The following is a 49,873-nucleotide window of genomic DNA, read 5'->3' on the forward strand; positions in this document are numbered from 1 at the left end:
GACCAGGCTTTGCTCGGCGACGTCGCTCACGACGACCAACTTATCATGCACGGGCATCAGATGCAAACGCATTAAATGCATCGACATTAGATGCGTGTGCATGTACTGTCGCCGCCATGAGCTCTTCCGTGTCCTTGTCCACCACCTCAACCCGGTGGGACGCACGTCTCTGGGGTGTCCTGCTCACCGTTTCGATCGTCATCGGCCTCGACGCGCTCGACGTGTCGATGGTCGGGGTCGCGCTGCCCGCCATCCAGGCCGACCTCGGCCTGTCCACCAGCGCACTGCAATGGGTCGTCAGCGGCTACGTCCTGGGCTACGGCGGGCTGCTGCTGCTCGGCGGGCGCACCGCCGACCTGCTCGGCCGCCGCCGCGTGTTCCTCGTCGCCGTCGCCGTGTTCGCGCTGGCCTCGCTGCTCGGCGGGCTCGTCGACGACGGCGCGCTGCTCATCGCGAGCCGTTTCATCAAGGGTTTGGCCGCTGCCTTCACGGCGCCGGCCGCGCTGTCCATCATCACCACGACGTTCCAGGAGGGCCCGGCCCGCAACAAGGCGATCAGCATCTTCGCCGTGTTCGGCGCCAGCGGCTACTCCGCCGGCCTCGTGTTCTCCGGCCTGCTGACCGAGGTCGGCTGGCGCTGGACGTTCCTGCTGCCCGCGCCGATCGCGCTCGTCGCGCTGGTCGCGGCGTGGAAGCTGATCCCGTCGTACCGCGCCGAGGAAGGCAAGGGCTACGACTTCCCGGGCGCCATCACCGGCGCCGCCGGTTCGCTGCTGCTGGTGTTCGGCGTCGTCGAGGCGCCGGAGGTCGGCTGGGCCGCGCCGCGCACGCTGATCACGTTCGTCGTCGCCCTCGCCCTGCTGGTGACGTTCGTGGTCATCGAAAAGCGCAGCGCGCACCCGCTGCTGCGGCTGGGAATCCTCCGCTCCGGCCCGCTGGCCCGCGCGAACCTCGGCGGCGCGCTGTTCTTCGGCGCGTACATCGGGTTCCAGTTCGTCGTGATGCTCTACCTGCAGCGGGTGCTGGGCTGGTCCGCGCTGCAGACGGCGCTCGGCTTCCTGCCGGCGGCGCTGATCGTGGCGTTCGGTTCCCCGCGCATCGAGCCGCTGATCGACCGCGTCGGCACGCCGCGCACGATCTTCGCGGGCGTGGTCGCGCACGTCATCGGCTACGCGCTGTTCCTGCGCATCGACGAGCACTCGGGCTACGCGGGCAGCGTCCTGCCGAGCATGATCCTGCTCGGCATCGGCTTCACGCTGGCGTTCTCGTCGCTGAACATCCAGGCCACGGCGGGGATTTCGGACGGCGAGCAGGGCCTGGCGGGTGGCCTGCTGAACACGTCGCTGCAGGTCGGCGGCGCGATCGGCCTCGCGGTGGTGACGGCGGTCCTGACCGCCAACGGCGGGCGTGAGGCCTCCCCGGCCGCGCTGCTCACCGGGTTGACGCCGGCGTTGAGCGTGGTCACCGGCATCGCGGTGCTGGGCCTGCTGATCGCGATCAGCGGACTGGTCGCCCGCAAGAAGCCGGCCGAGGAGCCGGTCCCCGAGGCCGATCTGCTGGCCCTGGCGGACTGAACGGGAAGAGCCACCATCGCGGGGGATGGTGGCTCTTCCGCACCCGGGTTCAGCGCTCGTCCGTGCCCGGCACCTTCGCCGTGGCGATCGCGATGCGGTTCCACGTGTTGATCGCGAAGATCAGCGCCAGCAGCTGCGCCAGTTCCTCCTCCTCGAACCGACCGGCCGCCCGGGCGTAGACGTCGTCGGGGACGCCGCCCGAAACCAGCGTGACGGCTTCGGTCAGCGCCAGCGCGGCCTGTTCCTTCTCGCTGAAGAAGTGCGCGGCCTCCCGCCACACCGCGACCATGTGCAGCCGCTCCTCGCTTTCGCCGGCCTTGCGGGCGTCGGAAGTGTGCATGTGCAGGCAGTAGGCGCAGCGGTTGAGCTGCGACGCGCGGATCTGGACCAGCTCGACCAGTGCCGGGTCGAGCCCGGCGCGGGCGGCGGCGTCGAAGCCGATCAGGGCCTTGAAGGCCTTCGGGGCGGACTTGGCGAAGGTGAGGCGGGAGTTCGTCATGACTGGAAATCTAGGGTCACTTTGACCTCCATGTAGGGTGCATTTCCGTGCCGGAATCGTGGGTCAATTCGGGAGTCGACCTCCACCTGGAGCTGGCCGGCGGCAGCAAGCGGGCCGCCCTCATCACCGCCCTGCGCGACGCCGTCCGCACCGGACGGCTCGCCCCGGGCACCCGGCTCCCGCCGTACCGGGCACTGGCCGCGGACCTCGGGCTGGCCCGCAACACCGTCGCCGACGCCTACGCCGAACTCGTCGCCGAAGGCTGGCTGACCGCGGTGCAGGGCTCCGGCACCCGCGTCGCCTCGCGGGCCGAGCCGCTCCCGCCGGCCCGGACGCCGAAGAAGGCGCCCGTTGCGGCGCCGCGGCACAACCTGCGCCAGGGCCGGCCGGACGCGACGTCGTTCCCGCGCACCGAATGGCTGGCCGCCGCGCGCCGTGCGCTGAACGTCGCCCCGCACGACGCCTTCGGGCCCGGCGACCCGCGTGGACGGCCCGAACTGCGGGAAGCGCTGGCCGGCTACCTCGCCCGGGCCCGCGGTGTGCGGACGTCGCCGGAGCGGATCGTCGTGTGCTCGGGGTTCGCGCACGCGCTGCGGCTGCTGTTCCCCGCGGTGCTGGCCGGTCCGCTCGCCGTCGAGGCGTACGGCCTCCCGTTCCACCGCTCGATCTTCACGCAAGCCGGCGTCGAGACGATTCCCCTTGCGCTGGACGAAAAAGGCGCGCGTGTCGGCGAGCTGGCCGTGCCGACGGTGCTGTTGACGCCCGCGCACCAGTTCCCGACCGGCGGCCCGCTGCACCACGACCGCCGCACGGCGGTGCTCGACCACGTCCGCGCGACCGGCGGCCTGCTCATCGAGGACGACTACGACGGCGAGTTCCGCTACGACCGCAAGCCGGTCGGCGCGGTGCAGGGCCTCGACCCCGAGCACGTCGTCTACATCGGTTCGGTGAGCAAGAGCCTGTCACCCGCGCTGCGGCTGGGCTGGCTGGTGCTGCCGGAGGCGCTGGTGGATCCGGTGCTGGCGGCGAAGGGGGAGCGTGAGGCGTGGGCGGGGGTGCTCGACCAGCTGACGCTGGCGGAGTTCCTGAAGGCGGGCGCGTACGACCGGCACATCCGGCGCATGCGCCAGCGCTACCGGCGCCGCCGCGACCTGCTCGTCGACGCGCTGGCCGAGCGGGCACCGCACGTGGTGCCGACCGGCATCGCGGCGGGACTGCACGCGGTGCTGCGGTTGCCGCCGGGCACCGAGCAGTCGGCGGTGAAAGCCGCGGCGTGGCAAGGACTCGCGCTCGAGGGCCTGGCCGCGTTCCGCCATCCGGCAACCACGATGTCCACAATGGACGGATTGGTGGTCGGTTACGCGACTCCGCCGGAGCACGCCTACCCGGCCGCGCTCGACGCCTTGTGCCGAGCACTCCCGCCCGCGTGACGGGCGGGTCGGCCGGCGAGTGCGGCGAGATCGAACGCCTGCGGTGCGCCGGTGAGCGTCGCTTTCGCGTCGGCGCCGATGCGGTCCAGGATTTCGATGTCGCCGGCTTCGAGCCCGTCGAGCGCCGCCCGGGCGAGATCGGCCGGGTCGATCATGACGTCCTCGGGAAGCTCGAGCCCGGCCGCGCGGACGTAGTCGCGCAACGTCTCGGTCGCGATCAGGCCGGGGACGAGCGCGGCCACCAGGGTGCCCTGTGGAGCGAGCTCCACCCGGACACCGTTGGTCAACCCCCACTGGGCGGACTTCGCGGCGGCGTAGGACGTGTTGCCGTCGACCGTCGTCCACGCCGCGGCGGAGAGGACGTTGAGGATGGCGCCGCCGCCGTTGCGGGCGAGGATCGGGGCGAACGCCCGGATCATCGCCAGGGTGCCGTAGTAGTTCGAGTCCATCACCTGCCTGATCGCCCCGAGTTCGCCGGTCGTGAGGTTGCCGCCCGCCGTGAAGGCCGCGTTGTTGATCAGGACGTCCACATCGGTGGCGACCGCCGCCACCGCGTCCACGGCCGCCTGATCCGTGATGTCGAGGCTCAGCACCTCGGCGCCCGGGAGGTCGACCAGCTCGGGCCGGCGTGCGGTGGCGTAGACCTTCGCGCCCCGCCGCAGGAGTTCCTTCGCGAGGTGGTGGCCGAGTCCGCGGTTCGTTCCGGTGACGAGAGCGGTCGCGCCATGCAGCTTCATGGGTCTCCTCCGTTAAAATGACCAGTCGGTCAAGTTAAGTGCGACGCTACACATAAAATGACCGATGGGTCAAGTTGCTAGGATGACGCGATGACGTCTCCCGCCCGCCGCCTGCGTTCCGACGCGCTGCGCAACCGTGAACGCGTTCTGGCCGCGGCCGAGGACGAGTTCGCCGAACAGGGCATCGACGCGTCGGTCTCGGACATCGCCCGGCGCGCCGGGGTCGCCAAGGGCACCGTGTTCAGTCATTTCGCCACGAAGGAGGAGCTGATCGTCGCGGTCGTGGCGAACCACCTGGCGGAACTGAAGGAGGTCGCGGAGCGACTGGGGAAAGCCCCGGACCCGGGCGCGGCGCTGCTGGAATTCCTGACGGTGGCAGGAGACCGCCGCCGGCAACGCGACCTGACGTTCCTCATGTCGGCCAGTGCCGACGACGCCACGGTCACGGAAATCCGGAACAGCCTGCACGCGGACGTGAGCGCGCTGGTCGACCGGGCACGCGCCGGCGGAGCCATCCGCCACGACGTCACCGGCACCGACGTGTTCTTGCTGATCTGCGCCCCGGTTCACGTCGTCGAGAACCTGCCCGGGGCCCCCGCGGACCTGTGGCTGCGCTACCTCGCGATCATCTTCGACGGCCTACGGCCGGCGGGCGCCAGCCCGCTCCCGCGTCCGGCGCCGGACTGGACCTAGGCGGCCGGCTGCCAGAGCTCGACGCGGTTGCCCTCGGGGTCGACCACCCAGCCGAACCGGCCGACGCCGGCCATCTCCTGGACGTCGTCGACGACCTCGGCGCCCTTTTCCCGCAGCTGCGCGAGCATCGCGTCCAGGTCGCGGACCCGGAAGTTCAGCATCGTCTGCTGCGTCCGCGCGCCGAAGTAGTCCGTCGACGCCTCGAACGGCGCGAACACCGTCGGCCCCGGCTGCTGCCGCCACACGCCGGTCTCGTCGAGGTCCAGGCCGAGGCAGTCCCGGTACCAGGCGCCGAGCGCCTCCGGGTCCGCCGCGCGGACGAAGTACCCACCGATGCCGAGCACGCGTTCCATGTCCCAGATCCTGCCAGGTCGTCCTCAGCCGACGATGTCGATCTCGAACGGGTCGGCCGCGCTGTAGTTGATGTCGGCCCACACCGCGCCCGGCAGGTCGTAACGCCGGTGCGACGTCAGCCGGTTGTTGTAGCCGGGGGTCTGCGTCGGGTTGTGGCCGACGCCCTGGTGGTCGTTGCCCCACGCGAAGATGTCGCCGACCCACATCGGCTTCGAGAAGCCGTCACCGCCGAGCCGCGGCCGGACGATGACCGCCGCGCCGGGGCTGCCGGACAGGAACACCCGCACCGTGTTCTGGTTGGCGTTCGGCGGGGTGACGGTGATGCGCTCCATGATCTCCACTCCAGTCGAGGCGGAACCGTTTCCGTCCACTCCGGGCCAGTAGTCCGCGACGGACGAGACGTCGTAGCCCGGGGCGACGTCTCCGCGGTACTGCTTGGCGATCGCGCCGTCGGGGATGGCGGGATCGCCGTTGTAGTGGGCGATCCAGTAGTGCGGCTCGGCGACGCCGGCCGACGAGAACGCCGACCGCACCGCGGGCCAGGTCGAGAGGTTGCAGTAGACCGTGGGGTCGGCGCCGGCGGCGCGGCGCATCCGGACCCACCCCGGTGCCTCGCCCGGCGACGCGTCGCCGGGTTCGACGTCCAGGACGTGGCCGGCGTTGGTCGAGGCCTTCTTGACGATCGTGACCTTGACCGCGTTCGGGAAACGGGCCCAGTCGGCGTCCGACCAGGGTTCGAGCTTGATCCTGTCGATGTATCCCGCGACCATCTCCGCGCCGGCGGGGATGTTCGCGGCCGTGACCGCGTCGTACATCGTGCGCACGGGTTGCGTCTCCGTTCGGTGCCGTTCGCCGTTTCGGGGACGGCGAAATCGTCATCGCGATCCGCCATGGTGCAGTTACCCATGTGGGACGGGCGTCAAGCGCGAATGTTACGCAGTTCGGAGCAATCACCAAAACGGCCGCATCGCGCAATTCCTTCACCACGGTCTCACGCACCGGTGGTCACTTTCCGCTGCCGGGTCTGGCTTCCCGCTCACCCGGCTGGCAAGCTGCCAGGACTCCACGACGGAAGGCGAGTGCATGGCGGCACACCCGGCGCGGGCCCGGCGCGTCGACGCGCGGGTCGTCGTCCTGAGCGTGCTGCTCGTGGTCGCCCTGCTCGCCTGGGCCGGCGTCGACTGGCTGCGCGACCGCCTCGCCGCCGGCGGCTGCGACACCACGACCCCGGTCCGCATCACCGCTGCGCCGGACATCGCGCCGGTGCTCGGCGCGCTCGCCCGGACCGTGCCGGAGCCGGACTGCTACACCGTCGAGGTCACCGCGGCCGCGTCGCCGGCCACCGCCGCGGCGCTCGAAGCCAACGGCGCGAACGGCCCCGACGTCTGGGTACCGGAGTCCAGCAGCTGGCTGCTGCAGGCGCGCGACCTCGGCGCGTGGAACCTGCCCGAGTCCGGCCAGTCGGTGGCGAGCTCGCCGGTCGTGCTGGCGCTGACCGACGACGTCGCGAAGCAGGCGGGCTGGCCGGGGAAGTCGCCGTCCTGGGCGGACGTCCTCGCGGGCAGCCCGGTCGGCCTGCCCGACCCGAACCGCGACCCGGCGGCGATCGCCGCGCTGATCGGCCTGCAGCAGCTGACCAAGGACGCGCCCGATCCCGGTGCGGCGTTCACCGAAGAGATCCGCAAGGTGTCCGCGGTGAAGCAGCCGTTCACCGCGTCCCCGGCGTCGGAGCAGTCGGTGCTGGCACGCAAGCTCGTCGCCGCGTACCCGGCGGCCGGGGTGCCGAGCTTCGACTACCCGTACGTCGTGCTGCCGCGCGCGTCGGAGGCTTCGCGGTCGGCGGCCGAGCGGTTCCTGCGGCTGCTGCTCGACCAGACCGCGACGAAGTCGTTCGCCGACGCCGGGTTCCGCACACCGGCCGGGCAGCTGCTCGGCGACCGGCCCCGGGACACGCGCACGAACGCCGCGCCGCGTCCGGCCGGACCGCCGGCGCCCGACGCGATGTACGGCGTGCTGCAGGCCTGGGCCGGCGCGAACCTCAGCGCGCGCGTCCAGGTGCTGCTCGACGTCTCGGGCTCGATGGCCGCCACCGTGCCCGGCACCGGCCGCAGCCGGATGGCCCTGACGCTGGAAGCCGCGACACAGGGGCTCGGGTTGTTCAAGCCCACCACGGAAATCGGGCTCTGGCTGTTCTCGACCAAGCTCGACGGCGACAAGGACTACAAGGAACTGCTGCCGATGCGGCCCATTTCCCAGCAGCTGGCCGCCGGCGGCGTCGCGACGCTGCAGGCGGTCAAGCCGAAGCCCGGTGGCGCGACCGGGCTGTACGACTCGATCCTCGCCGCCTACCAGAACGCCCGTCAGAACTGGCAGCTCGGCCGGATCAACGTCGTCGTCGTGCTCACCGACGGCCGCAACGAGGACAGCGACTCGGTCGGGCTGCCCGGCCTCTTGGCCGAGCTGGGCCGCCTGCAGGACCCGCGGAAACCGCTGCCGGTGATCGGGATCGGCATCGGCCCCGACATCGACGCGAGCGAGCTGCGCCGGGTTTCGGCCGCCACCGGCGGCGAGTCGTTCACCACGCCGGACCCGCGCAAGATCTCCGACGTCTTCTACCAGGCGCTGAGCAAGCTCATGTGCCAACCGCCCGCCTGCAAGAATTGAGGACGCCCGTGCTGGTGGAGACCGAAAAGCCCGCGCCACGGGTGACGCGAAGACCGTCCACTGTGGTCCTCGCGGCGTTCGTCGCGGGTGTGGTGCCGTTCGCGTTCCACGCGTGGGCGGCGCTGCACGGGAGTTTCGCGCAGGACGACTTCGTGGTCACCTACCGGGCCGCCGCGGCCGGGCCGTTCGACCTCGGGTACCTCTTCCAGGACTACCACGGGCACCTGCAGCCCGGCGGGTTCTTCCTCGCCGCGGTGCTGACGTGGTGGGCGCCGCTGAACTTCGCCCTGCTCATGGCGCCGCTGCTGCTCATGCGGGCGGTCGCGACCGTGCTGTTCTGGTGCGTGCTGGTGCGCTGCTTCGGCCGCCGGTGGGCGATCCTGGTGCCGTTCACCGTGTTCACGGCGTCGACGCTGCTGCTGGTCCCGACGCTGTGGTGGTCGTTCGGCGTCCAGCTGGTGCCGGTCGTGCTGGCCGCCGCCGGTGCGCTGCACGCGCACGTCCGCTACCTCGACGGCGGCGGCCGGTGGTGGATCGGCGCGTTCGCCTGGACGCTGTTCGGCCTCGCGTTCTACGAAAAGGCCGCGCTGGTCCCGGTGCTGCTGGCCGGCGTGACCGTCCTGCTCGGACGGTCCTTCCGCGACCACGCCCGCTACTGGGCCGGGCACGCCGTGCTGCTGGCCGCGTTCGTGGCCGGCTACTTCGCGGTGACGGCGAGCCAGATCGGGACCGGCGCGCAGCCGATGTCCGCCGGCACGGTCGCCGACCTGACCGGCCGGATGCTCGGCGACACGCTGCTGCCCGGACTGGCGGGCGGGCCGTGGTCGGGCGCCGGCGCGGGCGCGACCTGGGCGGCGTCGCCGTTCGCCGTGGTCGTCGTGCTGCTCGTCGCCGCGATCGCCGTGGTGGCCGCCGGGGTCCGCGCCGGCGGGCGGCGCGCGTGGGGTGCGTGGGCGCTGCTCGCCGCCCTGTTCGCGGTGGACGTCGGATTGCTGGCGTTGACGCGGTTGCGCGAAGTCGGGCCGTCGGCGGGCGACGATCCGCGGTACGTCGCCGATCTCGTGCTGGCGGCCGCCCTGTGCGGAGCGTTCGCATTCCTGCGGCCGGGGAAAATTGCGCCGTCCGGCGGAAAGCGTGAACGGCCGATCGCGGTAACCGCGTGCGTGCTTCTGCTCGTCAGTTCCGCGATCGGGTTTTCCGGGCTGGCGCCCGCGCTGCGGTTCGGGCATTCCGCCCAGTACCTCGGAAACGTCCGGGCCGCTGTCGCCGCCGATCCCGATCTCGTTTTCTACGACACCTTCGTGCCGTCCGATGTGGTCCACGAGTGGTTCGGCGTGGACTCCCAGGCGTCCCGGGTGGTCGGCCTGGTCCCCGGCACGCACTTCGACCAGCCGACGAACCGGATGCACCTGCTCGACGCCACCGGCACGCCGCACGCGATCACCGGCGTGGACGCCGTTTCCCACGGGGTGCCGGGGCCGGTGCCGAACTGCGGGTACACCGTCGGCGAGACGCCGGTGCGCGTCCCGCTGGACAAACCGCTGCTCGGCAGGCACCTGCTGAAGATCGACTACTTCACCTCCGACGGCGGCGAAGGCCTGGTCGACCGGACGCCGGTGTGGTTCCAGGCCGGGCTGCACTCGCTGTACCTGCCGGTCGACGGCCTCTTCGACCACATCGGCCTGCAGCTGTCGAGCCCCGGCGCGCCGGTGTGCGTCGCGAAGGTCGAAGTCGGGAAGCCGGTGACTCAGTAGGGGTCGTACGGGCTGTCGTGCCCGAGCAGCCGCGCGAGCGGCCGCAACCGCAGGCGCAGCAGCACCTTGAGCACGACGTTGCGCAGGAACCACGGCAGCTGCGCCAGAACGCGCAGGCGGTCCGCCGCGGACGGGGGCGCCAGCCGGAACCGCGCCAGCGATGTCGCGCGGTCCACATAGGTGTACCGGCGTCCGAAGAGGACTTTCGCGATCGTGCCTAGCGTGACGCCGATCGAGGAAAAGCAGTCGTGCACCAGGATTTCCGCGCCCGGCGGCAGGTGCGCCGACCAGCGCAGGTCGTCGGTGTAGGTCCAGTAGTCGTGCTTGCCGTCGATGTAAAGCAGCTGTAAGGGCCGGTCCCAGTCAGGGCGCAGTTCCGTGCTGTAACCGGCGACGAGCTCGACGACGTCGTCCAGCCCGGCCTGCCGGATGTTGCGCTCGAACAGCTGCCGCGTCGGCGATCCGCCGAACAGCCGGCCGTCGACGAACGGGTCGACGGCGATCACCGTGGCGCCGACCGTGCGGGCCGCCGAGCCGAGGACGATCGTGGATCTGCCCTGGTGGCTGCCGATTTCCAGGACGACGTCGCCCTTCTCCAGGCGGCACACGGCGTCCCACAGGGCTTCACCCTGCGCGCGCGTCATCCAGCCCTTGACCGGCTCGGCCAGAGCCCAGGCGTCTTCGAATTCGAAGGAGATGGCGCACCTGCCTGAAGTTCGGGAAATTCGTCGGCACATGGTAGCCAGGTTTCCGCCTAGTATCTACCGGATGGTAACCGCCACCCGCGAACGGTCCCGGGACGACGCCCCGCCCTCGAGCGGCGCCCGGAAGTTCTCGCCCGGTGCGTTCTTCCGCCGGCCGAGCACCTGGATCGTGCTGGCGCTGACCACGTTGTCATTCCTGCAGATGCCGGGGAAGACGACCTTCGACACGAAGCTCGACCTCGCCGTCGACCCGCTCGCGTTCCTCGGCCGCGCGCTGCACCTGTGGAACCCCCAGGCGACGGCGGGGGAGCTGCAGAACCAGGCGTACGGCTACCTCTTCCCGATGGGCCCGTTCTTCGCCCTGTGCCAGGCGGTCGGGATGCCGGCGTGGATCGCGCAGCGGCTGTGGGGCGCGATCCTGCTCATCGCCGCGTTCGGCGGCGCCCTGCTGCTGGCGCGCGCGATGAAGCTCGGCACCGAGCGCACCCGGCTGATCGGTGCGCTCGGGTACGCGCTCGCGCCGCGCATGCTGACCGAAATCGGTGGTCTGTCCGCGGAAATGCTGCCCGCGGTGCTGCTGCCGTGGGTGCTGGTGCCGCTGGTCCGGGCCGGGGAGATCGGCTCGCCGCGGCGGGCCGCCGGGCTGTCGGCCGTCGCCGTGCTGTGCATGGGCGGGGTCAACGGCGCGATGGTCGTGATGGCGCTCGTCCTGCCCGGGCTGTGGCTGCTGACGCGCAAGTGGACCCGCCACCACGTCGAACTGGTGCTGTGGTGGTTCGTCTTCGTCGTCGGCGCGACGCTGTGGTGGATCCTGCCGCTGCTGCTGCTCGGCGAGTACAGCCTGCCGTTCCTGGACTACATCGAGTCCGCGACGAACACGACCGCGCCGATGTCGCTGTTCGAGGTGCTGCGCGGGACCAACCAGTGGGTCGCCTACGTCGTGCAGGGCACGCCGTGGTGGCCGGGCGGCTGGTCGCTGATCGACAACCCGGTGCTGATGCTCGCGACGGGACTCGTCGCCGGCGTCGGCCTGCTCGGCCTGACCCGCCGCGGCCTGCCGGAACGCCGGTTCCTCGTGCTGGGTGTCCTCACCGGGCTGACGCTGCTGACCATCGGCTACGTCGGCACGCTCGACAGCCCGCTGGCCGAACAGGTCCGGCACCTGCTCGACGGTCCGCTCGCGCCGCTGCGCAACGTCCACAAGTTCGAGCCGGTGCTGCGGCTGCCGCTGATGCTGGCGTTCGTCCACGGCATCGCGGGTCCGGTGCGGGTGAAGTCCGCACGCCGGTTCCTCCGTCCCGCGCTGGGGCTCCTGCTGGTCCTCGTGATGGCCGCGCCGGCGTGGCTGCTGAACCTGCGCTCGGGACCGGGCTGGGACGAGGTTCCCGGCTACTGGTACGACGCGATGGGCTACGTCGCCAAGGCCGACCCGAACGCGCGGACCCTGCTGCTGCCGGCCACCGGGTTCGGCGAATACGACTGGGGCCGCACGGTCGACGAACCCGCGCAGGCCATCGCGAGAAGCCCGTGGGCGGTGCGCAACCAGGTCCCGCTCGGGTCCGAGGGCAACACGCGGCTGATGGACTCGGTCGACGCGGCGCTGGCCGACGGGCGCGGCGATCCCGGGCTCGCCGCGCTGCTCGCGCGGTCCGGCTACCGGTTCCTCCTGCTGCGCAACGACATCGACCGCGATCGGACCAACGCGCCGCCGATCGCGACCCTGCGCGCCGGGCTGGCCGGCTCGCCGGGAATCGGCAAGGCGGCGGAGTTCGGACCGCTCGAGGTCTACGAGGTGCGCAAGCCCGTGCCGCTCGCCACGGCGACGTCCACAACGGACGTCCCGACCGTCAGCGGCGGCCCGGAAAACCTGCTCCCGCTGATCGACTCCGGCCAGCTCGACCCGTCGACGCCGACGGTGCTGACCGGCGACGGCGGTTCGCCGGGCGGCCCCCGGCTCGTGACCGACGGCCTGCGCCGCGCCGAGCGGAACGTCGGCGGCGTGCGGGACAACCTCAGCCAGACCCTGACCGCGGGCGAGGCGTTCCGGCAGCAGCGCGCCGCGGGGGACGTGCTGCCGTTCCCGGGCGAGGAACACCAGACGGTGGCCGCCTACCGGGGCATCCGCGCGGTGACGGCGTCGACGGCCGCGTCGTTCGCCGACGCCTTCGGCGGGTCCGACCCGGGGCACCAGCCGTTCGCGGCGATCGACGGCGACCCGCGCACGTCGTGGCGCTCGTCGTCGTTCACCGGGCCGATCGGCCAGTGGCTCGAGGTCGAGCTGGACACGCCGCGCCTGGTGAACTCGGTGGACCTGGAGATGGTCGACGACCTCCGCGTCGGCTGGCCGGCCACGCGGGTCCGGATCACCACCGACAACGGCTCGGTCGACCAGCAGGTGATCCGCGGTGCCGGGCCGCACACCTACGCCGTGGCCGCGGGCGTGACGCGCAAGGTGCGGATCACGCTGCTGTCGCTGGTGGTCGGGCGGCAGGACGGCAACGTCGGCATCGCGGAGCTGAAGATCCCCGGCACCGAACCGCAGCGTGCGTTGGAGGTCCCGGCCGACCTGCCCGCCGGGCCGGCGCCGGGGTTCGCGTTCACGCGGGGTGCTCAGCCGCGGTACGCGTGCCTGCCCGCCGAAGGCGCGGTGCGCTGCGACGCCTCCGCGGCCCGCGACGGCGAAGAGCCCGACGGCATCCGGCGCCTGTTCAGCACCCCGGCCGAGCAGACGTTCCTCGTCGGCGGCACGGTGCTGCCCGCGGGCGGCGGCAGGAATCCGGTCGCGCTGCCGGGGGTCACGGTGGCCTCGACGTCGCAACTGGGCGGCGACCCGGTGGCGGGCGGGTTCGCGGCGGTGGACGGCGACGCGGGCACGACGTGGCGCCCGGACGTCACCGACCTGCGGCCGACGCTCACCCTGAACTGGGCCGCCCCGAAGCGGATTTCGGGGCTGCACATCGGGGTCGCGCCGGCGAGCGGCGCGCGGGCGCCGCGGCAGCTGGAGCTGGTGGGGAGGTCCGGGTCGCGGACGGTCCAGCTCGACCCGAGCGGGTCGGCGTCCTTCGAGCCGCTGGACACCGACCAGCTGCAGATCGTGCTGCCGGGCGATGACGACGACCCCGCCGCGCGCGCGGTCGTGGGGATCGGGAGCCTGGAGCTGTCCGGCACCGACGGGCTGCTGCCCGGGCCGGACCCGGCGTTCACGGTGCCGTGCGGGTCGGGGCCGAACGTCCACCTCGACGGGCTGGACTACCGGACGTCGGTGCGGGGGACGCTGTCCGACATCACCGCGCACCGGCCACTGGAACTGCGGATGTGCCGGGATTCCGAAGGCGGGATCTCGCTGCCGTCCGGCGGGCACGAGCTGCGGACGGACCGGTCGGACTCCTTCGTCGTCCAGGACCTGTGGCTGCGTCCGGCGGTGGCGGCCGCCCCACCGGTGCACCGCGCGGTGCAGGTGGGGAAGTGGGACGCGGCTTCGCGGTCGGTGACGGTCGCGCCGGGCGCGGAGGCGGTGCTGGCGGTCCCGGAGAACGCGAACGCGGGCTGGGTGGCCACAATGGACGGTCGCGAGCTGGCCCGCACCCGCGTCGACGGCTGGCAGCAGGCGTGGATCGTCCCGGCCGGCGCGGGCGGGGTGGTGACGCTGTCGTTCACCCCGGACTCGGCGTACCGCATCTCGCTCCTGGTCGGCGCGGTGGCGGTGGTCCTGCTGCTGGTGGGCGTCTGCTGGCCGGCCCGGCGGCGGTCGTTCCCGGTCCCGCCGGGCGGTTCCTTCGTACCGGTGGTGCTGATCGGCCTGCTGGTCGCGCTGGGCGGGATGCTGCCGGTGGTGCTGCTGATCGCGTGCCTGCTGGCCCGCCAGTTCTGGGACCGCGCACCGAGGTACGCGGCGTTCGGCGGAATGGCCGTGGCGGCGGCGGTGTCGGTGACGGGCCGGGTACTGGGCCACGGCCAGGAGTGGGCGTACGGCCCGGTGACCCAGGCGGCCCTGCTGCTGGCGGCGGCCGCGATGGCGGCGACGTGCGTGGACTGGTTCACCCGCAAGGACAACCCGACGGAACCGGCGACCTAGGCGCCGGAGACTGTCGGTGCCCCGCGGTAGCGTGGAAAACGGGGGCTGCTCAGACCGGATTCCGCCGCGCCCGCAGCTCCAGAACCGCGCCCGCCACCGCCAACCCGCCCGCGCAGCAGGCCGCGACCGTCACCACCTGCGTCGCCGATCCGTGCAGCCAAGCCGTGATCAGCAACGCCTCCACGCCCACGGCCGCCCACATCAGCACCGCGACCCGGCGATCCCCGTCGGCCAGTCGCGCGTACAAGAGGATCTGCACCAGCGCCAGCATCGACCCGGCCAACGCGAACGGCCACACCGGCATCGTGCTCCCGGCGTACCGCGCACCGCCGATCAGCCCCAGCAACGACGGCCCGAGCACCACGGAAGCCAGCAACACGAACGCATCCAGGAACGCGCACACCGCCAACGCCACCGGCAACGCGCGCCGCCGCCCGGAAGAAGCCGCGAACCGGGGCAGCACCAGCACCCCCACCGCCTGCGGCAGCCAGTACGCGATCTTCGTGACGATCGCCCCGAGCGCGTACTCCCCGGCGGCCGACGACGGCAGCGTGTGCCGCGCCAGCACCAGGTCCAGGTTCACCAGCAGCACCAGCGCCAGCATCGCCTGCGCCGTATGGAGTACGTCCGCGCCGTGGCGGTCGGCCCAGCGGGGACGCGGGCGGCCGCAGACCCACCAGCCCGCCACGACCACCGCCAGCGACCCGAGTGCCGTCCCCGCCAGCGCGCCCGTGGGGGAGCCCGCCACCAGGAGCCCCACCAGGGAACCGCCGACCTTGCCCAGCCCCTCCAGCGCGATCAGGCCGGCGAGCAGTGCGAACCGGTGGGCGCCCTGCAGCAGCCCGTGGAACACCCCCAGCAGCGTCAACGGCCCGAGCGCGGCCGTCACCAGCAGCGCCGGCGTCAGCGAGCCCAGGTGCAGCAGGAGCACCAGCAACGGGCTGAGCGTCAACGCCGCCGTCGCGACGATCGCGCTCGTCATCAGCCCCAGCGCGAACAGCGAACCGTGCGCCAGTGACGGCGAGCGCGCGACCCGCAGCGCCACCACCGTCTGCAGCCCCATCGCCGGGACGACGCCGATGACCAGCACCGCCAGCAGCGAGCTCAGCTCCCCGAAAGCCCCCGGCGCGAGGATCCGCGCGGCCGCGAGGCTCAGCACGTAGCTGCCCGCGTTGTTGCCCGCGAGCGCGAGCGAGACGAGGATCGCCGCGACCCGGTTGCCGGTCCGGGCCGGCACTTCGGTGGCTACGCTCAACGGCGGGCTCCCATTACCGGCGGGTAATTTCCAGGGACCCTAACCGCGCGGACACCGGAAAGGAAGGGCAGTGGACGCACCGGGCAGACGGCTCGCGCTCCCCGTGGTGTCCGTCCTGCTCGCGTTCGCCGTCTGCGCGCCGCTGCTCGGCCGCGGGTTCGTCCTGAGCTACGACATGGTGTTCGCGCCCCGCCAGCACTTCGTGCCGGACGCGTTCGGGATCGGCGGCCCGCTGCCGCGGTCCGTTCCCGCCGACGCCGCCGTCGCGCTCGCCACCACCGTGCTGCCCGGCGACATCGTCCAGAAACTCGTGCTGCTGCTGGCGATCTTCGCCGCCGCGCAGGGCGCCGGCCGGCTCGTCCCGACCGAACACCTCGGCACGCGGCTCGTCGCCGCGACGGCGTACGCGTGGACGCCGTATGTCGCGGAGCGGCTCTTCATCGGCCACTGGCCGCTGCTGCTGACCTACGCGGCCCTGCCCTGGATCGTCCGCGCCGGGCTCGCCGCGCGGAAGCACGAACCGAACGCGCTGCCGAGCCTCGTGATCGCCTGCGCGCCCGCCGTCCTGACGCCGCCGGGCGGCGTGCTCGCCGCCGCCGTCATGGCCGTCGCCGCCGGTGCCCGCCGCCTCTGGCAGACCCTCGCCATCGCGTTCGTGCTCAACCTGCCGTGGCTGGTCCCCACCTTCCTGAACGCCGGCGGCACGTACTCCGACCCGGCCGGTGTGACGGCGTTCAGCGCCCGTGCCGAAAGCTGGGGCCCCGCGCTGCTCAGCGTCCTCGGCCTGGGCGGGATCTGGAACGCCGAAACGGTTCCCGGCAGCCGGGCCATGCCACTGACGCCGGTGCTGACGCTCGTCGTCGTCGCCATCGCGGTGGCCGGGCTCAAGCCGCTCACGCAACGGTGGGGAAAGGCGCCCGCGCGGTCCCTGTTCGCCCTCGGTGCCGCGGGCGTGCTGCTGGCGTCGCTGGCGACGCTCCCCGGCGGGGACGCACTGCTGACCGCCGCCACGCGCCACCTGCCCGGCGCGGGACTCCTGCGGGACGCCCAGAAGTGGGTCGCCTGGTGGGCGTTGCCGCTCGCGCTGGGGTTCGCGCTGGCCGTCGAAGCCGCCGCGGCGAAGCTCAAGACCGGGCGCGGGCGCGTCGCGCTCGTGACCGCGGCGGCCGTCTTCCCGCTGCTCACCCTGCCCGACCTGGCGTGGGGCGGCTGGGGACGGCTCGCCACCGTCCGCTACCCCGCCGACTGGCAGGCAGTGTCCGAAGTGCTCGGTGACCGCCCCGGCGACGTGCTGACGCTGCCGCTGTCGGCGTTCCGCGGGTTCGCCTGGAACGACGACCGCACGCAGCTCGACCCGGCGCCGCGCTTCCTGCCGAAACCGGTGCTGATGGACGACACCCTCCAAGTGGGAGCCGACCGCGTCACCGGCGAGGACCCGCGCATCGGCGACGTCCGGGCCGCGACGTCCGCGCGTGAGCTGACGGCGGCGGGTATCGGCTGGATCCTCGTGGAACACGGGACACCTGGCGACGTCGACAAACGGTTGCTCGCCGACGCGACGCCGGTGTGGTCCGGGGAGTGGCTGACGCTCTACCGGACCCCGGGTGTGCCGCCGGTGAAAGCGATCTCGTGGACGCCCGCCTTGGTGGCAAACGGAGTAGCGCTCGCGTCGCTGTGCGTCGCACTGTTGTGCCGCATGTTACCGATGCGTACATTGGGCCGCGGCAGGAATCTCCCGCCGCGGAAGGAGTGACACGTGGGCACGGTCATCGGCGTGGTCGCCGCCGTCATCCTCGGAGGCGGTCTCGCGACCGGAGCGGGCTTCGCCCTCACCAAGGGCGCGGACCCGGACAGCTCCGCCCAGGTGCAGGAAAAGCTCAACGCGCACGTGAAGTACAACCCCGCCGACCACCCCGGCAAGATCTACGGGAACCGCTGACGCGTGACCCGGCTCGCCTCCGACCACGCCCACCGCGTCGTCGGGCTCTACGGCGACCCCACCGTTTCCTGGAGCATCCTCCTCGAAGCGGAACTCCGCGCGGCCGCACCGGAACCGGAGAAGCTGCGCGCCCGGCTGGCGGCCGCCGTCCAGCAGTACCCGCACCTCGGTGCCGTGCCGGAGATCGAGCCGGCCACGGACTTGCCGGCCACGCGCGACCGGTTCGCTTCGGCGCCCTACGAACGCGGTGCGCCGCTCCTGCGGGTCGCCGTCGGCGAGTCCACGCTGCTCGTCGCCGCGCACCACGGCGCCCTCGACGGTCTCGGCCTGCTCTCGCTGCTCGGCATCCTCCTCGACGTCCCGGTTTCCTCGGGTGCGACGGGGATCGGCGAACGCACCGGCGGCAAACCCTTTGCGCTCTCTGCCCTCCAGCGGCTCGCTGAGGCGCTTTTCGCGCCCCCGGGCCGGATTACCCCGGACCGCCGGGCCGGAGCCGCAGGGGACGTCTTCGCCGCCCGGCACGAGCCACGGGTGCGGCTGGGGGCGGCGGGTTTCGTCGCGGCGGCCGCTCGCGCCACGGAACGGTGGAACAGCGCCCACGGCGCCCGCACCGCCCGCGTCGTGGCCGCGCTGGGCGCGTCGTGGCGCTCCGGGGCGGCGCCGGAACCGGTGCACGACAGCGCGTTCTTCCGGCTGCGGCTGCGGCCCGGCGCGGACGTCGCCGCGGTGCTGGCGGCCCAGGCACCGGAACCGGACTTCCCGGCCCGCAGCAGCAGGCTCGCCCGGCTGGGCACGCGGCTGCTGGCGAGCCGGCTCGGCTCGACGTTCCTGGTGTCCAATCTCGGCGTCGTGTCCACCGGGGACGCGGTGCGCTCGCTGGCGTTCTACCCGGCCGCGAGCGGCCGGTCAGGGGTGGCGTTCGGCGCGGCGACCACCGGGGACACCACAACTGTGACCGTGAGGGCCCGCCGCCGCGACTTCGACGCGGCCGCGGCCGGGCGGTTGCTGGAGGAGTTCCGGGCCGCGGTTCACGACGCCAGCGCCTCGCCCCGCGCCACTTGACTCAGGATCCGCGGCCGGGGCGCCGAAAGCCCGGAGACCTCCCGCACCAGCGTCTCGAACCGCCCCACGCTCGCGTCCCAGCTGTACGTCCCGGCCCGCTCGGCGCCGGCCAGCCCCATCTCCGCGCGGCGCAAGCCGTCGGCGAGCAGGCCGTCCACCTGGGCCGTGAAGTCCTCGAAGTCGTCCGCCAGCAGGCCGGTGCGGCCCTCCACAATGGATTCGGCCACGCCGCCCGCCGCGCGGTAGGCGACCGACGGCACGCCGTGCGCCGCCGCCTCCATGATGACGATGCCCCAGCCCTCCTTGACCGACGGGCACAGGTGCAGCCACGACCGCGCGAGGATCTCGTGCTTGCTGTGCTCGTCGACCCAGCCGTGCAGGACCACGCGGTCGGCGACCCCGCGCGAAACCGCGTGCGCGCGCAGGACCTCGTCCCACGGACCCTGCCCGACGACCTCGAGCCGCAGCGCCGGCCACCGCCGCGCGAGCCGCGCGACGACGTCGATGGCGTGCTCGATCCGCTTGTGCGGCACCAGCCTGCTGACCGCGACCAGCGTGGGCGTGGCGTCCCGTTCGGACGCGCACGGCGGTGGTGCGTCCAGCCCGTTCGGCACCACGGTCACCCGCGAGCGTTCGATGCCCAGCCCGGCCAGCTCGGCCTTGGTGATCTCGGAAACCGTGACGTACCGGCACTTCCGGAACAGCCACGGCGCCAGCCGCGACTCGATCCACCAGCCGACCCGGCCCAGCGTCTCGCCGAGCGCGCTGATCCACTGCTCTTTGTGGACGTGGTGCACGAGCACCAGGACGGGACACCCGGCGACCAGCCGGGCGAAGAACGGCATGCCGTTCTGCACGTCGACCACGAGGTCGGCGCGGGCCCGGCGAATCGCGCGCAGCGCGTGGAGGTACACCCCGAACTTGTTGCCGCGCCGGCGGTAGCGGACGCCTTCGCGCCACTCGCCCGCGGTCGCGCCCGCGTAGGCGGCGCACTGGATTTCGACCCGGTACCCGGCTCTCGCGAGCCCTTCGGCCATCCGCTCGACGTACCGCTCCGACCCGCCGCCCTCGGGGTGGCCGGTGTCGCGCCAGTTGACGAGGAGCACTCGAGGTCGTTCCATCGGGTTATCCAAACTGTAGCGACGATGCTAGGTTACCGGTGCGTACACAGTAGAGGAACGTAATCGGGAAAGCGACGGTTCAATGGTAGGTAATTCTGTCCTCGACCGGCCGCACCGGGCCACGCTCGGCCGTTCCGTGACGCTCTTCCGCACGTTCCTCACCGAGCAGACCGACCCGGACGGCTTCTATTCCGCGCTGGCCGCCGACTCGGTCCGGCAATTGGCGGCGCACACTCCGCTGTCCGGTCGCACGGTGCTCGACGTCGGCGGCGGCCCGGGGTACTTCTCCGACGCCTTCCGCGCGGCCGGCGCGGTCTACCTCGGCCTCGATCCCGACGTCGGCGAGCTGTCCGCGCGCGGCGAGCCCGGCGAGAACATGATCCGCGCCAGCGGCACGGAACTGCCCGTGCGCAGCGGTTCCGTCGACGTCTGCTACTCGTCCAACGTGCTGGAGCACGTCCGTGAGCCGTGGGTGATGCTCGACGAGATGTGCCGGGTGACCAAGCCCGGCGGCACGGTCTTCGCTTCGTTCACGCCGTGGTTCTCCCCGTGGGGCGGCCACGAGACCGCACCCTGGCATTTCCTCGGCGGGTACTACGCCCGCGCGCGGTATTCCCGGAAAGAGGGGAAGCAGCCGAAGAACAAATTCGGCGAAAGCCTGTTCCCGGTTTCGGTCGGCGCCGCGCTCCGCTGGGCGAAGACGACACCGCTCGCCGATCTGGTGGCCGGGTACCCGCGTTACCACCCGAGCTGGGCGATGTGGGTAGTGCGGATTCCCGGCCTCCGCGAAATCGCGTCGTGGAACCTGGTCCTGGTCCTGCGGAAGCGGTGATCAGGTCCGGGCGAAGACGACCTGGCGCCGCTGCCGCGGGGCGGGCGGCTCGGCCGGGCGGCGGCGGACCAGCAGCACGATCGCGACGATGATCAGCACGCCGCCGCCGATGCCGAGCCAGAGCGGGCCGGTGGTGGACAGGAACTCCAGCTTGCCCTTGTTCGCGTTCACCTGGTCGACCATCTGCGAGATCGTCTTGCCGTTGTAGGCGAGGGTTCCGTCGAACACGACCGCCGCGCTGGTCAGGGTGCGCAGTTCCTGGTGCTGCTGTTGCTGCTGCTTGACCTCGATCCCGGTGACCGGCTCCACCCACATCGTGTTCACGCCGCGGTAGTAGAGGTCGGCGTCCACGGTGGACTGCTGGGAGCCGACCAGCGAGCCGGGCACCTTCTTCGAGTCGAGCTTCGTGTCCGGGATCTCCTGGACGAACTTGTAGGTCTCGATCCCGTTCACCGTCTCGGTGCCGGCGTAGCGTGCGGTGACGGCCGCGCCGGTGTTGTCGTCGTAGACCTTGTAGTCCTTCTGCTCGGTGCCGAAGGGGAACTTGAAGTTCAGGCCGGGCTGCGCCTTCTCGATGTTCGTCTCCGGCGGCTTCTGGCCGTCCTTGTCGGCCTTGTCCTTCAGCTCGGTGACGTAGCTGCTGTTCGCGGCGCACATCGGGTCGGACGCGCCGCGCGGGTCGTAGCCCTCGCCGGTGCGCCGGTCGAAGCAGACCTGCCGCTTGCTCGCGCTGAGCACCGTGCCGTCGGCGTCGTCGGTGACCTGCACCGCGAGCAGCCAGACCGCGTAGTCGGTGTCCTGGTGCATCTCGGGCGCGGCGAAGTTCGCCTGCACGTGCGCCACCGCGGTCAGCTTGGCGTTCTCGCGGATGGTCGAGACCGGGCCGGAGCCGTCGTCGGTGACGGCGAGGACCTTGCTCGCGGTGCCCTCGAGCACCGACGTGGAGTCCTGGTCCAGCGGCACTTTCGCGAGCTTCGGGTAGACGTAGGTGGGGAGGAGCACCGCCCCCGCGGCGGCGAAGACGCCCAGTGCCAGCAAGATCAGGCCGAAAGCACGTCGCAACGGTCCTCCTGGGTCGTCCTCGTCGACAGCACAAATTACCCGGCGGTAATCAGTGCTGCGGATAGTGGCCCGCGCCACGCCGCGCGTCAAAGTGTGACCGGCGGTCACAGACTCCCGGTGCCACCGGAAGGTCGCATGTGCGCGCCCGTTCGGACCAAGCGACCAAACATGTTTGTTCCCGGGCACAACGGGCACGGGCCCACCATCGGACGATCCTCACTCCGCCGCGCCGGACCGCAAAGGAGAGAATCCCTTTTGGCACAGGACCCTTCGATGGTCGCCATCGCGGCCACCGCGCGCTGGCGGGCCCGGATCGTGGCGGCGGCCGCGAGCGCGGGGATCACGCTGACCGACCCGCTGGCCGGCGTGCCCGGCATCCGGCTGCTCGCCTGCACCCCCGGCGACCTGGGCGTGATCGTGCCGCGGTTGGGCGCCGAGCCGTCCCCGGCGGCGATCGGCGCGCATTCGGACTCCATCGCCGACCGCGAGCTGCGCGACGCCGTCGCCGACGTGGCGGCGCTGCTTTCCCTGCACGGCAACGTGGTGCTCGACCTCGACGCGGGCGGCCGCCGCCGCGCGCCCGCCCGGCCGGACGTGGTCGTCTCGGCCGGTGTGGACCGTCCCCAGTGGACGGAGCCGGCGGTGACGCTCCCGGTGGGCACGGACCGGCGCGGGGGTCCGCTCACGGTGGCGCTCACCGCCGGTCCCGGCTTCGAAGGGACGCTGCTGGAACTGGCCCGGCTGGTGGAGGCGGACGCCGCCTAGCCGTCGGACGGGTCCTCCTGCGCGACGAACCGGCTCAGCAGCTCGTGCAGCCGGCGCCGGTCCGCGTCGTCGAACACCTTCAGCAGCCCCGTCATCGCCTCGCCGAACAGGGCGTCCGCCTCGTCGAGCCGTCGCTCGCCCTCCTCGGTGATCACCAGTTCGTACGCCCGCCGATCGCTCGGGGAACGCCTGCGCCGCAGCAGGTTCCGGCGCTCGAGGTCGTCGACGATGCGGACCAGGGTGGACTTGTCGACCCCGAGCACCGCGCCGACCTCACGCTGGCTGCGGACGCCGCCCGCGCGGACCGTCGCCAGCACCCCGGCGTGCTGCAGCTCGATTCCCGCCGGGCGCGCCGCGTCGTTGGCGTGCGCGCGGGCCAGCCGGTGGGCGCGGTAGAGCAGCATCCCGATCGCGGCCGGGTCGGCCGGTTGAGCGTCCATGGCGGGAATGCTAGCATCCGAGACAGTCTCAGTTGAGACAATCTCATTACGGGGGTAATCATGCGAGTCCTGATCAGCGGCGCCGGGCTGGCCGGCCCGTGCCTGGCCCACGGCCTGCGCCGGCACGGCGTCGACGTCCTGCTCTTCGAACGGGACGCCGCCGTCGACGCCCGCGCGCAGGGCTACCGGATCCACATCGGCGGCGACGGTGACGCGGCCCTGCGCGAATGGCTGCCCGCCGAGGCGTACGAGCAGGCCGTGGCGACGTCCTGCCGGACCGGGCGCGGGGTCGCCGTGGCCGGCCCCGACCTGGGGACCTTCACCGACATCCCGCTGCCGCCGGGCACCGCCGGGATCACCGTCGACCGGCTGACGCTGCGCCGGATCATGCTGCGCGACCTGGCCGGCTGCACCCGCTTCGGTGCCGAGTTCGCCGGCTACACCCCGCTCGACGGCGGCGGGGTGCGCGTCCGGTTCGCCGACGGCCGCACCGAAGACGGCGACCTGCTCGTCGCCGCCGACGGAGCCGGTTCCGGCATCCGCCGCCAGTTGCTGCCGGACTTCCCGGTGACCATCGACGACGCCCGGCTCATCTACGGCCGCACGCCGCTCACCGCCGAGACCCGCGACCTGACCCCGGCCGCGGCGCTCGAAGGCTTCCTCGGCGTGGCCGGCCCGGAGGGCCGCCGGCTGGCCCTCGCCGCGCAGCGCTTCCGGCGTGACCCGGCCGAGTTCGGCTTCCCGCCGGGCGAGGACTACGTCATGTGGGCCGTGACCGCGCCGTCGGCGGCGTTCGGCCCGGACTTCTTCCGGCTGGGCGCTGGCGAGCTGACGGACCTGGCGGCCGAGGCGCTCGGCGGCTGGCACCCGTCGCTGCCCGCGCTGGTCCGGCGAGGCGACCCGGCCCACGTCCTGGCGGCAAGCGTGTACACCTCCGAGCGGCCCGAGCCGTGGTCACCGGGCCCGGTGACGCTCGTGGGCGACGCGGCCCACCCGATGCCGCCCGCCGGCGTGAGCGCGGGAGTGGCGCTGCACGACGCGGGCCTGCTGGCCGGCCGGCTGGTCTCGGGGGCGCCGCTGCTCGACGCCGTCGCGGAGTACGAGAAGGAGATGCTCGACCACGGTTTCGCCGCGGCCGCTCTCGCGGCCCGCAACCACCGGGGCGAGCACTAGTCGTCGACCCACTCCAGCAGGTCGCCGGGCTGGCAGCCGAGGACCCGGCACATCGCCTCCAGCGTGCTGAACCGCACCGCCTTCGCCCGCCCGTTCTTCAGCACCGCCACGTTGGCCGGCGTCAGCCCGACCTTCTCGGCGAACTCCCCGACGCTCATCTTGCGCTTGGCCAGCTCGACGTCGATGCGCACGACGATCGCCATCAGATGACCGCTTCCATGTCGGACCGCAGCGTCGTGGCCTGGCGCAGCAGCGCGCGCATGACCACCATCAGCAGGCCGAGCACGGTGATCCCGACGGTCACCAGGAACAGCACCATCGGCATCCCGGGGTCGTCGGCGTTGAAGCCGACGAAGAGCAGCATGCCGACGAAGACCAGCCACGCGGCGGCGATGGCCCAGACGATCAGGTCGACCCACTTCAGGGACGCGGTGGTGAAGATCCGGTCCTTCTTGACCAGCGTCAGCAGCTGCCAGGTCGCGACGAGCACCACCTGGACGCACAGCACGAGGAACACGGCGATGGCGGTCAGGGGCCAGCGCAGCGGAGCGTCGTGCGGGTTCTGCTGCGTGTGGTAGGCGATCCCGCCCGGCAGCGACAGCGTCTGGAACACGAGGAGGACGCCGAAGAGCACGACGAGGAACACTCTGAGCCCGCGAACGGCCCACTTCTCGGAAATCATGTGCCGACTATCGCTTGATATCTATCGAAAGTCAATCGGTCGAGTCGGGATCGAGACGCACCGACTCCAGTGCGACGTACAGCTCGCCGATGTCCACGGGGTCGGTCAGGTCCCGCTTGGTCAGGTCCTGCACCCGGCGCAGCCGGTACCGGACCGTGTTGGGGTGCACGAACAACCGGTCCGCGGCCTCCTTCGCCGAACCGTGGCCGGCGAACCACGCCAGCAGCGTGTCGAGCAGGACCTTCCGTTCCGCGCCGGGCAGGGCGAGCACGCCGGCCAGCGCCGAGCGCACCACGTCGCGGGCCATGCCGGGGGCCGCGGCGACCAGCGTCGTCACCGGCGAGTCGCCGAACACGACCACGCCCGCCGTCGCTGCCGGCAGCGAGCGGCGCGCGATCCGGGCGCGGTGCAGCGCGTCCGGGACGTCGGGGAACCCGCTGAACGGCTTGCTCATCCCGGCCGCGACCGGCAGCGAGCCCAGCACTTCCCGCAGCCGCCGGACGTCTTCGATCCGGTCGATCGCCACCAGGCCCGCCTCGCCGCCCGGCCGCCACGCCGACCGCCAGCGGCGGGCCCGCAGCAGCGCCTCGACCGTGTCGTGCTCGTCGGGTTCGACGCGCTCGGTGACCACCGCGACGAACATCCCCGCGGTCGGCAGACCCAGCTCCCGCGCGGCGGCCTCCATGTCGGCCTGGCTCGCGAGCCGGCCGCGCAGCAGGTCGTCGAGCAGCCGCACGTTGGCGTGCGACGGCTCGGCCGCGACCTCTTCGTACGCCGTCGTCAGCGCGTCCGAATAGAGGTCGATCGCCTTCCAGACGTAGGAGTTGATCTCGATCGTCCGGGTGGGGTTGAGGAACTCCGGGCCGGCCAGCTCGAGCAGGGCCTCGTAGACGAACGTGCCGCCGATCCGGAAGGCGCGCAGCACAGCGGGCAGCGGGATGCCCTGCCGCGCCTGGACGAGCCCGGTCTTGCGGGCGGCGTCGAGGGCGAGGCCGCGGCCCTCGGCCACCGCGGACAGCGCGCGTTCGAGGTTGGCGTGGCAGACCTGCCGCAGTTCGTCCGGCGCGACGTGGTCGACCTGCCGGTAGAACTCGTCCTCTTCACTCAGCAGCCGGGCGAGCCGGTCGGCGAACTCGGGCAATCTGGCCAGCATCTCGCGCACCAGCTCGCGGTGTTCGCGAGGTACCGGCCTGGCGAGAGCTTCGATGCCCATTCCTCACTTTAGCTCGGGTCCCCGGCGCGGGACATGCACGAACTTGAGCAAAATTCATGTCCACCGGGTGATCGGCCCGGTGAGGGGTTGACGCCACGATCGACTCACGAAGGGCGGCGCGCGGTGAGGTAGACGTGCGGCTCGGGGCCCGCCTCCGGGTGGTCGGGCACGAACATCGCCTCTTCTTCGCGGACGATCTCCAGTCCGGCGGCGCGGAGCTTTTCCTTCAGCGCTTCGGCGGTGAAGCTGCTCGCGCGGACCGGGTGTCCCATGAAGACGATGTCGACGCCGTCCACGTCGGCGGGCACGGTCGCGAAGACGAGCAGGCCGCCGGGCTTCAGCCACGCCGCCATCCGGCCGATCATCGTGTCCTGGTCGGCGCGGGGGAGCTGCAGCATCGAGAAGAATGCCGTGATCGCGTCCCACGAGCCGTCCTCGAAGGCCAGTGCGCGCATGTCGCCGACCTCGAACCGCGCCGCGGGCACCTGGGCGCGGGCGATCTCGACCATCTTCGGTGCGACGTCGTACCCGGTGACCGCGCAGCCGGCGGCGGCGAGCGCCTCCGCGGTCGGGCGTCCGGTCCCGGAACCGAGGTCGAGCACGGTCGCGCCCGCGGGCAGCCGTTCGGCCAGCGCGGTGAGCGCGGCTCGCTGCTCGGCCAGGTTCCGGAAGGCGTGTTCGTAGTCCGTGCCGAGGGCGTCGAACACTTCGGCGGCGGTTTCGGGACGCGTCATGGGCTTACCTTGCCAGACCGACGGATTTCGCAATGAATCGACTTCTTCTTGCAAATTCAGGGCAAAGCCTTGTTTGATCTGCGAGCGTGACTTAATCTTCCGCGGCAGTCCCTCCGGCGAAACGAGGCCCTGGATGTCGCGACGCACCTTCGGAGCCGCGCTCGTCGCGGTCACCGCTCTCGTGTCGGTGGCCGCACCGGCGGCCGCCGCTGACCGGCCGATCGTGACGCGCGCGGCGCTCGACCCCGCGCTGGTCGCCGGGCGCGGGGCCGGTGTCGGCTTCCTGGAACAGGAAGCGGAAAACGCGCGCACCGACGGCGTCGTGATCGGGCCCGGCCGCTCGGCCTACACGCTCCCGGCGGAGGCGTCCGGCCGCCGGGCCGTGAAACTGGCACCGGGGCAGTACGTCGAGTTCACGCTGCCGGCCGCGGCGAACGCGATCACCGTCCGCTACAGCATTCCGGACGCCCCGCGCGGCGGCGGGATCACCGCGCCGCTCGACGTCACCGTGAACGGCGCGCACCGCCAGCGGATGACGCTGACCTCGCAGTACTCCTGGCTGTACAACCAGTACCCCTTCACGAACGACCCGGAAGCGGACCTGCTGCACCCGGACTGGTGGATCACCGAGTGCTCGTGCGTGCCCGCGGCGACCACGCCCGCGCCGGTGATCGCGAAACCGTTCCGCCCCAGCCACTTCTACGACGAACAGCGGCTGCTGCTCGGCCGTTCGTACCAGGCGGGGGACAAGGTGCGGCTCACCGCGTCGGCGGGTGCCGAGTGGACGGTCGTCGACCTGCTCGACTCCGAACTCGTCTCGCCGCCGCGCGTGCTTCCCTTCGCGGCCAACGCGCTGCTCTTCGGTGCCGACCCGACCGGACACCGGGACTCGGCCGACGCCCTCGACCGGGCCATCGCCTTCGCGCGGCGAGCGCACCTGAAGGTGTACCTGCCGCCCGGTACCTACCGGGTCGACCGGCACGTCATCGTCGACGACGTCACGATCGAAGGCGCCGGCAGCTGGTACACGATCCTCAAGGGCCACGGCGTCGGCGTCTACGGCAAGGAGGCGAGCGCCGGGGGCAGCCACGACGTCCACCTCTCCGGCTTCGCGATCGAGGGCGACGTCCGGGAACGCGTCGACACCGACCAGGTCAACGCGGTCGGCGGCGCGCTCGGCGACTCCACTGTGGACTCGCTGTACCTGCATCACACCAAGGTCGGCCTGTGGTTCGACGGGCCCATGTCCCGCACGCGGATCACGAACAACGTCATCGCCGACCAGATCGCCGACGGCCTGAACTTCCACACCGGAGTCACGGATTCGGTGGTGGCGAACAACTTCCTGCGCAACACCGGCGACGACGGCCTGGCCATGTGGTCGGAGGAGGCGCAGGACGCGCGGAACACGTTCGACCACAACACGGTCCAGACGCCGGTGCTGGCCAACGGGATCGCGCTCTACGGCGGGGCCGGCAACGTCGTCTCGGCGAACCTGGTCGCCGACCCGATCCGCGAGGGCAGCGCCATCCAGGTGGGCACGCGGTTCGGCGCCCAACCGTTCGAGGGCAGCCTGCGGATCGCGGACAACACGACCGTCCGGGCGGGCACGTTCGAGCTGAACTGGAAGATCGGGCTCGGCGCAATCTGGTTCTACGCGCTGGAAAAGGACATCGCCGCGGACATCTCGGTGACCGGCGACCACTTCCTCGACAACACCTACAACGCGATCATGCTGGTCAGCGACTTCCCGGTGAAGGACAAGTACTCGATCAGCGGGCTGCGGTTCGCAGACCTGCGCGTGGACGGCACGGGAACGTCGGTGCTCAGCGCCCGGTCGGCGGGCTCGGCGTCGTTCCGGAACGTGGCCGCGCGGGGCGTCGGCGCGGTCGGCGTCAACAACTGCGGGTCGTTCAACTTCCCGCCGACGGGCTCGGAGTTCGCGCTGACCGACCTCGGCGGCAACGGCGGCTGGCTCGCGCCGTGGCTCCTGCCGAACACGATCACCTGCGACGACCGGCCGCCGGTCGTGCCGCCCCCGCCGCCGTCGGGGTGGTGACCGCTAGGGTTTCGCCGTGGCTGGTTTGCGGGGTGTCTTCGCCGGGTTCGGCAAGAGCAGGGCGTTCGCGGTGCTCGGGCGGGCGCTCGTGCCCGCCGACCGGGTGCTGCTGCGGGTGACCGGCGGCCGGGTCGGGGTCGGCGCGGCGGTCGGGCTGCGGACGCTGCTGCTGACCACGGTCGGCCGCCGCAGCGGCGAACCCCGGCAGGTGCCGCTGCTCTACGTCGAGCGCGGCGGCGGGTACGTCGTCATCGGCTCGAACTGGGGCGGCGAGGCACACCCGGCGTGGTCGGCGAACCTGCTGGCCCAGCCGAAGGCGACCGCCGCGATCGGCGGCCGGACCGTCGAGGTCACCGGCCGGCTCCTGACCGGGGACGAGCGTCAGGAGATGTGGGACGCGGTCGCGTCCTACTGGCCGGCCTACGACCGCTACGCCGTCCGCGCCGCCGGCCGCGAAATCCGCGTCTTCCTGCTGGAGCCGGTCAGATGAGGTCGGTGTGCCGGATCCGGTACACCTGCAGCCGCAGGTTGTAGTACTTCTCGGTCTCGCCGACCCACTGCATGCCGAGCCGCTTCGCGACGGCGATGGCGCGCGTGTTGTTCGGCCGCGCGACGGCGAAGAGCTCTTCGGTGTCCTGGGTGAACGCCCACTCGATCAGCGCGGTCGCCGCCTCCGACGCGTAGCCCTTCCCCCAGACGCCGGGAGCGAGCTGCCAGCTGAGCTCCAGGTCCTCTTCGAACGGCGGCAGCAGCCGGATGCCGAGGCCGCCGATCACCACGCCGTCCTCCTTGCGCTCGATGGCCCACCGCCCGCGCGGCGGCGGCAGGTTCGGCTGCGCCTCCTGCCAGGCGTTCAGCACCGCGCGCATCGCGCCGATGTCGCCGACGCGGTCCATGGCCGGGGTCAGCCAGTGCGTGACGTCTTCCGCGCCGTAGATGCCGTACGCGGCTTCGGCGTCTTCCACCGTCCAGTCCCGGATCACGAGCCGGTCGGTGCTCAGCGGGGTCTCCATACCAGGACGCTACGCCGCGCGGCCCAAGATTGTTCCCGGCTCCGGCGCACGTCACTCCGGGCTTACAGTCACCTCGTGGAAGAACTGCGTGATCTCCTGGCCCGCGCCGCCGAACTGGTCGCCGGCCACCGGGCCGGCCTCGGCGACCGCCCGGTGGCCCGGCCCGTCGACCCGGAAACCCTGCGCGCGGGGTTCGGGCAGCTCCGCGACGCGCCCACCCCGCCGGCCACCGTCCTCGAAGAACTCGCGAAAGCCGCCGAGCCCGGGCTGGTCGCCACCGCCGGGCCGCGGTTCTTCGGCTTCGTCGTCGGGGGTGCGCTGCCCGCCGCCACCGCCGCCGACGTCCTCGCCGCCGGCTGGGACCAGAACGCCTTCAACGCCGTTCTCTCACCCGCCGCGGCCGCTGCCGAACAGGCCGCCGGGGACTGGCTCAAGGACCTGCTCGGCCTGCCCGCCACCGCGTCCGCCGGCTTCGTCACCGGTGGGCAGGCCGCGAACACCGTCGGGCTGGCCGCAGCCCGGCACCACGTGCTCGCCGAGGCGGGCTGGGACGTCGAGCGCGACGGGCTCGCCGGCGCCCCGCGCGTCCGCGTCGTCGCGAGCGAGGAGCGGCACGCCACCGTCGACCGCGCCCTGCGGCTGCTCGGGTTCGGCACCCGGGCCGTGGTCCCGGTGAAGGCGAAACCCGACGGTGCCATCGACATCGGCGACCTCGCGGCCAAGGTCGACGGACCCACCATCGTCTGCCTGCAGGCGGGCAACGTGAACACCGGTGCCTGCGACGACATCCGGGCCGCCCGCGCGGTCGCCGAGAACGCGTGGATCCACGTCGACGGCGCCTTCGGTCTCTGGGCCGCCGCCAACCCGAAGACCGCGAGCCTCCTCGACGGCGTCGAGCTGGCCGACTCCTGGGCCTGCGACGGGCACAAGTGGCTCAACGTCCCGTACGACTCGGGGTTCGTCTTCTGTGCGCGCCCGGACGTCCACGCCGAGGCGATCGCCTACCGCGCCGCCTACCTGACCGGCGCCGGCGAGGTGTCCGGCATGGGCGACCTGACGCTGGAGTCGTCGCGCCGCGCCCGCGGCTTCGCGGTCTGGGCCGCGCTGCGCGAACTGGGCCGCGACGGGGTCGCCGAGCTCGTCGACCGCTGCTGCCGGCTGGCCCGCCGTTTCGCCGCGGCCCTCGCCGACGGCGGGGCCGAAATCGCCAACGACGTCGTCCTGAACCAGGTCCTCGTGTCCTTCGGCGACGACACCGACGCGATCATCGAGCGGGTGCAGCGCGACGGCACCTGCTGGCTCGGCGGAACCACCTGGCGCGGCCGCCGGTACCTCCGGATTTCGGTGTCCGGCTGGACGACGACGGAGGCGGACGTCGACCGTTCGGCCGCGGCGATCCTCCGGCTGGCCCGTCAGTAGCCTTCGCGCACCGAAAGCGGGTCCGTCCGCCAGCCGATCCGTTTCTCCGCCCCGGTCGGCCAGCTCGACGACAGCCGCCGCCGGACGCTGCCGAGCGCGCCCAGCCGCCCGAGGTCCACCCGGGAACCCTGCGCTGCCAACGATGTCACCTCGGCCGGGGTGAGCGGGACGAAGTCGAAGTACTGCGCGTCCTCGCCGGACCGGTGGACGAACTCCGTGAAGATCGCGGCGAAACCCTGGCGGCACTCCGGACATTCGCGCAGCGAAATGCCGAAGTGGGACTGTTCGATCAGGCGGTGGGTTTCGCGCAGGCGGGTCGTGCAGAAGGCCAGCGCGGTGAGGGCGTCTTCGCCGGAACAGCGGGCGCAGCCGAACTCGGTCATCGGCCGATCATGCCACGCCGTGAATTCGCGCCCGCCTGTGGTGCCATCGCGAAACCTTTGCCCACAACGTTTCGCTCTGGTCCCCAGTGGTCTGGACCTGTTAGCCTCGGCGCGTCCGCTGGCCGGTCCGCCGAAGGGAAAGCTTGTGCACCGCATGAGAAAGGGCCTTGCCGCCGCCGCGCTGGCGCTGGCCGGCGCCTCCGTCGTCGCGCCGCCCGCCGCCGAAGCGGGGCCGTCCCAGGGCAAGGTGATGGCCTACTTCGCCGACTGGGACGTCTACGCCCGCAACTACCACGTCAAGGACATCGAGACGTCCGGGTCGGCCGCGAAGCTGACCCACATCAACTACGCGTTCGGCAACGTCACGGGCGGCGGCTGCGCCGTCGGCGACCCGTGGGCCGACCACGACATGCCCTACGACGCCACCACGAGCGTCACCGGCCAGGCCGACAGCGGCACGCTGCACGGCAGCTTCAACCAGCTCCTCGAGCTGAAGAAGCTGCACCCGAAGCTGAAGGTGCTGTGGTCGTTCGGCGGCTGGACCTGGTCGGCCGGCTTCGGTGCGGCGGCCAAGAACCCCGAGGCGTTCGCCGAATCCTGCTACAACCTCGTCAACGACCCGCGGTGGGCGGGGGTCTTCGACGGCATCGACATCGACTGGGAGTACCCCAACGCCTGCGGCAACACCTGCGACACCAGCGGGCCGAAGGCGTTCACGGCGCTGGTCAAGGCGCTGCGGGCGAAGTTCGGGCGCCAGCTCGTCACCGCCGCGATCACCGCGGACGGTTCGAAGGACGGCAAGATCGACGCCACCGACTACGGCAGCGCGAGCCGGTACCTCGACTGGTACAACGTGATGACCTACGACTACTTCGTCGCGGGCGGCCAGCCGACCGGGCCCACCGCGCCGCATTCGCCGCTGCGGTCCTACCCGGGCATCCCGCACGCCGGGTACTACGCCGACGCAGCGCTCCAGAAGCTGCGCCACCAGGGCGTTCCGTCGTCGAAGATGTTGCTGGGCCTCGGGTTCTACGGCCGCGGCTGGGACGGCGTGACGCAGAAGCAGCCCGGCGGCACCGCGACCGGCCCGGCGCCGGGCACGTACGAGGCGGGCGTCGAGGACTACAAGGTCCTCAAGACCACGTGTCCCGCCAACGGCAAGGTCGCCGGTACGGCGTACGCGAAGTGCGGTTCGCAGTGGTGGAGCTACGACACGCCGGAGACGGCGTCGGCGAAGGCCGGGTACGCGAAGTCGCAGGGGCTCGGCGGGGTGTTCGCCTGGGAGCTCTCGGGCGACACCGCGAACGCGGAACTGCTGCGGGCCATCGCCGGCCGCTGCTGACCCGGCCCGTCGAAGAAGCTGGAGGGCCCGGGCGCGAACCCGCCCGGGCCCTTCGTCCACTCAGGACGACGCCGGGAAGCCGTGCCGCCGCGCGCCGAGCACGACGGCGAGCACCGGCAGCAGGAGCAGCAGCAGCGTCCAGGGGAACGACGTGGGGCCGGCGGCGTCGAGCAGGACGCCGCCGAGCACGCCGCCCGCGGCCATCGCCGCGTTCCACAGCGTGACGAGCATGGCCTGCGCGTTGTCCGCCGCGTCGCCGCCCGCGGTGCCGGCGGCGGTCTGCAGGAGCGTCGGGACGCCGCCCCAGCCGAGGCCCCACAGCGCGACGGCGGTGTAGACCAGCGCCGGGCTGCCGGCCGCGGTCGCCAAGAGCGTCGCGGCGACGGCGACCAGGATGGTGCCGACGACGGTCAGGGTGCGCAGTGCGCGGTCGATCCGCGCGCCGACGATCCAGATGCCCGCCATCGACGCGACGCCGAAGACCAGCAGGACGACGTCGACCGCGTCGCCCATCCCGGCGTGGCCGAGGAACGCGGCGACGTAGGTGTAGAGCACGGTGTGCGCCAGCACGAACACCAGCGTCACGAACAGCACGGGCGCGACGCCGGGCACGGCCAGCGTGCGCAGCACCGGCACCCTCTTGCCTGATTGCCCCGGCTGGTCCGGGACCTTGAGGACGATCCAGGGGAGCAGCGCCACGGCGATCGCCGACATGACGCCGAACGCCGAGCGCCAGCCGAGCAGGCCGCCGAGGAACGTCCCGGCCGGGATGCCGAGCGAGAGCGCCAGCGGGATGCCCGCCATCACGATCGCGATCGCCCGGCCCTGGTTTCCCGGGGCGAGCCGCCGGGCGTACCCGGCCAGCAGCGCCCAGACGACGCCCGCGGCGACGCCGGCGACGAACCGGGCGATCATCGTCAACGGGTAGCTCGCGGACAGCGCCGTCACGGTGTTGGCGACGGCGAACCCGGCCACCCCGGCCAGCAGCAAGCGCTTGCGGGACCAGGTCGCGGTGGCCGCGGCGAGCGGGATCGCGGTGAGGGCCGTGCCGAGGGCGTAGACCGTCACGGCCTGGCCCGCCGCGGACTCGCCGACGCCGAGGCCGGCGCTCATGCCGGGCAGCACGCCGGCGGGCAGCGCCTCGGTGAGCACGGTGACGAACGCGGCGGTGGTGAGGGCGAGGAGGGCGGGGGTCTGTCGGCGGACTTCGGTGCTCGTCATGCCGCTATGCTCGAACCCTCACATACATGTGAAGGTCTACGTGAGGTGGGGCACATGCGGATCGGCGAGCTCGCGGAGCGGACGGGGACGTCGCGGCGGCTGCTCCGGTACTACGAGGAGCAGGGCCTGATCATCGCCTCGCGCGGGGCGAACGGCTACCGCGACTACGACGAGCCGACGGTCGACCGGGTGATCCAGGTCCGCGGGCTGCTCGACGCCGGGCTGCCCACCCGGATCATCAAGCAGATCCTGCCCTGCCTCGACAAGCCCCGCGCGATCTACTTCCCGGACGCGACCCCGGAGATGATCGCGACGCTGGAGCAGGAGCGCGACCGCATGGCGCGGCGGGCGGAGTGCCTGCTGCGCAACCGCGACGCGATCGCCGAGTACCTCGACGCGGTGCGCGAGTACAACCGGGTCTAGTCCGGTTCGTCCGGCGTCCGCACCCAGTGCAGGGTGTCGGCTTCGGGCCACCAGCCGGCGGGTTCCGGCCGGGGACGCGCCCCTTCTTCGGCCCACCAGCGCGGCGGCGCGTCCTCTCCCATGGCGTCGACGGTAGGAGGGCGGCGGGGCCGGGCACACCGGTCGAGGGCGGCCAACGTCCGGTTCCGGCCGGTCTCGCCGGTGGCCGGAAGCGGACAGTGGCCGAACCCGCCCCTGCCGGCGCACGGCGGTCCGGCTCTACGTTGGTGTCGGCAGAAGATCGCTTCGCGGGGAGAGAACGAACATGATCAAGCGAGCCTTGGCCGGCCTGGCCGCGGCGGCGGCGATCGCCACGCTGACAGCACCGATGGCCGCCGCGGCGCAGGGGAACGACGACCCGGCCGTCCGGCACCCGGGCGTGTGCGTGTGGATCTGGACCGACGGCCCGCCGGAGTGCCGCAAGCTGGAGTAGCTCCGGGGTGGGGAGGGCGGCCTCGGAAGGGGGAGGAACCCGGCCGGCGCGGTGGGTTGGCGCCGGCCGGGCCCGTTCGCCCGGGCTCAGCCGAGCCAGCCCAGCCGGGTGGCCGCGAAGACCGCCGCCACCCGGTTGTCCGCCTGCAACGCCTCCAGCAGCCCCTGCACGTGCCTGCGGACCGTCCGCTCGCTCACGTCCAGATGCCGCGCGATCGCGCCGTCGGTCATCCCCGTCGCCAGCAGGTCGAGGACCTTCGCCTGCGTCGGCGTCAACCCGTGCCGGGGCCGTGATGCCGGGCCGTTCACCGCCACCGCCTGGCCCCACACCAGCTCGAACAGCATGCGCAGCGCCGCCACGATCGTCGGGCTGCGCACGAACAGCGCGCCCTCCATGCCGCTCGGGTCCAGCGGCACCAAGGCCGAATGGCGGTCGGCGATCACCATCTTCATCGGCAGCTCCGGCGCCACCCGCATGGTCCACCCCGCCGCGACGCTCGCGTCGACGATCTCCTTCGCGCCTTCGAACTCCAGTGCCGCGCGCTCGTACACGTTGCGCAACGCCACCCCGCGCTCGGTCACCGCCTCCGGCAGGCGCATCACCGTGCTCGCGTCCGGCTTGCGCTTGAAGTGGTGCGTCGTGAACGTCAAGAACTCCTCGCGCGCGGACAGGCACAGCTCCAGCGACAGCGAGCCGATGCGCCGCGGGTCGGTCAGCACCTCGACGGCCGAGTCGCCGCCGGTACCGTTCGCCGCCCGGTACACCGCCTGCAGCACGTCCAGCTGCTGGCGCGCGGCGACGATCTGCCGCTGCTGCTCCAGCAGCCGCTGCTGCGCGCCCAGGATGGCGTGGTCGACCGCGCGCACCGGCTCCATCGGCGCGATCACCGGGTCTTCGCGGTAGTCGCGGCGCACGAACCCGCGGTCGAACAGCTCCCGCATCTCCGGGCTCTCGGCCCGCGGGTCGTCCAGCGGTAGCGGCCCGGTGCGCACCATCGTGTCGTACAGCGCGCCCGCGCCGGGTGTCAGCAGCCCCTCGAGCATCCGTGTCCCCTTCCGGCAGCGTGGGCGGACCCGGCCGGATCCGGACACCACCGCGCTGCCGCCTACCCCACGCGCCGGACGGGGGAAAGGATTAGGCCGGTCGCCGAATCGGGGTCACCACCGCCGGGACGGGTCGATCACGTGGACGGCCGCTTCCTCCGCCGAAGCCGCTCCGCCGTCGATGCCCGCGTCGGACGCGTACAGCTCCTCGTCGGTGTCTTCCCCGAAGCCCTCGTCCGTCGCCACCAGGCGGCCCGCGCGGACGTCGCCGACCTCGTCGTCGATCAGCTCGCCGTCGGTGTCTTCGCTGTCGCCGAGGCCGTCGCCCTCGTCGTCGGCCAGGTCGGGGACCTCGCGCGCGAGCCGGCCTGCCCAGCTTTCGCCCTCCGCGGTCTCCCGCGCGGTCGTGCCCCAGTCCTCGGTTTCCCGCGGGCGTTCCGGCGGCGAATAGCCCTCCGCCAGCTCGTCGCGGTCGTCCAGGGTGTCCTCGGGGTCGAGGATGCCTTCGTCGGCGTGGTCTTCGATGTCGTCGTCCATGCGTCCATCCTCGCTCAGCTCCTTGGCCCCGCGCGGCTCGGGTGATATCACCGTGCACGCGCACCGCACGGGCGGTGTTCCGGTGAAAGGTGATCTCCATGCCGATGAGACGCAGGGTGCTGGCCGCGGGGCTGGCCGGGGTGTTCGGTGCCGCGCTGTCCGGGCGGACCGCCCAGGCCGCGACCGCGCCGCCGGTCCGGCTCGACCAGCTGAACCTGGTGAACCTCTCGCACGTCAACGATCCCGCCACGACGAACGTCTTCCCGGGCGACCCGGCCTTCGAGCTGGAGACCATCGCCACGATCCCGGACGACGGCTACTACCTGCAGTTCGTCCGCGAGGGCGAGCACACCGGCACGCACTGGGGCGCGCCGGGCCACTTCAACACGGGCGAACCCCTCGCCGACGACATGGACCCGGCGGATCTATTCCGGCCCGCCGTGAAGATCGACATAAGAGCGAAGGCCGCGGGCAACCCGGACTACGCCGTGACGGTCGACGACCTCAAGGCGTGGGAGCGGCGCCACGGCCGCATCCCCGACGAGTCCGTCGTGGTCCTCTGGACCGGCTGGGACGCTAAGTGGGGCACCCCGGCCTACCCGAACACCGGCGCCGACGGCGTGCTGCACCAGCCCGGCTTCTCGATCCCGGCGGTGCAGTGGCTGATCGACACCGGACGGCTCGGCCGCCGCGGCGGGACGGGTACCGACACCTTCAGCCCGGACGTCGGCACCGACGAGACGTACACGGTGTCGAAGCTGGTCTACCGGCGGCACCGGATCAGCCTGGAGATCCTGGCGAACCTGAAGGCCCTCCCGGCGACGGGGGCGTGGGTGCTCGCGGGCGGCCCGATCAACCGGAAGGGGGCGGGCTCGACGGCGACGATCTTCGGCGTCCTCCCACCCGGCGTGAGCTGACCACCCGCTAACCCGCGGGGATCGCCGACAGTCTCAGCGCGGACAGCGGCGCAGGGCGGCCGTAGAGGTAGCCCTGCGCCGTCGTGCAGCCCGCCCGCGTCACCAACGCGGCCTGCTCGGCCGTCTCGATGCCCTCGGCGACGACGTCCAGCTCCAGGTCCGCGCACAGCCCGACCAGCGACCGGCACAGCGCCGCGTCGCGGTCCGGCTGCACGCCCGTCGTCAACGCGCGGTCCAGCTTGATCAGGTCGACCGGCAGCGCGTGCAGCACGGTCAGCGAGCTGTAGCCGGCCCCGAAGTCGTCCAGCGCCACCCGGACGCCCAGCCGCTGCAGCCGCCGGATCGCCGCCGCGCCCGCCGCCAGGTCCGGCACCGGGACCGTCTCGGTGATCTCGACGACCAGCCGGGACGCCGGCAGCCGGTAGCGCGCCAGCGCCGACGCGACGCTCTGCTCCAGCGCCGCCGCACCGAGGCGGCTCGCGCAGACGTTGACGTGCACCGTCAGGTCCAGCCCGGCCGCCGTGATCTCGCGGCAGGCCAGGTCCAGCACCAGCGCGTCCAGCTCGGCACCGAGACCGGCGCCCTCGGCGGCGCGGACGAAGGTCTCGGGCGACACCGCCGTGCCGTCGCGCGTGGTCCAGCGGGCCAGCGCCTCGACGGCCACCGGGGTCTCGTCGGCCAGCCGGACGATCGGCTGGAACACCAGGCCGAACCCCTCCGGGATGCCACCCGGCGCCTGCCGCAGCGCCGCCGGGAAGTCCGGCGGCCCGTCCTGCGACGGGCGGTAGACGACCGTCGTGTCCTTGCCCAGCCGCTTGCCGGCGTACATCGACGTGTCCGCGCGGCCCAGCAGCACGTCCGCCGACACCAGTGGCTCGGCCGGGTCCGGCACGACCAGGCCCATGCTCGCGCGGACCGGGACGAGCGTGCCGTGCACGGCGAACGGCCGCCGCAGCGCGCCCTGGATCCGGTCGGCGACGGCCTGCGGCGCGTCCAGCTCCCCTTCCAGCAGGATCGCGAACTCGTCGCCGCCCAGCCGCGCCACGGTGTCGCCCGCGCGCACGCAGCTCAGCAGCCGCTGGGCGACGGCGTGCAGCAGGACGTCGCCGCCCGCGTGCCCGAACCGGTCGTTGACCTCCTTGAAGTCGTCGAGGTCGACGAAGATCAGCACGAGCGGTCGGTCGACGGCCTCGACGGCCCGGTCCAGCCGGTCGGCGAACAGCGCGCGGTTGGCCAGCCCGGTCAGCGGGTCGTGGTAGGCCTGGTGGGTCAGCTGCTGCTGGCCCTCGTACACCCGGCGCAGCAGCAACCTGTTGTCCAGCAACGAAAGCAGCTGCCGGGCGAGCACGAGGAACACCACGAGCACGCCGACGAACACCTCGACGCCGTCCGGGCCGGCCCCGGCCACCAGCTGCACGGTGATCAGCAGCGCGACGGCGGTGACCGGGACGTACGGCAGCGCGAGCTGCCACCAGTCGACGCCGGCGGCCGGGCCCGCGTCGTCGCGCTGCCGCGTGCCGGGCGTGGCCAGCAGCGCGAACGCGATGAACAGCGGCCCGAGCACGAACCCGCCGTCCGACCACGGCTTCATGCTCTCCGCGCCGATACTGACGAGGTAGGCGAAGACGCTGTCGGAGCAGGCCAGCGCCACGATCCCGACCGCGGCGAGCAGCAGGTTCGCCCGGTAGGGCCGGTCCACCCGGTCGAACACGACCAGCAGTACCGCGACGACCACGATCACCAGGTCGGACAGCGGGTAGGCGATGGCGACGGCCCAGGTCAGCTTGTCCGGCGCGGTGGCGCGCACCAGCTGCCCGAGCGCCGCGGTCCAGGTGAGGATGAACAGGGAGCCGGTGACGACCAGGCCGTCGAGCACCACCGCGACGCCGAAGTGGGCGGTCCACTGGGCGGGCTGCCAGCGTTCGCGGTCCGGCCGCACCCGCGCCCGCGCGAGGACGAACAGCGCGGCGAGGGCGAACACCGGGAAGCTCAGGTAGCCGACGTCGGCCAGGGACGGCGACGGCAGCCCGCGCCCGTCGACCAGCTGGTACCACGACCAGGCGCACTGGCCGAGCGACCAGCCCGCCATCCCGACCGCGACCAGCACGCGCCACCAGCGCTGGTGCCCGCGGACGCGGCGCGCGGCCAGGACACCGCAGACGACCGCGCCGACCCCGGCGCTCAGCTGCATGGCGTCGTCGATCCAGAGGGCGAGGGTGTCGCCCCAGAACGCGAAGCCGTTGACGACGACGAGGGCCACCGTGAGGAAGACGAGCAGGGCCGCGACTGGGTACCGCCGCACTGTCATGGCACCTCACGTGGGTCACCCGCCGGTCGGACCGGCAAACACTACACCGCGCGCACGGCCGCACCGGGGCACCGCACCGGTGGGCGGGACCCGCATCAGGCGATGTCGCGGCGGTGCAGCAGCCAGCCGCCGAGCAGGGCGAAGGCGACCAGGTACCCGGCCAGCACGACGGCGGCCTGCCCCGAGCCGACGATCGCGTCGACGCCCGGCGCGTTCGCCCCGAAGGCGGCCGCCAGCGCGCCCGCGTTCGGCCCCGGCAGTGCCTTCTGCAGCTGCGCCACCCAGTCCAGCAGCGGCGCGGCGATCGACGCGAGCAGGTTCTGCACGGCCAGCAGCCACACCAGGCCGAGCCCGATCGGCAAGGCGACCGAGCGCAGCCCGACGGCGAGCAGCACACCGAGCGCGCCCCACATCGTCGTGACGAGCCAGCCCGCGCCGAAGCCGAGCAGCACGTCCGAGACCGCGGGCCAGACCAGCGGCTGGTCCTTCAGCGACGCGACGAGCACGCTCGCCCCCGCGGTCGCCGCGAACAGCGCGAGCACCGCGGCCAGCGCCCCCACCGCGACGGTGACCAGCTTCGCGGCGAAGACGGCGACCCGCGACGGGTGCTGCACCAGTACGGTCTTCCACGTGCCGTAGCCGTATTCGCTGCCCGCCACGAGCACGCCGAAGATCAGCGCGAGGGCGCCGACGAAGATCGGCAGCCCGCCGAGGGCGCTGCCGACGAACGCGCCGGGCAGCAGTGCGTCGAGGCCGCGTCCCGGTGGTCCAGCGGCCCCGCTCAGTCCCGCGTAGGGGACGGCGTAGCCGAACGTCAGCGACAGGACGACGGCGACGGCCAGCAGCAGCCAGCTCGCGGGCCGCCGGGCCTTGGTCAGCTCGGCGCGGATGTCACGCAGCATGGCCGCTACCTCCGGTGAGGGTGAGGAAGGTCTGTTCCAGGTCGGGTTCGCGCCAGCGCAGCTCGGTCACGGTCAGCCCGGCGCCGACGAGCTCGGCGTTGACCCGCCCGGCTTCGCCGCGGTCGACGTCGAGTTCGAGGGCGTCCCCGTCGACGCGGACGCCGGGGTAGCGCCGTCGCAAGTGGTCACGGGCCTGCTCCAGCGGGGCAGCGATGACGCGCAGCGCGCCGCCCGCCCGCAGGTCCGCGACCGTGGTTTCGGTGACCAGGCGCCCGTGGTCGAGCACGCCGACGCGGTCGCAGATCTGCTCGACCTCGGCCAGCAGGTGGCTGGACAGCAGCACGGTGCAGCCTTCGGCGGCGAGCTTGCGGAGGGTGACCCGCATGTCGGCCATGCCGGCCGGGTCGAGGCCGTTGGTCGGCTCGTCGAGCACGACCAGCTCCGGCTCCTTCAGCAGGGCCGCGGCGAGCCCGAGCCGCTGCTTCATGCCGAGCGAGTACGCGGAATACCGGTCCTTCGCGCGCTCGGCGAGGCTGACGACGTCGAGCACGGCGTCGACGCGGCCGCGCGGCACCCCGGCGTGGTCGGCGAGGACGCGCAGGTTGGCCCGGCCGGACAGGTACGGGTAGAAGGCCGGGCCTTCGATCAGCGCGCCGACCCGGGCCAGGCTGCCGGGGCCCGGTTCGGCGCCGAGCACCCGGACGCGGCCGGCGCTCGGCCGGATCAGGCCGAGCAGCATCCGCAGCGTCGTGGTCTTGCCGGCGCCGTTCGGGCCGAGGAAGCCGTAGACCTCCCCGGCGTGCACCGACAGGTCGAGCCCCTCGACGGCGGCGGTCGATCCGTAGCGTTTGGTCAGTGCGGTGGTTTCCACCGGCAGGGTCATGGGTCGCCTCCTTCGTGGCGTGTCCCATGGTCGGGCTCCCGGCGGCCGCGGTCGTCCGGCGGCGGACGGCAATCGCCGCTACGCCGCCGGACGTACGCGGGCTACTTCGTGTAGTTCTTGCCGAGCGGCTTGCCCGGCACCGGCTTGGCGATCAGCGCGACCGGCAGGAAGTAGCACAGCTGGCTCAGCACCAGAGTGAGCGTCCACAGTGCCTTGTCGTCGTAGCAGGCGGACGCCCGGGCGAACAGCTCGCCGGAAACGCGCTCGCCCAGCGGGTTCGGCGTCAGCACGGCTTCGGCGAGTTCGAGCGCGACGCGTTCGGCGTCGCCGAAGTACGGGGACGTCGGCCACGACGCCACCGAGTCGACCTCCTCCTGGGTCGCGCCGGCTTTGCGGAGCAGGTCGGCCTGCCGCACCGTGTGGTAGGTGCTGCCGGCCAGCTGCCCGAGCCGCAGCTGCACGAGGTGGATGGTCTTGCGCGGGATCGTGTCGTTCATCGTCACCCGGGTCATGGCGCCGGCCAGCTCGCCCATCTCGGGGAAGAGCTCGGCGGGGTCGGGGAGGCGGGATTCGTCGGACATGGGGAACCTTTCCGTTCGGGTTTCGGTGGTCCGACGACACCGGCGGCTCCGGTGTGAGGTGGTGTCACAGATCGCGGGCCCGGCTCGTCAGAGCGGCGTGAGCGAAAACGACGTGCTGACCGAGCGGCCGCGGCTGATCGGGATCGCCTACCGGCTGCTGGGTTCCCTGAGCGACGCCGAGGACGTCGTCCAGGAGGCGTACGGCCGGTGGTACGCCCTCGGGGGGCGGCAGAGGGAGGCGATCGAAAAGCCGGGGGCGTGGCTGACGACGGTCGCGAGCCGGATCTGCCTCGACCTGCTGGGCTCGGCGCGGGTCCGGCGGGAGCGGTACCCGGGGGAGTGGCTCCCGGAGCCGCTGCCGCCGGACGGCCTGGCGGACCCGGCCGAGGCGCTGCTGCTCGACGAGTCGGTCACGATGGCGTTCCTCGTCGTGTGCGAGTCGATGACCCCGGCCGAGCGGGTCGCGTTCGTCCTGCACGACGTGTTCGGCTACCCGTTCGCCGAAGTGGCGGTGGTACTGGGCCGGTCACCGGCGGCGTGCCGCCAGCTGGCGACGTCGGCCCGGCGCCGCGTCCGGCCCGCGCCGCGGCCAGCCGCCGCGAGCGCGTCCGTCGTCCGGGCGTTCAAGGAAGCTTGGGAGGCCAAGGACATCGCGGGGCTGGTCGGGCTGCTGGACCCGGCGGCCGTCGCGGTCGCCGACGGTGGTGGGCTGGCCAGCACGGTCCTGCGGCCGGTCGAAGGCGGCGAGAACGTGGCGCGCTACACCGTCGAGATCACCCGCCGCGTGCCGGCGATGACGCTGGTCGAGCGGCTGGTGAACGGGCGGCCGGGGCTCGTGGCGGAGCGGGACGGCGTGGTCGAGTCGGTGCTGGCGTTCGACGTCGCGGACGGGGTGATCCGGCGGATCTGGGCGGTGCGGAACCCGGAGAAGCTGCGCCCCTGGCGGGCGTCGGTCCAGGAGAAGCCGGTCAACTGCCCGATAGACTGATCACGGCAGCCCCGACGTGACGGACGGTGCAGGTGACTGAGGCGAAGGAGCGGACCCGGGACCGGATCTCGCGCCGCCAGGTGGACAAGTTCGCCGACCGCCGGGCCCAGCTGGCCGAGTCGGCGCTGCGGACACTGGCCGAGTTCGGCTACGCGCGCACCAGCCTGCGGGAGATCGCGCAGAACTCGGAGTTCTCGCACGGCGTCCTGCACTACTACTTCGCCGACAAGGTCGACCTGCTGACCCACTGCGTGCGGCGGTTCGAGGAAGTGTGCGTCACCCGGTACGACGAGATCGTCGCCCGCGCGCGGACGGCGGCGGAGCTGGAACGGGACTTCGCGGCGGCGATGGCCGCGACGCTGCGCGCGGACGCCAAGATGCACCGGCTCTGGTACGACCTGCGCAACCAGAGCCTGTTCGAGGAGTCGTTCCGCGCCGACGTGCTCGAGATCGACCGGCGGCGCGAGGAGATGATCGACCACGTCGTCGCGCGCTACGCCGAGCTGGCTTCGGTGCCGTCCGGTGTGCCGCGAGCCGTCGCGTACGCGCTGTTCGACGGCCTGTTCCAGCAGGCCCTGCTCCGCCACCTGGCCGGTGACGAGGAAGCGGCGGCCGAGCTCGAGCGGGCGGTCCCGGCCGTGCTGGCGCGCGTCGTGGCGGCCTAGGGGCCCAGGCGCTCGTGCGGGGTCCGCGGTGCCGGCACGACGAACGCGATCACCGTCGCGACCACCCCGACGAACAGGGAGAGGTGCGCCGCGGCCGGCACGGCGCTGATCAGGAACAGCCGCAGCGACCCCGAGATCAGCAGGCGCCACATCTTCGGGTTCATGATCAACAAGTACCCCCGCCCGCCCGCGGCCACGCCTTCGTCACCCGCGGGGGTGGCGCGCGGGCGTTCGACACGTTCGACACCGGGTGCGCGTCCGGTCGCATCCGGGGGCGCCGCGATTTCCGCGCGAAATCGGTGCGGGCCGCCAAGAATGCGCCGGATAACGATCCGTTTGCCGCCGCTTGATCGACTGGACATCGGCGTCGGCGCTGACGAATATTGATCCCCGTGCGGTAAGGGCGAGGGAGGAACGGTGGACCTCAGTGCGGCGGACGTGGTCGGTGAGCTGAAGGTTCTGCGCAAAGGGCGGGGAATTTTCACCACACCCCTCGCGGATCGCGTCGGACCCGCTTTGCGCGCCGCATGCGGCATTTTGGAAGATGACGACTCGGTGGCGGTGCGGCGTAAACTCACCGACCGATTGCGGCCGCTCGTCGACTCGTTGCCGGACGACCTGAAGATCGCTTTGCGGGCGGCGTTCGCGCTGGACGAGCGGGCGCGAAAGCCGTTCTACCAGGAACGCGTGCATTGGGCGGCGATCACGCTCGACCGCGACGACCGCACGGTGCGGCGCCGGATCGACGAAGGAATCGAGCAGGTCGCGGCAATGGCCGTCGCGACGGGCGGACCGGATCCGCGGCCGCGCTATCCGAGCCGCAGTTGGCACACCGAAGAACTGCGCGTGACGCTCGCACTCGACCAGCCGGTGGCCGAGGCGTTCGAATTCCGCCGGGTCGTCGCCGACGCCGACGAAATCGCCGAGCTGGACCTCGCGCTCACGCTCACCGCGGCCGCCGAATCCGGTGATTCGGTGCGGGAGTCCGATCTCGAGGTCGACGTGTTCCACGGCGGCGCGCTGGCCGGCCGCGCGATGGAGTCGAGCGACCGGATCGGGCTGGCGCTGCGCCTGCCGGAGCCGCTGCGCCGCGGCGAGCGCCACGACGTCGGGCTGCGGTTCCGGGCGAACATGCGGCAGCCGCACTACATCTGCGTGCCGCGGCACCCGTGCGACCTGTTCGACCTGCACGTCCGGTTCGGCGAGCGGGTGCCGAGCCGGATCGTGCTGCTGGAGAAGGCGTTCCAGAACGACACCCGGTCGCCCCGCGGCGCCGTGCTGGAGCCCGACGACGTCGGCGAGGTGCACGTCCGGTTCCGGCACCTCGCGCCGGGTTTCGCGTACGGGATCCGCTGGCAGTGCGGGTGAGGGTCAGGGCCGTTCGAGGGCGTGCGGCGCGCTAGCGTTCGGCCCGAACGACCTCCTGGGCGGCCCGTGCTCTGGTGGCCAGTGCGGCGTTCCCCCGTGCTTCGCGGGCGGCGTCGTCGACCAGTTTCGTGGCTCGATCGAGCGGTCCGCGGCCGCTGAGGGCGAGCGCGAGCCCGAGGTCGAGGCGGGTTTCGACGGTTTCCGGGTGCGTCCGGCCGAGGAGCCGGAGCTGGGGGCCGAGGACGCCCTCGAGCAGGTCGGCCTGGCGGCCGAACTCGCGCAGCCGCGCGTGCGCGAGGCCCATGGCGTGCCGGAGCCGGAGGTGCAGCGGGTGGTCGTCGCCGAGCACCCGGCGGACCACGGGCTCGGCCCGTTTCAGGGTGGCCAGCGCCTGCCGGGGTTGGCTGTGCGCCCGGGCGGCGTGGACCGAGGCCGTCAGGGTGAGCGGGCTGTCGATGCCGAATCGCCGCGCGTAGGTCGCCGCGAGGTCGGCGGGCTCGTGGCCGAGTAGGGCGGCTTCGGCCCGGATCACGTCTGCGTCGGGACTGTCGAGTGTCGCGGCGACCTCTTGTGCGCGCTGTGCGTGACCGGCTTGGAGCAGGTTGCGGGCGTGTTCGAGCGCGAGTTCGGCGGCGGCGCCGAGTGCGGGTTCGAGGAGGGCGATGGCTTCTTCGGGGTGGCCGCGCAGGCGCCGGGCTTTGGCCGCGTGGAGTCGTTCTTCGGCGGCGGCGGGGCGGTGGACGCGCCAGAAGACGCGGTCGGCTTCGGCGTAGTCGCCTTGGCTGTCGAGTGCTTGGGCAACGACGAGGGCGGCAGGGCGATGGCCGGCGTCGAGGGCGCGCCGGGCGTGGGCGAGGGCTTCGGGGACAAGCCCACAGGCGAGTTCGACCCGGGCGGCGGCGGTGAAGTCGGCGGCGGTCGCTTCGCCGGAGGCGAGGATGGCGGCGTGGATTTCACCGGCGGCGGCGGGATCGCCGTGGGTTTCATGAGCGACCGCGACGTGCCGTAGGAGGGCGACGCGGTGGGCGGGACTGTGGTCGGCGAGGGTGCGGGCGTGCTGGATGAGGTACGTGTGGGTGATGGCGGCCGGGCGGCCGGATGATGATGGGGCACCGGCGGGGGAAGTCTCGGCTGGTCCGCCCCCACTCGGGTGACCGGGCGGGGAGGGTTCAGCGGCAGGCGGCGAGGCTTCGACCGGTCCGGCCGCGCTTGGGTGGCCGGGCGGAGAGGTGATGGCCGCAGGCCCGGAGCTGATCGGTTGAGCTGTGTCCAGGGAGGTCTCAGCCGGCCCAGCCGCGCTTGCGAGGTCAAGCACGTCAGCCGAGCCCCGGAGGCCCGTCAACCCCCTCAACACCGCCGTCGCCACCCCACCCGCCGCCGGCTGGCCGAACTCGCCGCGGGCCACCTCCACCGCCAGCGCCTGAAGCCGCAGCCCACCCTCCACCCGCGTCGCGAACCCGTGCGCGACCAGCTCCTCCTCCGCCGCCGCGAAGCCCAATCCCGCCACCTCCGCCGGGATCGGCGAAGGCGCCAGCACCGATCCCAACCTCAGCAGCTCACACGCCGGCCGCCCCATGCGCACCAGTACCTCGCGGATCGCGTGCGGTGCCGTGTCCGGCAGTTCCTCCACCGAGACCGAGACCGAGGCCGAGACCGCGGCACCCGGCCGCTCGCGCAGCAGGAACGCCGCCGCCCGGAGGGTCATCGGGTGGCCGTCGCAGCGGGTGATGAACCCGGCCGCGGACGGCAGCAGCCGCAGGCCCTCGGCGACCGTCAGCCCCGGCACCTCCACCGTCGCCCCCGGCCAGTGGGCCGCTCGGGTCGTCAGGAGCGTGCGGACCGGCCCCGCCGGCAGCAGGACCCGGGCCAGCTCGCCCGGTGGCACCCCCGCCGGGACGTCGTCCACCAGCACCAGCACCCGCGAACCCGCCGCTTCGATGCGGGCCGCGAGCCGCGCGCGCAACCGGTCGAACCCGCCCTCCGACGCTCCCGCGGCCGCCGCCAGTGCGAGGTGGAACTGGGGCAGGAAGTCGTCCGGGTCGAGGTGGCCGAACGGGCCCGTCCGCAGCACCCGGCCGCCGAACCGGCCGACCAGGCCCGCGTACTCCTCGGCCAGCGTCGTCTTGCCGGCGCCCGGCAGGCCGCGCACCAGCACCGCCCGCCGCGCGACGAGTTCACTGTGGACGGTCCACAGCGCGGAGCACCCCGGCCCCGCCACGGCTTTCTCGCGCACCCGCCGCACCAGGTCCGGGAGCGGTTCCCCCGGAACCATCGTCACGACCCGGCCGGACAGCGCCGGATGGTCGGCGAGCACCACCCGGGAGGCCGCCAGCTCCGGCGCGATCTTGTCGAAATCGTCGAACGGCGAACCTCGGAAAACGCGCAGCCCGTCGGCGCGCAGGGCTTCTTCCACGCCGGCGGACGCCGCGGGACACAGGAAGACGTCGAACCGGTCGGCGGTCAATGGGTGATCATGGCTTCGGTTCCCGGGAGGTCGAGTTCGGTCACGCGCCAAGGATCGGGCCGGGCCGCGGATTCGCTACGCCCGGCAGGATCTGTCCACTATTTGACCCGCCCGGCGGGCATGACCGACCGGTAAGCCCGGTGGGCCGTTTGTGGTTAACGGACAATATCTGGACAAGAACCACACGGCTGCAACGTTGCTGGTCAGCGCCTCGATTACTCCGAATGTCGGACCGGGAACCGAGGACAGCGGACACGGGCCAGTGTGGTCCATTGTGGACGACGGGTACCCCGGTGGGCGATGCGAGGAGGGAACCCGTGGACACCATGATGGCGGAGACGGCGGTCGACGGCTACGTCGTGCTCGAGGAGCTGCCGCGCCCGGACGGGAAGCTGACGAAGGAGCAGCTCGACCCGGTCGTGGCGGCGGCGCGCGCCGGCGACCCGGACGCCGTCCAGGCCCTGCTGCGGCTGATCAAGCCGACGGTCGTGCGCTACTGCCGCGCCCGGATCGGCGGCCGCGACCTGTCCTACCTCTCGGCCGACGACGTCGCGCAGGAGGTCTGCCTGGCCGTGCTGAAGGTGCTGCCCGGCTACCAGGACCGCGGCGGCTCGTTCCTCTACCTCGTGCGCGCCATCGCCGCGAACAAGGTCGCCGACGCCTTCCGCTCGGTGGCGCGGGACCGGTCGAAGCCCGTGCCGGAGCTGCCGGACCGGCCGCTGGGCGGCAACGAGCCGGAGAGCCACGTGCTCGACCTCGACCTCGGCGCCCGGCTGGGCAAGCTCATGGCGTCGCTGCCGCCGCTGCACCAGGAGATCCTGTCGCTGCGGGTGGTCGTCGGCCTGTCGGCGAACGAGACGGCGGACGCGCTGGGCATCTCCGCCGGCAACGTCCGCATCACGCAGTACCGCGCGCTGACGAAGCTGCGCGGCATGATCGGCGACGGCGGGTTCTGAGGGTCACTCCAGCCATTCGGTGATGAAGTGGTCGCTTTCGTGGATGTGCACGGCCTCGTAGACGCCGGGGCCGAGCACGGCGAACTTGTGCGGGGTGCCGGCCGGGACCACCAGCACGTCCCCGGCGCCGCCGTCGCGTTCGGCGTCGCCGACGGTGAACCGGGCCCGCCCCCGGATGATGACGAACGTTTCGGTGTAGGGGTGCCGGTGCAGGCGCGGCCCGGAGCCGACGACGTCGGTGCTTTCGCGGATGACGGAGATCCCGGACCCGACATCGCGTCCTTCGAAGTTCTCGCTGTCGCTCACCCGGCCAGGGTAGCGCCGGTTCAGCCCCCGACGACCTTCCGCAGCTGGCTGAGCGCCCGGTGCTGCGCCACCCGGACCGCGCCCGGGGTCGAGCCGACCTTCTCCGCCGTCTCCTCGGCCGACAGTCCCACCGCCACCCGCAGCACCAGGATCTCGCGCTGCTTCTCCGGCAGCACCTGCAGCAGCTTCGCCATCCGCTCGCCCAGCTCGCGGCGCAGGGCGTGGTCCTCGGGGTCCATCGAAAGGTCGGCCTCGTCGGGGAGCTCGGCCGCCGGCTCGTCCCACTGGCGTGCGGCCGCCTTGCGGGCGGCCGTGACCTTCTGGCGGGCGATGCCCTGGACGAACGTGGGGAACGGCCGGTCCGGCGGCCGGGTGGTCAGCGCCTTGAACAGGGCGACGCAGACGTCCTGCGCGACGTCGTCGGCGGAGCACCAGGTGGCGTGCCGGGTGCCGAGCCGGGCGCGGCAGTAGCGCACCACCAGCGGCCGCGCCGCGGCGAGCAGGCGGTCCGGGGCTTCCTCTACGGTTGTCATGGGTTCCCCTCCATCCGGCGGGGGGACTACCCGTTTTTCCCCGGAACGGACCCGGGCCGCGCGAATTCCCCGCTATCCCCGGCGAAACCGCGCGCGCGGTGGCGATTCCGAGGTCATCGGGCGAGATGACCATCGGCCGGACGGTCCGGAGCGGCGACCGCGCGGTGGAACCCGAACACCCGGCGCCGGGTCGACTCCCTCGGGTGCGTCGCCTATTCACCGGTGCCGGTGAATAGAGGCGATGGTGTTGCGATCGACCCATTTCCGAAATGGGTCGATCGCCAAAAGGATAAAGGAAGAGCAGACCACATTAAAACAATACAAAATT

51 protein-coding genes (1 of these 51 running past the window's edge) are annotated in these 49,873 nt (G+C 72.5%); 23 read left to right on the top strand and 28 right to left on the bottom strand.

What is annotated here, in order from left to right:
• A protein-coding gene (locus tag AB0J40_RS43855) for a MarR family transcriptional regulator (protein WP_364465945.1) crosses the window boundary here: on the bottom strand, positions 1-30 show its start. 345 nt of this gene lie to the left of the window's left edge; 30 of the gene's 375 nt are visible here — the first part of the coding sequence; its start codon is at positions 28-30; its stop codon lies off the left edge, out of view.
• Positions 31-116: 86 nt separating this feature from the next.
• On the opposite strand from AB0J40_RS43855, the gene AB0J40_RS43860 reads away from it, so the two are divergent.
• The gene (locus tag AB0J40_RS43860) at positions 117-1,574 is read left to right on the top strand and encodes an MFS transporter (RefSeq protein ID WP_364465947.1); all 1,458 of its coding nucleotides are present in this window, start codon (positions 117-119) and stop codon (positions 1,572-1,574) included.
• Between the two features lie 49 nt (positions 1,575-1,623).
• Here AB0J40_RS43860 and AB0J40_RS43865 read toward each other — a convergent pair whose 3' ends face one another.
• A complete protein-coding gene (locus AB0J40_RS43865) occupies positions 1,624-2,073 on the bottom strand; it encodes a carboxymuconolactone decarboxylase family protein (RefSeq protein WP_364465948.1) in 450 nt (149 codons plus the stop codon).
• Between the two features lie 47 nt (positions 2,074-2,120).
• Here AB0J40_RS43865 and AB0J40_RS43870 point away from each other — a divergent pair, with 47 nt between their 5' ends.
• A complete protein-coding gene (locus AB0J40_RS43870) occupies positions 2,121-3,503 on the top strand; it encodes a PLP-dependent aminotransferase family protein (protein WP_364465950.1) in 1,383 nt (460 codons plus the stop codon).
• On the opposite strand, the gene AB0J40_RS43875 is transcribed toward AB0J40_RS43870, so the two are convergent.
• Positions 3,455-4,240: an SDR family NAD(P)-dependent oxidoreductase gene (locus AB0J40_RS43875; protein ID WP_364465952.1), complete on the bottom strand. Its 786-nt coding sequence runs from the start codon at positions 4,238-4,240 to the stop codon at positions 3,455-3,457. The genes AB0J40_RS43870 and AB0J40_RS43875 overlap by 49 nt on opposite strands.
• A 90-nt stretch (positions 4,241-4,330) precedes the next feature.
• Between AB0J40_RS43875 and AB0J40_RS43880 the strand changes: the two genes are divergently transcribed.
• On the top strand, positions 4,331-4,933 hold the full coding sequence (locus tag AB0J40_RS43880; protein ID WP_364465954.1) for a helix-turn-helix domain-containing protein: 603 nt from the start codon (positions 4,331-4,333) through the stop codon (positions 4,931-4,933).
• Here AB0J40_RS43880 and AB0J40_RS43885 read toward each other — a convergent pair.
• Together AB0J40_RS43885 and AB0J40_RS43890 are read right to left on the bottom strand one after the other, a co-directional pair.
• Positions 4,930-5,286, bottom strand: a complete 357-nt coding sequence (locus AB0J40_RS43885; RefSeq protein WP_364465956.1) for a VOC family protein — start codon at positions 5,284-5,286, stop codon at positions 4,930-4,932. The two genes, AB0J40_RS43880 and AB0J40_RS43885, sit on opposite strands and share 4 nt — an antisense overlap.
• 24 nt (positions 5,287-5,310) lie before the next feature.
• Entirely contained in the window at positions 5,311-6,111 is an 801-nt protein-coding gene (locus AB0J40_RS43890; RefSeq protein WP_364465958.1) for a hypothetical protein, read from the bottom strand.
• Positions 6,112-6,370: 259 nt separating this feature from the next.
• Between AB0J40_RS43890 and AB0J40_RS43895 the strand changes: the two genes are divergently transcribed.
• Positions 6,371-7,951, top strand: a complete 1,581-nt coding sequence (locus AB0J40_RS43895) for a substrate-binding domain-containing protein (RefSeq protein WP_364465960.1) — start codon at positions 6,371-6,373, stop codon at positions 7,949-7,951.
• An 11-nt stretch (positions 7,952-7,962) separates the two neighbouring features.
• Complete coding sequence (locus tag AB0J40_RS43900; RefSeq protein ID WP_364466032.1) at positions 7,963-9,705, top strand: hypothetical protein; 1,743 nt, start codon at positions 7,963-7,965, stop codon at positions 9,703-9,705.
• Here the strand turns inward: AB0J40_RS43900 and AB0J40_RS43905 are convergent.
• Complete coding sequence (locus AB0J40_RS43905) at positions 9,699-10,442, bottom strand: class I SAM-dependent methyltransferase (protein ID WP_364465961.1); 744 nt, start codon at positions 10,440-10,442, stop codon at positions 9,699-9,701. The genes AB0J40_RS43900 and AB0J40_RS43905 overlap by 7 nt on opposite strands.
• 31 nt (positions 10,443-10,473) lie before the next feature.
• On the opposite strand from AB0J40_RS43905, the gene AB0J40_RS43910 reads away from it, so the two are divergent.
• A complete protein-coding gene (locus AB0J40_RS43910) occupies positions 10,474-14,484 on the top strand; it encodes an alpha-(1->3)-arabinofuranosyltransferase (protein ID WP_364465963.1) in 4,011 nt (1,336 codons plus the stop codon).
• Positions 14,485-14,533: 49 nt separating this feature from the next.
• Here AB0J40_RS43910 and AB0J40_RS43915 read toward each other — a convergent pair whose 3' ends face one another.
• A complete protein-coding gene (locus AB0J40_RS43915) occupies positions 14,534-15,739 on the bottom strand; it encodes a polysaccharide biosynthesis protein (protein ID WP_364465965.1) in 1,206 nt (401 codons plus the stop codon).
• 70 nt (positions 15,740-15,809) lie between these two features.
• On the opposite strand from AB0J40_RS43915, the gene AB0J40_RS43920 reads away from it, so the two are divergent.
• From AB0J40_RS43920 to AB0J40_RS43930, 3 genes are read left to right on the top strand one after another with little or no spacing between them, the layout of a single operon-like run.
• A complete protein-coding gene (locus AB0J40_RS43920; RefSeq protein ID WP_364465967.1) occupies positions 15,810-17,492 on the top strand; it encodes a hypothetical protein in 1,683 nt (560 codons plus the stop codon).
• Between the two features lie 3 nt (positions 17,493-17,495).
• On the top strand, positions 17,496-17,678 hold the full coding sequence (locus tag AB0J40_RS43925) for a hypothetical protein (RefSeq protein ID WP_364465968.1): 183 nt from the start codon (positions 17,496-17,498) through the stop codon (positions 17,676-17,678).
• A 3-nt stretch (positions 17,679-17,681) separates the two neighbouring features.
• Positions 17,682-18,740, top strand: a complete 1,059-nt coding sequence (locus AB0J40_RS43930) for a hypothetical protein (protein WP_364465970.1) — start codon at positions 17,682-17,684, stop codon at positions 18,738-18,740.
• Here the strand turns inward: AB0J40_RS43930 and AB0J40_RS43935 are convergent.
• Positions 18,707-19,846, bottom strand: coding sequence for a glycosyltransferase family 4 protein (locus tag AB0J40_RS43935; RefSeq protein WP_364466034.1), 1,140 nt, complete (start codon positions 19,844-19,846; stop codon positions 18,707-18,709). The genes AB0J40_RS43930 and AB0J40_RS43935 overlap by 34 nt on opposite strands.
• 151 nt (positions 19,847-19,997) lie before the next feature.
• On the opposite strand from AB0J40_RS43935, the gene AB0J40_RS43940 reads away from it, so the two are divergent.
• Positions 19,998-20,693, top strand: a complete 696-nt coding sequence (locus AB0J40_RS43940) for a class I SAM-dependent methyltransferase (RefSeq protein ID WP_364465972.1) — start codon at positions 19,998-20,000, stop codon at positions 20,691-20,693.
• Here the strand turns inward: AB0J40_RS43940 and AB0J40_RS43945 are convergent, their stop codons facing one another.
• Positions 20,694-21,755: a DUF3068 domain-containing protein gene (locus tag AB0J40_RS43945; RefSeq protein ID WP_364465974.1), complete on the bottom strand. Its 1,062-nt coding sequence runs from the start codon at positions 21,753-21,755 to the stop codon at positions 20,694-20,696.
• A gap of 273 nt (positions 21,756-22,028) precedes the next feature.
• On the opposite strand from AB0J40_RS43945, the gene AB0J40_RS43950 reads away from it, so the two are divergent.
• Positions 22,029-22,520: a hypothetical protein gene (locus tag AB0J40_RS43950; protein WP_364465976.1), complete on the top strand. Its 492-nt coding sequence runs from the start codon at positions 22,029-22,031 to the stop codon at positions 22,518-22,520.
• On the opposite strand, the gene AB0J40_RS43955 is transcribed toward AB0J40_RS43950, so the two are convergent.
• The gene (locus AB0J40_RS43955) at positions 22,517-22,960 is read right to left on the bottom strand and encodes a MarR family winged helix-turn-helix transcriptional regulator (RefSeq protein ID WP_364465978.1); all 444 of its coding nucleotides are present in this window, start codon (positions 22,958-22,960) and stop codon (positions 22,517-22,519) included. The two genes, AB0J40_RS43950 and AB0J40_RS43955, sit on opposite strands and share 4 nt — an antisense overlap.
• A 60-nt stretch (positions 22,961-23,020) precedes the next feature.
• On the opposite strand from AB0J40_RS43955, the gene AB0J40_RS43960 reads away from it, so the two are divergent.
• A complete protein-coding gene (locus tag AB0J40_RS43960) occupies positions 23,021-24,133 on the top strand; it encodes an NAD(P)/FAD-dependent oxidoreductase (RefSeq protein WP_364465980.1) in 1,113 nt (370 codons plus the stop codon).
• Here AB0J40_RS43960 and AB0J40_RS43965 read toward each other — a convergent pair.
• The 4 genes from AB0J40_RS43965 to AB0J40_RS43980 all read right to left on the bottom strand — a co-directional run bounded on the left by AB0J40_RS43965 (position 24,130) and on the right by AB0J40_RS43980 (position 26,762).
• Positions 24,130-24,336, bottom strand: coding sequence for a helix-turn-helix transcriptional regulator (locus AB0J40_RS43965; protein WP_364465982.1), 207 nt, complete (start codon positions 24,334-24,336; stop codon positions 24,130-24,132). The genes AB0J40_RS43960 and AB0J40_RS43965 overlap by 4 nt on opposite strands.
• A complete protein-coding gene (locus AB0J40_RS43970; protein ID WP_364465984.1) occupies positions 24,336-24,815 on the bottom strand; it encodes a DUF2975 domain-containing protein in 480 nt (159 codons plus the stop codon). Before AB0J40_RS43970 ends, AB0J40_RS43965 begins: the two co-directional genes overlap by 1 nt.
• A gap of 31 nt (positions 24,816-24,846) precedes the next feature.
• The gene (locus AB0J40_RS43975) at positions 24,847-26,028 is read right to left on the bottom strand and encodes a helix-turn-helix domain-containing protein (protein WP_364465985.1); all 1,182 of its coding nucleotides are present in this window, start codon (positions 26,026-26,028) and stop codon (positions 24,847-24,849) included.
• Positions 26,029-26,132: 104 nt separating this feature from the next.
• Positions 26,133-26,762, bottom strand: coding sequence for a methyltransferase domain-containing protein (locus AB0J40_RS43980; RefSeq protein WP_364465987.1), 630 nt, complete (start codon positions 26,760-26,762; stop codon positions 26,133-26,135).
• 133 nt (positions 26,763-26,895) lie between these two features.
• Here AB0J40_RS43980 and AB0J40_RS43985 point away from each other — a divergent pair, with 133 nt between their 5' ends.
• Positions 26,896-28,821, top strand: a complete 1,926-nt coding sequence (locus AB0J40_RS43985; RefSeq protein ID WP_364465989.1) for a glycosyl hydrolase family 28-related protein — start codon at positions 26,896-26,898, stop codon at positions 28,819-28,821.
• Between the two features lie 25 nt (positions 28,822-28,846).
• Positions 28,847-29,311 (top strand): nitroreductase family deazaflavin-dependent oxidoreductase, encoded by a 465-nt coding sequence (locus AB0J40_RS43990; protein WP_364466036.1) that lies wholly within the window; start codon positions 28,847-28,849, stop codon positions 29,309-29,311.
• Here AB0J40_RS43990 and AB0J40_RS43995 read toward each other — a convergent pair.
• Positions 29,304-29,834, bottom strand: a complete 531-nt coding sequence (locus AB0J40_RS43995) for a GNAT family N-acetyltransferase (protein WP_364465991.1) — start codon at positions 29,832-29,834, stop codon at positions 29,304-29,306. The two genes, AB0J40_RS43990 and AB0J40_RS43995, sit on opposite strands and share 8 nt — an antisense overlap.
• Positions 29,835-29,918: 84 nt before the next feature.
• Here AB0J40_RS43995 and AB0J40_RS44000 point away from each other — a divergent pair, with 84 nt between their 5' ends.
• A complete protein-coding gene (locus tag AB0J40_RS44000; RefSeq protein WP_364466038.1) occupies positions 29,919-31,253 on the top strand; it encodes a pyridoxal-dependent decarboxylase in 1,335 nt (444 codons plus the stop codon).
• Here the strand turns inward: AB0J40_RS44000 and AB0J40_RS44005 are convergent.
• Entirely contained in the window at positions 31,247-31,636 is a 390-nt protein-coding gene (locus tag AB0J40_RS44005; protein WP_364465993.1) for a hypothetical protein, read from the bottom strand. The genes AB0J40_RS44000 and AB0J40_RS44005 overlap by 7 nt on opposite strands.
• A 154-nt stretch (positions 31,637-31,790) precedes the next feature.
• On the opposite strand from AB0J40_RS44005, the gene AB0J40_RS44010 reads away from it, so the two are divergent.
• Positions 31,791-32,978: a glycoside hydrolase family 18 protein gene (locus tag AB0J40_RS44010; protein ID WP_364465995.1), complete on the top strand. Its 1,188-nt coding sequence runs from the start codon at positions 31,791-31,793 to the stop codon at positions 32,976-32,978.
• 60 nt (positions 32,979-33,038) lie between these two features.
• Here the strand turns inward: AB0J40_RS44010 and AB0J40_RS44015 are convergent, their stop codons facing one another.
• The gene (locus AB0J40_RS44015; protein WP_364465997.1) at positions 33,039-34,199 is read right to left on the bottom strand and encodes an MFS transporter; all 1,161 of its coding nucleotides are present in this window, start codon (positions 34,197-34,199) and stop codon (positions 33,039-33,041) included.
• A gap of 54 nt (positions 34,200-34,253) precedes the next feature.
• On the opposite strand from AB0J40_RS44015, the gene AB0J40_RS44020 reads away from it, so the two are divergent.
• Complete coding sequence (locus tag AB0J40_RS44020; RefSeq protein ID WP_364465999.1) at positions 34,254-34,622, top strand: MerR family transcriptional regulator; 369 nt, start codon at positions 34,254-34,256, stop codon at positions 34,620-34,622.
• Here the strand turns inward: AB0J40_RS44020 and AB0J40_RS44025 are convergent.
• Positions 34,619-34,744 (bottom strand): hypothetical protein, encoded by a 126-nt coding sequence (locus tag AB0J40_RS44025; protein ID WP_364466001.1) that lies wholly within the window; start codon positions 34,742-34,744, stop codon positions 34,619-34,621. The genes AB0J40_RS44020 and AB0J40_RS44025 overlap by 4 nt on opposite strands.
• A 182-nt stretch (positions 34,745-34,926) precedes the next feature.
• Here AB0J40_RS44025 and AB0J40_RS44030 point away from each other — a divergent pair, with 182 nt between their 5' ends.
• A complete protein-coding gene (locus AB0J40_RS44030) occupies positions 34,927-35,094 on the top strand; it encodes a hypothetical protein (protein WP_364466003.1) in 168 nt (55 codons plus the stop codon).
• A gap of 86 nt (positions 35,095-35,180) precedes the next feature.
• Here the strand turns inward: AB0J40_RS44030 and AB0J40_RS44035 are convergent, their stop codons facing one another.
• Positions 35,181-36,137: a LuxR C-terminal-related transcriptional regulator gene (locus AB0J40_RS44035; protein WP_364466004.1), complete on the bottom strand. Its 957-nt coding sequence runs from the start codon at positions 36,135-36,137 to the stop codon at positions 35,181-35,183.
• A gap of 114 nt (positions 36,138-36,251) precedes the next feature.
• Positions 36,252-36,674 carry a DUF5709 domain-containing protein gene (locus tag AB0J40_RS44040; RefSeq protein ID WP_364466006.1) on the bottom strand — a complete coding sequence of 141 codons (423 nt, stop codon included), beginning with the start codon at positions 36,672-36,674 and terminating at the stop codon, positions 36,252-36,254.
• Between the two features lie 98 nt (positions 36,675-36,772).
• Here AB0J40_RS44040 and AB0J40_RS44045 point away from each other — a divergent pair, with 98 nt between their 5' ends.
• Complete coding sequence (locus AB0J40_RS44045) at positions 36,773-37,591, top strand: cyclase family protein (RefSeq protein WP_364466008.1); 819 nt, start codon at positions 36,773-36,775, stop codon at positions 37,589-37,591.
• 7 nt (positions 37,592-37,598) lie between these two features.
• Here the strand turns inward: AB0J40_RS44045 and AB0J40_RS44050 are convergent, their stop codons facing one another.
• The 4 genes from AB0J40_RS44050 to AB0J40_RS44065 all read right to left on the bottom strand — a co-directional run bounded on the left by AB0J40_RS44050 (position 37,599) and on the right by AB0J40_RS44065 (position 42,265).
• Complete coding sequence (locus AB0J40_RS44050) at positions 37,599-39,899, bottom strand: bifunctional diguanylate cyclase/phosphodiesterase (protein ID WP_364466010.1); 2,301 nt, start codon at positions 39,897-39,899, stop codon at positions 37,599-37,601.
• Between the two features lie 95 nt (positions 39,900-39,994).
• Complete coding sequence (locus AB0J40_RS44055; protein WP_364466012.1) at positions 39,995-40,801, bottom strand: ABC transporter permease; 807 nt, start codon at positions 40,799-40,801, stop codon at positions 39,995-39,997.
• Positions 40,791-41,684, bottom strand: coding sequence for an ABC transporter ATP-binding protein (locus AB0J40_RS44060; protein ID WP_364466014.1), 894 nt, complete (start codon positions 41,682-41,684; stop codon positions 40,791-40,793). Before AB0J40_RS44060 ends, AB0J40_RS44055 begins: the two co-directional genes overlap by 11 nt.
• Before the next feature lie 101 nt (positions 41,685-41,785).
• Positions 41,786-42,265: a carboxymuconolactone decarboxylase family protein gene (locus tag AB0J40_RS44065; RefSeq protein WP_364466016.1), complete on the bottom strand. Its 480-nt coding sequence runs from the start codon at positions 42,263-42,265 to the stop codon at positions 41,786-41,788.
• Positions 42,266-42,362: 97 nt separating this feature from the next.
• Between AB0J40_RS44065 and sigJ the strand changes: the two genes are divergently transcribed.
• Positions 42,363-43,253, top strand: a complete 891-nt coding sequence (sigJ, locus tag AB0J40_RS44070) for an RNA polymerase sigma factor SigJ (protein ID WP_364466018.1) — start codon at positions 42,363-42,365, stop codon at positions 43,251-43,253.
• Positions 43,254-43,285: 32 nt separating this feature from the next.
• Positions 43,286-43,918, top strand: a complete 633-nt coding sequence (locus tag AB0J40_RS44075) for a TetR/AcrR family transcriptional regulator (protein WP_364466020.1) — start codon at positions 43,286-43,288, stop codon at positions 43,916-43,918.
• On the opposite strand, the gene AB0J40_RS44080 is transcribed toward AB0J40_RS44075, so the two are convergent.
• The gene (locus tag AB0J40_RS44080) at positions 43,915-44,082 is read right to left on the bottom strand and encodes a hypothetical protein (protein ID WP_364364132.1); all 168 of its coding nucleotides are present in this window, start codon (positions 44,080-44,082) and stop codon (positions 43,915-43,917) included. The two genes, AB0J40_RS44075 and AB0J40_RS44080, sit on opposite strands and share 4 nt — an antisense overlap.
• Positions 44,083-44,473: 391 nt before the next feature.
• Between AB0J40_RS44080 and AB0J40_RS44085 the strand changes: the two genes are divergently transcribed.
• Complete coding sequence (locus AB0J40_RS44085; RefSeq protein WP_364466022.1) at positions 44,474-45,286, top strand: hypothetical protein; 813 nt, start codon at positions 44,474-44,476, stop codon at positions 45,284-45,286.
• A gap of 31 nt (positions 45,287-45,317) precedes the next feature.
• On the opposite strand, the gene AB0J40_RS44090 is transcribed toward AB0J40_RS44085, so the two are convergent.
• On the bottom strand, positions 45,318-47,750 hold the full coding sequence (locus AB0J40_RS44090; protein ID WP_364466024.1) for a hypothetical protein: 2,433 nt from the start codon (positions 47,748-47,750) through the stop codon (positions 45,318-45,320).
• A gap of 326 nt (positions 47,751-48,076) precedes the next feature.
• Between AB0J40_RS44090 and shbA the strand changes: the two genes are divergently transcribed.
• A complete protein-coding gene (gene shbA, locus AB0J40_RS44095) occupies positions 48,077-48,706 on the top strand; it encodes an RNA polymerase sigma factor ShbA (protein WP_364466040.1) in 630 nt (209 codons plus the stop codon).
• A 3-nt stretch (positions 48,707-48,709) separates the two neighbouring features.
• Here shbA and AB0J40_RS44100 read toward each other — a convergent pair whose 3' ends face one another.
• Together AB0J40_RS44100 and AB0J40_RS44105 are read right to left on the bottom strand one after the other, a co-directional pair.
• Positions 48,710-49,012 carry a cupin domain-containing protein gene (locus AB0J40_RS44100; RefSeq protein WP_364466026.1) on the bottom strand — a complete coding sequence of 101 codons (303 nt, stop codon included), beginning with the start codon at positions 49,010-49,012 and terminating at the stop codon, positions 48,710-48,712.
• Between the two features lie 20 nt (positions 49,013-49,032).
• Positions 49,033-49,545, bottom strand: a complete 513-nt coding sequence (locus AB0J40_RS44105) for a sigma-70 family RNA polymerase sigma factor (RefSeq protein ID WP_364466028.1) — start codon at positions 49,543-49,545, stop codon at positions 49,033-49,035.
• Positions 49,546-49,873 lie beyond the last annotated feature (328 nt).

This window comes from Amycolatopsis sp. NPDC049691 (assembly GCF_040675005.1).
Taxonomy (GTDB): Bacteria; Actinomycetota; Actinomycetes; order Mycobacteriales; family Pseudonocardiaceae; genus Amycolatopsis.

Bases quoted from the DNA above. Each gene is read 5' to 3' on its own strand.
- AB0J40_RS43860 (WP_364465947.1), top strand. From the start codon at position 117: ATGAGCTCTTCCGTGTCCTTGTCCACCACCTCAACCCGGTGGGACGCA.
- AB0J40_RS43865 (WP_364465948.1), bottom strand. From the start codon at position 2,073: ATGACGAACTCCCGCCTCACCTTCGCCAAGTCCGCCCCGAAGGCCTTC.
- AB0J40_RS43875 (WP_364465952.1), bottom strand. From the start codon at position 4,240: ATGAAGCTGCATGGCGCGACCGCTCTCGTCACCGGAACGAACCGCGGA.
- AB0J40_RS43880 (WP_364465954.1), top strand. From the start codon at position 4,331: ATGACGTCTCCCGCCCGCCGCCTGCGTTCCGACGCGCTGCGCAACCGT.
- AB0J40_RS43885 (WP_364465956.1), bottom strand. From the start codon at position 5,286: ATGGAACGCGTGCTCGGCATCGGTGGGTACTTCGTCCGCGCGGCGGAC.
- AB0J40_RS43895 (WP_364465960.1), top strand. From the start codon at position 6,371: ATGGCGGCACACCCGGCGCGGGCCCGGCGCGTCGACGCGCGGGTCGTC.
- AB0J40_RS43905 (WP_364465961.1), bottom strand. From the start codon at position 10,442: ATGTGCCGACGAATTTCCCGAACTTCAGGCAGGTGCGCCATCTCCTTC.
- AB0J40_RS43910 (WP_364465963.1), top strand. From the start codon at position 10,474: ATGGTAACCGCCACCCGCGAACGGTCCCGGGACGACGCCCCGCCCTCG.
- AB0J40_RS43950 (WP_364465976.1), top strand. From the start codon at position 22,029: ATGGTCGCCATCGCGGCCACCGCGCGCTGGCGGGCCCGGATCGTGGCG.
- AB0J40_RS43955 (WP_364465978.1), bottom strand. From the start codon at position 22,960: ATGGACGCTCAACCGGCCGACCCGGCCGCGATCGGGATGCTGCTCTAC.
- AB0J40_RS43960 (WP_364465980.1), top strand. From the start codon at position 23,021: ATGCGAGTCCTGATCAGCGGCGCCGGGCTGGCCGGCCCGTGCCTGGCC.
- AB0J40_RS43965 (WP_364465982.1), bottom strand. From the start codon at position 24,336: ATGGCGATCGTCGTGCGCATCGACGTCGAGCTGGCCAAGCGCAAGATG.
- AB0J40_RS43970 (WP_364465984.1), bottom strand. From the start codon at position 24,815: ATGATTTCCGAGAAGTGGGCCGTTCGCGGGCTCAGAGTGTTCCTCGTC.
- AB0J40_RS43975 (WP_364465985.1), bottom strand. From the start codon at position 26,028: ATGGGCATCGAAGCTCTCGCCAGGCCGGTACCTCGCGAACACCGCGAG.
- AB0J40_RS43980 (WP_364465987.1), bottom strand. From the start codon at position 26,762: ATGACGCGTCCCGAAACCGCCGCCGAAGTGTTCGACGCCCTCGGCACG.
- AB0J40_RS43985 (WP_364465989.1), top strand. From the start codon at position 26,896: ATGTCGCGACGCACCTTCGGAGCCGCGCTCGTCGCGGTCACCGCTCTC.
- AB0J40_RS43995 (WP_364465991.1), bottom strand. From the start codon at position 29,834: ATGGAGACCCCGCTGAGCACCGACCGGCTCGTGATCCGGGACTGGACG.
- AB0J40_RS44005 (WP_364465993.1), bottom strand. From the start codon at position 31,636: ATGACCGAGTTCGGCTGCGCCCGCTGTTCCGGCGAAGACGCCCTCACC.
- AB0J40_RS44010 (WP_364465995.1), top strand. From the start codon at position 31,791: ATGAGAAAGGGCCTTGCCGCCGCCGCGCTGGCGCTGGCCGGCGCCTCC.
- AB0J40_RS44015 (WP_364465997.1), bottom strand. From the start codon at position 34,199: ATGACGAGCACCGAAGTCCGCCGACAGACCCCCGCCCTCCTCGCCCTC.
- AB0J40_RS44020 (WP_364465999.1), top strand. From the start codon at position 34,254: ATGCGGATCGGCGAGCTCGCGGAGCGGACGGGGACGTCGCGGCGGCTG.
- AB0J40_RS44025 (WP_364466001.1), bottom strand. From the start codon at position 34,744: ATGGGAGAGGACGCGCCGCCGCGCTGGTGGGCCGAAGAAGGGGCGCGT.
- AB0J40_RS44030 (WP_364466003.1), top strand. From the start codon at position 34,927: ATGATCAAGCGAGCCTTGGCCGGCCTGGCCGCGGCGGCGGCGATCGCC.
- AB0J40_RS44035 (WP_364466004.1), bottom strand. From the start codon at position 36,137: ATGCTCGAGGGGCTGCTGACACCCGGCGCGGGCGCGCTGTACGACACG.
- AB0J40_RS44040 (WP_364466006.1), bottom strand. From the start codon at position 36,674: ATGGACGACGACATCGAAGACCACGCCGACGAAGGCATCCTCGACCCC.
- AB0J40_RS44045 (WP_364466008.1), top strand. From the start codon at position 36,773: ATGCCGATGAGACGCAGGGTGCTGGCCGCGGGGCTGGCCGGGGTGTTC.
- AB0J40_RS44050 (WP_364466010.1), bottom strand. From the start codon at position 39,899: ATGACAGTGCGGCGGTACCCAGTCGCGGCCCTGCTCGTCTTCCTCACG.
- AB0J40_RS44055 (WP_364466012.1), bottom strand. From the start codon at position 40,801: ATGCTGCGTGACATCCGCGCCGAGCTGACCAAGGCCCGGCGGCCCGCG.
- AB0J40_RS44060 (WP_364466014.1), bottom strand. From the start codon at position 41,684: ATGACCCTGCCGGTGGAAACCACCGCACTGACCAAACGCTACGGATCG.
- AB0J40_RS44065 (WP_364466016.1), bottom strand. From the start codon at position 42,265: ATGTCCGACGAATCCCGCCTCCCCGACCCCGCCGAGCTCTTCCCCGAG.
- AB0J40_RS44080 (WP_364364132.1), bottom strand. From the start codon at position 44,082: ATGAACCCGAAGATGTGGCGCCTGCTGATCTCGGGGTCGCTGCGGCTG.
- shbA (WP_364466040.1), top strand. From the start codon at position 48,077: ATGATGGCGGAGACGGCGGTCGACGGCTACGTCGTGCTCGAGGAGCTG.
- AB0J40_RS44105 (WP_364466028.1), bottom strand. From the start codon at position 49,545: ATGACAACCGTAGAGGAAGCCCCGGACCGCCTGCTCGCCGCGGCGCGG.